This window comes from Streptococcus parasanguinis (genome assembly GCF_032163505.1).
Classification (GTDB): domain Bacteria; phylum Bacillota; class Bacilli; order Lactobacillales; family Streptococcaceae; genus Streptococcus; species Streptococcus parasanguinis_V.
Genome location: NZ_CP134147.1, coordinates 152,501 through 210,171, shown reverse-complemented (window position 1 = coordinate 210,171; position 57,671 = coordinate 152,501). Strand labels below are relative to the sequence as shown.

Here is a 57,671-nt window from a genome sequence, read left to right as displayed (position 1 = left end):
ATAAGGAGAGGTAAAGACTCCAACTCGTAAACCTGCCTGCCTCAAGAGTTGGGACAAGGTAGCAATGGCAGAGCCTTTGCCATTGGTCCCCGCAACATGAATGACCCGACAGTCTAGGTGAGGATTTCCTCTCAAAGCCAAGAGAGCTTCCATGCGCTCCAAGCCGAAATGTGGATCTTGTGAACGATAGGCTTCTAGCCAACGAAGATCCAACTGATGTTCTTTTGTCTTCATTTACTTGTATTGTTTTAAATTGGTATCTGCTGCCTCTTGGGCTTGGAAAATGGCTTGCCCCAGACTGGCTGCCATCTTGTGAAGGGGAATATCATGCACCCGCACCACTTCGACTCCTTGACTGGCTGCAATACTCGTCAAATGGCTCGAAGCCAGGTCCCGATTCCAAAAACCAGTCTCCGTTGCAGGATCTGTCTCAAATCCAGCCTCCTCAATAATGTTGACCACAAAGCGTTTGCGGGAGACCCCTAGAAAGATCGGATACCCCTTTTGGTGAATCGTCCCAAGTTCTTGTAATAAGAGTAAGTTCTCTCGCTTGGTCAAACCAAAACCGATCCCAGGATCCAACATAATACGATCCGTCTGGACACCAGCTGCTTTCGCTACCGCAAGCGAGCGGTCAAAGAAGGTCCACATCACGTCTTGAATCGGTTCTTGAGCCATCTGTTGAAGCTCTTGCTCTGAAAAGACTGGTTCGAAACCAAAACTTGGAAAGATAGTGGAACTTGGATGATGCGGTCTTGCCATCACTGGATTAAACATGAGAACTGCGCTCGTTTCATGCTCCGCGACGACAGCAGCCATCTTAGGATCTCCAAGAAAACCCGTAATATCGTTGACAATATCAGCCCCAGCTTCGAGCGCCGCCGCCGCCACCTGGGACTTCCAGGTATCCACTGAAATCAAGACATCACTTTCTTTCCGAATGGCTTTAATCACTGGAACCACGCGGTCAATCTCTTCTTGGATCTCTACATAATGACTACCTGGTCTGGTTGATTCTCCCCCGATATCGAGGATCTGAGCTCCTTCTTGGATCAGTTTTCTCGCCTGCTGCACGGCTGCATCCACACTCGTATACTTACCGCCATCAGAAAATGAATCCGGAGTGACATTTAAGATCCCACAAAGAAGGGTCCCTTGGCCACTCAGCCATTTATTATCAATCATTTTCGTTCTCCTTCGATTCCCTTCCTACAGCATGCTTGCGAACAAAAGAGGCTAGAATAAGTGTTCTAAACCCCTGAGTCTACTCTCCATACGGATTTCTGATTTTATCTGACCTTCTGTAGGATGGTTCTGCATCAAAACTCATTGGTACCTACCATTTTATCATAATTTATCATGGAAGAAAACTCTCGATACCGGCAATAAACAAAGGAGGAATACAGCAGGATAATAATAAGCTAGCGCATTCAAGGTCATATGGAGGCAAATACTGTACTCGATCCGCTGGTAGCGATAAGCCACCCAAGTTAAGATCAAAGACATACCTCCGTAGGCTACCCATTCCCCCAAGGCGCTCGGTCCATGCAAATAAGTAAAAAAGAGAGCACCGGCTAAGTAACCGATCGGTTCTGCTCCTCGAAAGATCAAACGAGGGATAATGGCCCGACAAAGTAGCTCTTCTAGAATCGGAGCGACAAGGATCACGACCATTCCCATAGCAAGAAAAGGAGCATGAGATTGCAGCTCATTCAGAGCCGCTTGGTTTGCTGTTGTACCACCTGCCTCTTGTTTCAACAAGGGATAGGCGAGCAGATTATTAGCCATCAACAAGAGAAGAAAAAGAAAATTTCTCCCCAAAGCCGGCCAGGTAATGACCCGAACATCTAAGTTCTCCAGAGGGCTCATCTTGATGACCTTATAAAAAACAAAGAGCACTGCCACTGTCACCATGAGAGTGAGGATAGTGATCCACCTTGCATCCATTCCTTCTTGAAGGGAATAAACCATAGTGATGAGGGGAAATTGTGAGAGGAAGAATAAGGGCACAAAAAGAAGGAGCCAGAGGGCATTCTTACATAATGGGTGCTTTCGAACAAAAGACTGTATATTTTTCAATGGACAACCTCTTTCTTGTATAAAATAAGAAGACTGGGACTTTCGCCTTCAGCCTTCTCTCTTTATTTCAGTTTACTGATTTTTGAAACGTTCAACGTCACGCGCAATCACCAACTCTTCATCAGTTGGAATCACCAATACCTTCACACGGGAATCATCTGTGGAAATATCTCCGACAACTCCAAAGACGTTCTTTTCAGGGTCGACCTTGCAGCCAAACCAGCTGATTCCATTGATAATAGAAGAACGAACGTTTACTGCATTTTCACCGATTCCTGCTGTAAAGATGATGGCATCTGCACCATTCAAAACAGCCAAGTATTGACCGATGTATTTTTGCAAACGATCGATAAAGATATCGTAAGCCAATTTAGCTTTTTCGTCTCCATTGTGCATCGCTGTATGGATATCCCGCATGTCGCTAGAAGATTCAGAAACACCCAGAAGACCTGATTCACGATTGAGGATGCGGCTAATATCTTCAGGCTTACTGAAATCCTCTGTATGTTCCATCAAGTAAGGAATAATCGCTGGATCAAGATCCCCTGTACGGGTTCCCATCATGACACCACCTAGAGGGGTGAAGCCCATTGAGGTATCGACAGAGATTCCCTTGTCAACCGCTGTAACAGATACACCATTTCCAACGTGGCAGGTGATCAATTTCAATTCTTCTAATGGTTTTCCAAGAAGTTTAGCAGCTTCACCAGCTACATACTGATGACTGGTTCCATGAGCGCCATATTTACGAACCTTATTTTCTGTGTAATATTTAGTTGGAAGAGGGTAACGATAAGCTTTTTCCGGCATGGTTGTATGGAAAGAAGTATCAAATACCACAACACTGGTAATATTTGGACAAATCTCTCTAAAGGCACGAATTCCAGCTGCATTTGCAGGATTATGAAGAGGTGCTAACAAAGACAATTCTTCTACTTTTCGAAGGACTTCGTCATCTACCAAAGCAGAATCCTTGAAGTATTCTCCACCAGCGACGACGCGGTGGCCCACACCTGTAATCTCATCGTAGGATTTGATAATATCAAAGCGAATCAAATCATCCAACAAAATTTTTACAGCTTGTGTATGGTCCTGGATATCTAATACTTGTTTTTCAGAGCGTCCATCAAATTTAACGGTTGAAATAGAATCCTTCAAACCGATCCGTTCAATCAACCCTTTTGCAAGAACAGTTTCCTCTGGCATTTGGTACAATTGCCATTTCAAACTAGAGCTTCCTGCATTAATAGAAATTGTTTTCGACATATATTCACCTCATTAAGCGTTTTCACTTCCTCTATTATATCAGATCTTTGATCAAATTTCACTATCCTTTAACCAGTTTTGGAAACTTTCCATAAAGTGAACCACCTGGTCTTGATCCTGGAGATCGGTAAACGGATAGACAAAGGGCTGAACAGACTCTTCTTCTTGTTTCCGTAGGACGAAAATCGTCTTAGCATATGCCGGATTTGAAAAAAGAGATTCTGGCAAGGTCAGCATGGCAAGGAGTTGAGCCTTGTCTGTTAGCCAAGCTTTCAACAGATCACTCTGAGAGCTCGTCAAGAGGTTGTTTGGAGCTAAAAAGATGGCTACTCCTTGAGGTTTCAGGTATTTCAGAGCCTGTTCCATCATAAGGTGATGAGCATAGGTATGGCCTTCGGAGCTCGCTACCTGATAGCGCTGTGCAATCGCATCATCTGGATAATAACCAATTGGAAGATCACTGACGATCAAGTCACTTTCTTTCAAAACTTGTGGGCGAACCGCATCGCCTTGTGCAAAGACAACACTGGACTCCATCACATCTGCGATACTAGCAGATAGATCAATCAAGAGATCATCTACTTCCAATCCTAAGTAATCAATCGTGAGACGGCTATTGTTGACAATAGTCTCAGCGAGATTTCCGGTTCCACTTCCCACTTCTAAGACATCCAGTTGGTCGCTTTTAGCCAACTGATCGATCAAAAATGTAATGATAAAACCAATCGCATCTGGTGTGAACTGGTGATTCGCTTGTAAAGGCTCTGTCTGAGCAGCTTTCATAAAAAGGAATTGGTAGGCTCTGCGCCATTCTTCCTTACTCAAACCTAGTTCTTTTAATTTTTTGCTATTGTTTTTAACAATGTCTAGATCTGTCTTGCCATCCAAATACATGGCATTTTGTTCAATCAAGGCGTCATAAAAGTTGGTCGACAATTCATTTTGAATACTTTGAGTGTTTTCTAATAGATAGGTATAGGCTTGTTCAATTTTTTCGAAATTCATGATTTCCTCCGCACCCTATCATACCAAAAATTAGTCTTTTTCGCTATTTTCTGATGGTTCCTTGGTCTCGTTTGGCGTCTCTTCAGAAGGCGTTTCGGTCTCTGCCTTCTCCTTATCTTTCTGTGTCTTCTTTTCTTTTTGACTCTTCTTGTTTTCCTTTTCTTCCCTTACAGGAAGGACAAACTCATAGCTTTCGCCATTCATCTTAGCCTGAGCATGAAGAAAACCAGTGTCCTGCTGTAGCTGAACAACTCCAGACTTTAAATGAATCTCTGATGTCTTCTCATCACTCTTTCTCTTTTCAAGAGCCAATTGCACCAAAGCATAGGCCCGTAGACGATCTTGACTCGTCTTTAAGATCCGTCTTTCCGCAACCTGACGATGCAGGTAAAACTGAAGCAAGAGACTAAAAATCGCTGCCATCAAGAGAGCGTAAAGCAAGACACCAGCCTTAACTTTTTTCATTTTGTATCGCTGGTACCACATGGTAGACATACTCCCTTTCTAGACCTTCTTCAAAATTCAACCGCAGATGAAGGAGCTCTCCCTCCTGCCAAATTTGGCTAGAGCGAACCCCTGAAATCATAGGCTGATAGCCTCTGCCCTTATCATCTGTTTTTCGGATATCATCTCCTTTAGATTGGCCAATAGCAATTGGTTTTTGATCCTGAACCAAGTAGATATGATTGTCCGCTACTTTTTCAAAATGACTCCGGTCCAATTCCACCTGCAATTGTTGCTGAAAAAGTATCCATTCCTCCTGCTTTTGGTGTGCTTGGTAGTCCAATTCAGCATGCAGGAGCTTAGTCAAGCCTTGAAAGACCAACACACCCCCACTAAGGACCAAGAGAGCGACCAAGGCTTCGAGCAGGGTAAAGGCCTTGACCTTACCTTTATTCCACATGCAGTACCACCTTTCCTTGATGATAGACCGTGAGTTGATCGGCATCTTTTTCGACTTGAACTTGAATACCATTGGCCTCCAGATGATTTTGCCCTGTCTGAAGTGCCATTTGAGCGACAGATAAGACCTCTACCTCTTTGAAATCCGCTAGTCGCTCCCTACGCGAACGCCGGATCTCCCCTAACAATAAGGTCGTAATCATGGCAAATAAACCCAAGGCTACCAAAGATTCTATGAGAATACTAGCGGGAACGGATGCTTTTTTTAATTTTCCCATTTCCAAGCGACAGTTGATAGGTCACCACTCCTCTCTGTGTCTGAAAGTGAACATTGGCCAGGGATGAATTGCCACCTGCACGGTCTAAACGAATGGTTTTAGGATCTTGCAAAATGACAGAATCAGGAATCTCCACTGTCTGGTAGGGCGTTTGAATCTTCCTTGCAGTCACTTCAACATCCAATTCCGTTTGCCTTGCCAGTGCTATCTTCTGACTTTCTTGATAGAGGTGTTCAAACTCTGCAAAAAATACTTTTTCTTCCACCTGCTGAAAGCTCGTCCTGATCGATCCCGATAAGCCCAGATAGATAAAACTGACGATCATCAAGGTCAAAAGGGTCTCCACCAAGGTGAAGGCCTTAATCTGCAACCGCACGAGTTTCTCCACTATTTTTCGCATAATAGGCACGATAAGATTCTGCTTGTTTGTTGGTAATATTTCCATCAGCAATTAGCTTTGATAGAGTGGCTTGGTCATTGGTATGATTGAGCTCGTACAATTCAGCCTGACTTTCGACCACCTTGACAACGGCTGCATTGCCTGTCTCTTTCACAGAGTCTTTTTGCTTGGTCAAATTCGGCACAAAGAGCAATAAGAGCACACTGATGATCAATAAGACCACCAACATTTCAATCAGCGTAAAAGCTTTTACCTTATATGTTTTTAATTTTTTCATAAATGAACCTCCATATTTTGATAAATCGGCAGCAACATGGCTGCGTAAAGTAAGACAATCACAAGAGCTACAAAGACAAAGACCAAGGGTTGTATCACATTCATGGCCTTGTGGACCCGACGAAAGAAGTCTTCCCATGTTTTTTCAGCGTAGATCTCTAGCTCACTTCCAAGCTTTGATTTGACCTCACCATATTCAATCATAAGCGGCAATTCTTTTTTGAAAAAAGAATATCCCCCGACCGTCTCTGAAAAGGATTGACCGCGGTCTAAAGAAAGAACTAAGTCTCTTCCAATCTCTTGGAAAAGCTGGGATTTTTGCTCCTGCATCATGGTAAAAATCTGAGACAGCTCCAATCCTTGCCCAATCAGATTGCCCCATTCTCTGGCATAATAGGCTGTCAAATAAGCTTGAATCATGCCTTTCCCGAAAGGAAGATGGGACAAGCTTCTAAAAACTTTGATCTTGCTAGATTTTCGATAATAGAGAAAGCTGAATAAGAAGAGAACCACTATCCCCGCTACGAGCGCCAAAAAGAGTTGGGGAAAGGAACTGATCAATTGCGTACCAATATTTTGTGCATCCATTTGAGGGAGCAAATAATTGCGCAGGCCTAGCATAATCAAAATTAAAAACCCAAGTAAGATAAGAGGATAAGTGCTAACTTCGATCAACTTTTTCTTGACCTTGCGCATATTTTCTAGGTAAGCACTGATTTTCTCCAAGCTCAATGCAAGATTTCCATGGAGCTCAGCGAGAGACAGCTGCGTCGTGACCGCATCTGAAAAACCGATCCCCGCCATCATCTCTGAAAAACTCCGACCCCGAGAGAGATCTGCTCGCATCTGGGAGACCAAATGACTCTCTACTAGGTGGGAACGATCCAAAAAATCAACAATCTCAGACAGATGAAAACCACTCGAATAAAGATTCAAAAACAATTCAATGATTTGCTTTTGTTTAGTTGTAGATAATTTTTTCGGCTTGTGCCTGAGCCAGCTGGATATATCCCGATTGAGCCAAGAGATCCATTTGTTGGTTCCAGCGGCTGGCTGAGTGTTCTTGGTAGTTTTCCGTCGCAAAATCGACAACACCTCCTCCTGCAATTAATCGTTGGTAGCAAATACCTTGTAAAACAATCTTGAGCTCTTCCTCACTCACTCCAAGCTCTAAGAGCCTCTCATAAACACCTCGAACGCTCTTGGCATGAATAGTAGAGAAGACTGTGACCCCTGTCAAACTAGCTCGTACGACTGCACGAGCTGTTTCCTTATCTCGAATTTCCCCAATGATGAGAAGGTCCGGCCGATGACGTAAGGAGAGTTTGATCAGGTTGTCATAGGTCATGCCGATCTGGTCGTTCAGCTGAAGCTGTAACATATTATCCTGCTTGATCTCGACAGGATCCTCAATGGACATGACTTGCTGGTCCGCAAAGCACTCTTGCGCCAAAGCATGCATGAGAGTGGTCTTTCCCGAACCAACAGGGCCCGCAAAGAGATAGAGCCCACGACCAGCCAATTTCTTCTTCAACTCAGGTAGCTGATCAAACCAAAAACGCAATTCGCGTTCCTCATCATGCAAGAGCCGAATAACCAAGCTTTCATAGCCACGATAATCCCCCACCGTCGACAAGCGAATCGAAACCAGCCCATCCTCCAGAGGGTAATCACACGACCCTAGCTGGCTCCGCCTTTTTTCTCCCACGTTCATGCCTGCTACGAACTTAAAGTGGCTGATCATAGCCGTCATCTCCTCAAAAGGGAAGGATTGTACAAAGCGCCTCTCATCTCCAACCCTCATAAAAACCTGGTACTCCTCTCTCCGAGGGATAAAGTAGAGATCCTGGGCTTCTTCTTTTTTTCCCATACGAATCAATTTTTTTGCAATTTCTTGAACCATAGTTCCTCCTCTCACTTATACTATTCGAAAAAGAAGACAAAAAAAGAAGACTTTCTAGATAGCTCTAAAAAATCTTCTAAATATCTCTTATGACAGGGTTGTCCCCTTTTTTGAATCGAGTGTATATTGACAAGAACGATGTTTGCGGATTCCTTTTTCCTTTTCGTAACCTGGACGGAGCTTGCTTTTAGGGATTTTGTGCTCGTCTTCTAGCAGAACTATCGAGTGGAAAAACTGCACATCATCACTGCAGTCCTCACACCACTCTTGCTCGTTGGTATCCCAAAAGATCGTCATGAGATCACTCCGACTCTTATAACTTGGAAAGTGTGCATTCAACTCTAACCATTTCTGCTTGTAGTATTTCAAAGCCTGGTAATAGTCTTCAAACTTCCGACTACTGACAATATCTTCTTCCCAACCTTCTAAAAACCACCAGGGTTCACAGTCCCCATACATTTCAATCACTCGATACATAAACTCTTCCATCCTTTGTATCTTCTATTATATAGAAAATCCTTTGAGAATAAAAGTTTTCTGCTCAGAGCATAATTTTTCAGGTATTCTCAGGCGATTTTCACAGTTATTTTTCAAAAATAGACTACTTGATTTCTCTTGGGTCCCTTTTTCGAGAATCAAAAAAGAGAGTCCCAACAAAATGACGAGCCATCTTGGGAACTCTCTCTTCTCAAGTATTTAGAACAATTCAAGTGCAATCATGGTTGTCATGGTTGCATCATAATAGTTGTTCAGAGGTAGATCTTGTGTGAAGATATACTTATTCTGTTGCACCAACTTCAGATAGCCTTTTTCGTGTTCAGAAGCATAGACTATCGGTGCCAAAAAACTTGCTGCCTGATGATTGTTCAAGGCCTTTCCTTTCAAGTCATAACCCGCGTACAGGTTTCTTTGACTCTTGAAAAAGTTAAGCATCTTTTTCACCAATTTTTGACTGGTTGCATCCTTACTTTGAACAAGGTTATATGGAAGGCGACAAGCATTATACGAGTAGGCTCCATCATACTTGGATTCAATCGTCTTGGGATCCGCTACGCGAGTCCCTTGCTCATCTACCCAGATGAAATCAGGTAGTAAACCTGTTTTTGTTTGGGAGCTGATCGTTTGGAGTTGCTGCAACATCTTTTCTTTGATGTCCAACCACTTCGAATCTTTTGTCACTTCATAAAAGATCTGGAATTGCGCTGGCAGTGTATCAGACGTCCGCATCAAATGATAGAATTCCGAATCCTGATTGGCCCAATTTCCCACCGTTAACACACCGGTTTCTTCATTGTAGTTGTGTGCGAGAATATCTTCTAAAATCGCTTTGGCTTGAGCCTGGTAGTCTTTGGCTTGCTTTGGCCATTGCTGAGCAGCTTTTAGAAGAGCATAGGCAATATAGAGATCTCCATCTGTGGCGTTATGGTCCTCATCCTTTGCTTTTCCATTTCTGATGGTTTGTTTCCAAGACATCAATTGGGTACCTTCCAAGCGATGATTTAGATAATAGTGATAGAGTCGGTCAAAGTCTGCTTGTTGGGCCTGTCCTTTTTTAGCAGCCGCAACAGTAATGAGCATTCCATAACTTTGCGCTTCGGATAAAACCACCGTTTGATTGCTATCATTGGTGGTTCGAACATAGGATTCTTTCCCTTTTGAAACAACAAAATGCTCATTCCACTGATGATAAATTCGATTTCGCATCTCCACTTTACTTCTCGTTCTCGCTAAAAATAAGGTCAAACAGAAAATGCAAAGGATGACTAGAAACCATACATATCTCATCTTTTTCGTATTCATAATTTCTCCTATCCTGCGAATCGTTTTGTTTTAACCCATTTAGTTTCTTTCCGGTGCAATAGTTTGTCCATCACAATCGAAGAGATGGCATCAATCGATACAATGATAAACAGTTGAGAATAGGTGAAGTAGGCAGCTAAGGCCAACCAAATTTGCTTGGTAGTTGCTTGACCAAATTGTGAGGCAAGAGCCACATTAATCTGAAGTAAGTAGAGCCCAATCATCAAGATCCAATTGAACAACATCAATTGCGCAATATAGATATTTTCTGAATCAAAGGCAAATGGAATTTGCACGCCTGGCAACACTGTATGGAGACACATGGCCAGAATATTGGCAAAAAAGATCAAGTCTGATAACACGATAGCTGCATTGAACCAGAAGAAGATACAGGAATAGTTGGTCACTTCTAACTTCACGCGCCAATTTCCCTTACCAAATAAATGCTTGAAGTTAGAAAGAACCACTTCATAATTCCCTTTGGCCCAACGTTTCCGTTGCATATAATAACTCTTCAGAGTTTCCGGCTCTTGTTGAAAAGCTTCTGAATTATAGGCTAGAGCAATCAACTTCCCACTTTGCATAATCTTAAAGGAAATATCCGTATCCTCTGTTAAGGCACCGTTTTTCCATCCCCCAATACTCTTGACAAATTCAGTTTGAATAATGAAGTTGGTTCCTGGAATCCGTCCAATCTTAAAGAGATGCCACATGCCTACATGGTGAACCCGTTGGGTGACGACAATTTCTTGGTTGATACAGCGGGTCAAGAAGTTTTGACCGGCATTCCGCGTTTTATTGCGACCAAAAGAAGCCACATGACGCTCTGGATCTTTGAGCACTTCTTTCACAAGGAAATAAAGAGCATTCTTTTCAGGCATGGCATCTGCATCATAGACACAGATATAGTCTCCGGTCGCCATGGCCAAAGCGTCATTTAACACACCGGCTTTCCCACCTGTCCCACTGCGATTGATGATGGTCAAATCACGTCCTGCATACTCTGGCAATGCTTTAACTGCCAAACACTCTTCATAAGTGCGATCGGAACAATTATCCGCAAACAGTAGTAATTCTACACGATCATGTGGGTAGTTCAAATCAAGGATCGCTTTGGCTGTCTGTGCAATAACCACATCCTCATTATGGGCAGGTACGACGATCGTCACTTTTGGATAATAAGGAAGCGGATCCGTATTGACACGAAAATCACTGTGTTTAAACCAAAAATGAACGGCTGAAAAGAGGATTACTAGGCCCCAGGCTAAGGACAGCCAAATCGAAATCAAGGCAATAATCATCACAATTTGACTAATCATGGTCCACCGCCTTAAAGTTTTTATTGACACGGCGGTAAATCACCGTATAAGCTACAAATAATACAATAAAGCACAAGGCAAAAAATACACTAATGCCTACAGCTATATTAAAAAATATATTTGTAAGAGACATGTTTTCCTCCTAATATTCCACAATAATATCTGTTTCAAGTTGACGTTTTAAGTAACGAATCATTTCTTTATAGCGATGGTATTTGGTGCGATTTGATTGATCCACTACAAGAAAGCCGGACTGAAATTGGATGGCTTGCACCCCATCTTCTCCTTGGAACACCAGTCCTTCCAACTGTGGTTTTAAGACTGTCATATAATCGCTCTTCAGATCCCGCTCGCTATCAGAAGATAAGATCAAGAAATTACCATCTGATACATAATACAAGCTTTCATTTGGCTTTAGATGATGCGTTACCAAATAGTTGATTTGGTTCAAGGTCCGATTGTACTCTCTCGGTTGCAATTGGAAGAACAATTCCTCGTGCGACCAGTGAATGAGTAAGGCTTGAATCGTATCATTGGTTTCCCCACCATAAGAAGCGATGCGGTTACGGTAATCTGCGTAAGCTTCTGGCTCTTGATCCTTCACTTTTGCAATCTCTTTAAAGAGGTGGTAGCGAATTTGGGTCAAAATTCCAATCAAGATTGGAAAACTAAAGAGCAGAAGCAAGGCTTGATGAAATGGGATATAGACAACACCCGCCACCAAAAAGACAATCCCTAGGGCAAATGACAACAGGATGGTCCATGTCAACAACAAATCTGATAAAACAATAGCAGAAAATAATCCTAAAACAAAGAATAATCCTTCTTCAATCAGAATCTCTCTTGCAAAAAACAAGCAGTAAAGTAAAAGAAGTACTTCGAAAACAATCAAAATTAGCAACCATCTACTTAACTTTTCCGTTTTTTTCATTTATTCTTTCTCTCCCTCATGAAATTCTTCAGCAGCATCTCCCTGGCCAAAGTAATGTTTAATAGCTTGCACGATTCGCTCAGAAGCTCTTCCATCTCCATAAGGATTTCGGGCATTTGCCATTTCTAGATAAAGATGTTCGTTGGTTAAGAGCTCCGTCATCGTGGATTTGACGACGGCAGGATCCGTACCAACTAATTTCAAAGTTCCTGCTTTGACCCCTTCTGGGCGTTCTGTTGTATCACGCAATACCAATACCGGTTTCCCCAATGATGGTGCTTCTTCTTGTACCCCACCTGAATCCGACATGATAAAGTAACTTCTCGAAGCCAAGTTGTGGAAGTCAAGCACATCTAAAGGTGCAATGAGATGGATCCGATCATGATCTCCTAATAGATCGTTTGCCGCCTCTTGTACCGCTGGACTAAGGTGCACTGGGTAAACCACTTCAATATCCGGTTCTTGATCCACCATTTCTCTCAGAGCTCCAAAGACCGCTCTCATGGGAGCTCCTTGATTTTCTCTTCGATGCATGGTGACAAGGATGATTTTTTTAGCTGGATCTAATTGATCCAGTACTTCGTGATGATAGTTCTCTTGAACCGTGAGTTTCAGTGCATCAATAGCAGTATTTCCTGTCACCACAATAGAGGATTCCGGATGATTTTCTTTTAAGAGATTGGCCTTACTTTCGCCAGTCGGCGCAAAATACAGATCCGCTAGATCATCCGTCATTTGACGGTTCATCTCTTCTGGATACGGAGAATATTTATCAAAGGTTCTCAAACCAGCTTCGACGTGACCAATGCGGACTTGATTGTAAAAGGCAACCAAACTCGCCGCAAAGGTAGTGGTCGTATCTCCATGGACGAGCACCATATCTGGCTTTTCTTTTTTGATAACTGGATCTAATTGATTCAGAATTTTAGAGGTAATGTCTAATAAGGTCTGGCTTTTCCCCATAATATCCAAATCGTAATCAGGTACGATGTTAAAGGTTTCTAAAACCTGGTCCAGCATTTGACGGTGCTGGGCAGTGACCACCGTAATGGTCTCAATGGTCTCCCTCTGCTTTTGCAACTCCAACACCAAAGGGGCCATTTTAATGGCCTCCGGTCGCGTCCCAAACACAACCATAATTTTCAATTTTCCCATAAACTTCCCCCGTTGACATACATGTAATTCGACATTTTTTTAATTTGTGTACATCTTTTTCCATTCTACCGCCAATGACTTTAAATGTCAAACCGTTTTTGGGTTTTATAAAGAAATTACTAATAGTTAGTCATTTTATTATTTTGGTATTTAGAATACATATCCATATAATCACTAATTGTAAGTATTTACAGCACGACTTCTACCGGGCTAATATTTTTGGTAAAAAAATAAATCAATAATTATACAATTATTTTTCAAATAATAAATTTTTATAATTTTTTCAAAAAAAAGCCGGAACATGTAGTTCCGACTTTTTTTCTTATTCTTCTACGACTTCAGCTGTTTGAACTTCATCGACTGTTCCATCTGTTACTGGCACTTCTTCGATGATTTCAACTTCGTTAATCGCTTGTGGTTCCAAGTTACGGTAACGAGCCATCCCTGTACCTGCAGGAATAATCTTACCAATGATAACATTTTCCTTAAGTCCAAGGAGATGGTCTTTCTTACCACGGATCGCTGCGTCAGTAAGAACACGAGTGGTTTCTTGGAAGGAAGCAGCTGACAAGAAACTGTTGGTTTCAAGAGAGGCTTTGGTGATTCCCATAAGGACTGGACGAGCAGTCGCAGGAACTCCACCAGAGATAAGGACATCCTTATTAGCATCTGTAAAGTCTGTAATGTCCATAAGCGTACCCATGAGAAGGTCTGTATCTCCTGGATCCATGACACGTACTTTACGGATCATTTGACGAACCATTACCTCGATGTGTTTGTCGCCGATTTCTACCCCTTGGCTACGGTATACTTTTTGTACTTCCGCAAGAAGGTAAGTTTCAACCGACAAGACATCACGAACGGCAAGGAGACGTTTTGGTTGGATAGACCCTTCTGTCAGAGCCGCACCACGAGAGACTTGATCTCCTACTTCGACTTTCATGCGGGCAGTGTAAGGGACAACGTATTCACCTTCACCAGTTGCTCCGCTAACAAAGACTTTCTTGGTCCGTGTAGAAGCATCTTCTTCGATCGCTGTGACTTCCCCTTTGACCTCAGTGATGACCGCTTCCCCTTTTGGATTGCGGGCTTCAAAGATTTCTTGGACACGAGGAAGACCTTGAGTGATATCGGTATTTGAGGCAACCCCACCCGTGTGGAAGGTACGCATGGTCAACTGTGTACCAGGTTCCCCGATAGATTGGGCAGCGATGGTTCCGACTGCTTCACCCACTTCAACCGCATCACCAGTCGCCAAGTTGATACCATAACAGTGACGGCAGACACCATGGCGGGTGTTACATGTAAAGACAGAGCGGATAGTGACTTCTTCCACACCAGCATGAACAATTTCACGTGCTAGGTCTTCTGAGATCAAGGTATCTGGACCAACGATGACTTCACCTGTTTCAGGATGTTTAACAGATTTCTTGGTATAACGACCAGTCAAGCGTTCTTCGAGTGGCTCGATCATTTCCTTACCATCAGTAATGGCACGGATCACAAGTCCACGGTCTGTTCCACAGTCATCTTCACGAATAATGACGTCTTGGGCAACGTCAACCAAACGACGAGTCAAGTAACCTGAGTCGGCTGTCTTAAGGGCCGTATCGGTCATCCCTTTACGGGCACCGTGAGTTGAGAAGAACATTTCGAGTACTGACAAACCTTCGCGGAAGTTTGACAGGATTGGCAATTCCATGATCCGTCCGTTTGGAGCGGCCATCAAACCACGCATACCGGCAAGTTGCGAGAAGTTTGAGATGTTACCACGGGCTCCAGAGTCCATCATCATAACGATTGGGTTCTTCGGATCTTGGTTATCCACCAAGCGTTTTTCCAATTTCTCACGGGCTGCACGCCATTCAGCTGTAACAGCATTGTAGCGTTCGTCATCTGTGATCAAACCACGACGGAATTGTTTGGTGATTTGTTCCACACGTTTGTGAGATTCTTCAATGATTTCTGCCTTATCTTCAACGACCGGAATATCGGCAATCCCCACTGTCAAACCAGCAAGGGTTGAGTGATGGTAACCCAAGTCTTTCAAGCGGTCCAAGAAAGCAGATGTTTCGGTTGTACGGAAGCGTTTGAAGATTTCTGCGATGATATTTCCAAGATTTTTCTTCTTGAATGGAACGTTTAATTCCAATTTCTCAATCGCTGCTTTGACATCTTGACCAGGCTCCAAGAAATACTTAGCTGGAACGCCTTCTGTCAAGTTGGCATTATTTGGCTCTTGAAGATATGGAAGCTCTGCAGGCATGATATCGTTAAAGAGGATCTTACCAACAGTTGTCAAGAGAATCTTGTGTTGTTGCGCTTCTGTCCATGGTTTGTTCAAGCTATCTGTCGCAATTCCGACACGTGTATGCAAGTGAACATAGCCATTGCGAAGAGCCATGACCGCTTCATCACGGTCTTTGAAGACCATGCCTTCTCCTTCACGACCAGCTTCTTCCATAGTGAGGTAGTAGTTCCCCAATACCATATCCTGAGATGGCGTAACGACTGGTTTACCATCTTTAGGGTTCAAGATATGCTCAGCAGCCAACATCAAGATACGAGCTTCTGCTTGAGCTTCTTCTGAAAGCGGTACGTGGATGGCCATTTGGTCTCCATCGAAGTCGGCATTGTAGGCTTCACAGACAAGGGGGTGCAAGCGAAGGGCTTTCCCGTCAATCAAGACAGGTTCAAAGGCTTGGATCCCCAAACGGTGAAGGGTCGGTGCGCGGTTCAAGAGAACTGGGTGTTCTTTGATGACTTCTTCCAAGATATCCCAGATACGTTCATCTCCACGTTCGACCAAGCGTTTAGCGGCTTTTACGTTTTGCACGATGTCACGCGCAACGATTTCACGCATGACAAATGGTTTAAAGAGCTCGATGGCCATTTCACGTGGCACACCACATTGGTACATCTTAAGAGTTGGACCAACGGCGATAACGGAACGTCCTGAGAAGTCCACCCGTTTACCGAGCAAGTTTTGACGGAAGCGTCCTTGTTTCCCTTTGAGCATATGGCTCAAAGATTTCAGTGGACGACTACCTGGTCCTGTGATCGGACGACCACGACGACCGTTGTCGATCAAAGCATCAACGGCTTCTTGGAGCATCCGTTTTTCGTTTTGCACGATGATACCAGGGGCATTCAACTCAAGCAAACGTGCCAAACGGTTGTTCCGGTTAATCACACGACGGTAAAGATCATTCAAGTCAGAGGCAGCAAAACGGCCACCATCCAATTGGACCATCGGACGAAGATCTGGTGGAATAACGGGAAGGATGTTGAGAACCATCCATTCTGGCTTGTTGCCAGATTTGTAGAAGGCATCTAAGACATCCAAACGGCGAACTGCCTTCACACGTTTTTGACCAGTTGCAGTCTTCAATTCTTCCTTCAAGACAGCAATTTCAGCTTCCAAATCCACTTGTTTCAAGAGGTCTTGGATCGCTTCTGCCCCCATCTTAGCTACAAAAGAACCTGGTCCGTATTCGCGCAAGCGTTCACGGTATTCACGCTCTGTCATGATGGACTTGTGCTCAAGTGGTGTATCTTTTGGATCGATCACCACGTAAGCTGCGAAGTAGATGACTTCTTCAAGGGCACGAGGACTCATGTCCAAGGTCAACCCCATACGAGAAGGGATGCCTTTGAAGTACCAGATGTGTGACACAGGTGCTTTCAATTCGATGTGTCCCATGCGTTCGCGACGAACCTTGGCACGTGTTACTTCCACACCACAGCGGTCACAAACGATCCCTTTGTAACGGATTCGTTTGTATTTCCCACACGCACATTCCCAGTCTTTTGTAGGTCCAAAGATGACTTCATCAAAGAGACCTTCGCGTTCTGGTTTCAATGTACGGTAGTTGATTGTTTCAGGTTTCTTGACCTCTCCATAAGACCATGAACGGACCTTGCTTGGAGAAGCTAGGGTGATTTGCATACTTTTAAAACGATTTACATCAACCACTATTTCTTACCTTTCCTTGTTTTCATACTTGTTTTATTTGGATACAGCTTAGGTGGAGGAAGAAAGGAAACTTTCTTGCCACCTCCTTGTGTCTGTATCTTGTTATCGAATCATCCTGCTAGAAGCATTGGTTGCTCACAGGACAATCATTTTTACTGATTATTTTTCTGATTCTTCGGCATCAAAGGCTGCTTTTGCTTCCTTTGCTGCTTTTTCGCGTGCTTTTTCAAGGTCATCCACATGAATCACATCATCGTCTTCCCCTTCATCAAGGTCACGAAGTTCCACTTCTTGATCATCTTCGTCCAAGACACGCATGTCAAGACCAAGTGATTGCAATTCTTTGACAAGAACGCGGAAGGATTCTGGTACACCTGGTTTTGGAATTGGTTTACCTTTGGTAATCGCTTCATAAGCTTTCAAACGTCCGTTAACATCATCTGACTTGTATGTCAAGATTTCTTGAAGGACATTTGATGCACCATAAGCCTCAAGGGCCCACACTTCCATTTCCCCGAAACGTTGTCCACCAAACTGAGCTTTCCCTCCGAGTGGTTGTTGGGTAACCATTGAGTATGGTCCGACTGAACGGGCATGGAGTTTATCATCAACCATGTGGTGAAGCTTGATCATGTACATGACACCGACAGAGACACGGTTGTCAAACGGCTCACCAGTACGTCCATCGTAAAGAATCGTCTTGGCATCGCTATCCATACCAGCTTCTTTCACAGTATCCCAGAGATCTTCTGAGCTTGCTCCATCAAAGACTGGTGTTGCGATGTGAATACCCAAGTTACGAGCTGCCATACCAAGGTGAAGTTCCATAACCTGACCGATATTCATACGTGATGGCACCCCAAGAGGGTTCAACATGATATCAACCGGTGTACCGTCTGGAAGGTAAGGCATATCTTCAACTGGAACAATACGAGACACAACCCCTTTGTTTCCGTGACGACCGGCCATCTTATCTCCGACGCGGATCTTGCGTTTTTGTGCAATGTAAACACGAACCAACATGTTGACACCAGATTGTAATTCATCACCGTTTGCACGGGTAAAGATCTTAACATCGCGAACGACTCCATCTCCACCGTGAGGTACACGGAGTGATGTATCACGCACTTCACGAGATTTATCCCCAAAGATAGCGTGAAGGAGACGTTCTTCGGCAGAAAGGTCTTTTTCACCTTTCGGTGTTACCTTACCGACAAGGATATCGCCTTCTTTAACCTCAGCACCAATACGGATAATACCTGTTTCATCCAAGTCACGAAGAGCATCTTCCCCGACGTTTGGAATTTCACGGGTAATTTCTTCAGGGCCTAACTTGGTATCGCGTGTTTCTGATTCGAATTCTTCCAAGTGAACAGATGTGTAGACATCTTCTTTCACCAAGCGTTCGCTCATGATAACAGCATCCTCGAAGTTATACCCTTCCCAAGTCATGTAAGCGACGATTGGGTTTTGACCAAGGGCCATTTCCCCTTTTTCCATCGATGGACCATCAGCGATAAAGTCGCCTTTTTCAACGGTTTCACCAACTTTAACCAGAGTACGTTGGTTGTAAGCTGTACCGGAGTTTGAACGACGGAATTTTTGAACATGGTAGACGTCCAAAGAACCATCTTCCCGACGGACTTCCACCTTATCCGCATCTGCATAGGTAACCTTACCACCATGTTGTGCAATAACTGCAGCACCTGAGTCATGGGCTGCTTGGTATTCCATACCAGTACCCACATAAGGGGCTTTTGGATCAATCAATGGAACAGCCTGACGTTGCATGTTGGCACCCATGAGGGCACGGTTGGAGTCATCGTTTTCCAAGAAAGGAATACATGCTGTCGCAACGGCAACTACTTGTTTTGGAGACACGTCCATGTAGTCGACTTGATCAGATGGGAACTCTTGGTTGTTACCACGGTGACGTCCCATAACGATCGGCTCAGCAAAGCCACCCTTTTCGTTCAACTTAGAGTTGGCCTGCGCGACGATGTACTCATCTTCTTCATCGGCTGTCAACCAAACGATTTCGTTGGTCACTACACCTTTTTCACGATCCACTTTCCGGTATGGCGTTTGGATGAAACCATATTTGTTCAAGTGTCCGTATGAAGACAAGTTGTTGATCAAACCGATGTTTGGTCCTTCAGGTGTTTCGATTGGACACATACGACCATAGTGGGTATAGTGCACGTCACGCACTTCATATCCGGCACGGTCACGTGTCAAACCACCAGGCCCTAAGGCAGACAAACGACGTTTGTGAGACAACTCAGAAAGTGGGTTGTGTTGGTCCATGAACTGGGACAACTGTGAAGACCCAAAGAATTCTTTGATCGCTGCAGTTACGGGACGAATGTTAATAATTTGTTGTGGTGTCAAGACATCGTTATCTTGTACAGACATCCGTTCGCGAACGTTTCGTTCCATCCGTGAAAGTCCAAGACGCACTTGATTGGCAAGCAATTCACCAACGGCACGAATCCGACGGTTTCCAAGGTGGTCGATATCATCTACACGGCCAAGTCCTTCTGCAAGGTTCAAGAAATAGCTCATCTCTGCCAAGATATCTGCTGGAGTTACAATGCGTACTTTGTCAGATGGATTCGCATTCCCGATGATGGTGACAACACGGTCTGGATCTGTTGGAGCGACAACTTTGAATTTTTGCAATTCAACCGGTTCTGTCAAAACAGCAGCATCATTTGGAATGTAGGTGATTTTGTTCAAACCATTATCCAATTGTTCTGAGATGCTGTCGATGACATCGCGCGTCATGACAGTACCAGCTTCTACAAGGATTTCTCCTGTTTCAGCATCCACCAATGGTTCTGCGATTGTTTGATTCAACAAGCGGTTCTTGATATTGAGTTTCTTGTTGATCTTGTAGCGACCAACTGGTGCCAAGTCATAACGACGTGGATCAAAGAAACGGGCTACCAACAAGCTACGTGAGCTTTCCGCTGTTTTTGGTTCACCTGGACGAAGACGCTCGTAGATTTCTTTGAGGGCTTCATCTGTCCGCGAATCCATTGGATTTTTGTGAATATCTTTTTCGATGGTGTTGCGAACCAATTCGCTGTCCCCAAAGATATCGATAATTTCATCATCTCCAGAGAATCCAAGAGCACGCACAAGCGTTGTAAATGGAATTTTACGTGTGCGGTCGATGCGCGTGTAGGCGATGTCTTTTGAGTCAGTTTCAAGCTCTAACCAAGCTCCACGGTTAGGGATAACTGTTGATCCATAGCCAATCTTACCATTCTTGTCCACCTTATCATTGAAGTAGACACCTGGTGAGCGGACCAACTGAGATACGATAATCCGTTCTCCACCATTGATGATGAAGGTTCCCATTTCAGTCATGATTGGGAAATCACCAAAGAAAACTTCTTGGGTCTTGATTTCACCTGTTTCTTTGTTGACCAAACGGAAGGTCACAAAGATTGGTGCTGAGTAGCTGGCATCGTGAATGCGCGCTTCTTCAAGCGAATACTTGGGTTCGCGGATTTCATAACCCACAAATTCCAATTCCATTGTATCCGTGAAGTTTGAGATTGGAAGCACATCTTCAAATACTTCCTTCAAGCCATGATCCAAGAAATCTTTGAATGAGTCTGTCTGGATTTCAATCAAGTTTGGTAAATCAAGAACCTCTTTGATTCTTGAAAAACTACGACGGGTCCGATGTTTCCCGTATTGAACGTCATGTCCTGCCAAAGTTTTTAGCTCCTTTTTCTATACTAGGATAGCTTGGTAACATCACTCCTACCACCTATCCGGTTTTAACTACAATTTTGTGATTTGCATCACGTGAAGAACTGTCTCTTCACCTTATTCGTCGCTTTTTGTAATTTTTAGAAAAATTAAATTTGTGTAACAAACTAGGGTTTTCCTGAAAAATAGGCACAAAAAGAGCAGCTAAATCGACTTATTCAAGTAAGATTTAACTGCTGTAAGCTCTTATTTGGACAATATTTCAAATAAAGCACACGACAAATTAGTTATCACTATTATATCGTTTTTTGCTCCAAAAATCAAGGCTTTCTCTAGTTTTTCTACTGGATCAGACTAGCGTCGATTGCCGCGATTGGAACTATTTCGATTTGAACTATTGCTTGATGAACTATTGGTTGTCGAATTGTTCTTATTATTGGACTGATTTCCACTGCTATTACCGAGAATCGCTGCCCAAGCACTTTGGTAATCGCTATCCGATCCCCCGATGGCAAAGCGGTATTGAGTGGTTGGCGCTCCGTTTTTGGCCCAAAGGCTCGTCACCATTTGACCGCTCACATCGATATCCCGGCCATTGACATTGACGCGACCCGGTCTTTCACCAGTCGATTTGAGCACTTCAGAGCGGATCACACTCTTATCGAGAGTGAATTTATCCTGAATTCCGAAGAGACTTGGATCTGCTTGGTAGATCGCATTTGCCAACTGCGCCATGTATTGGGCATTGTTGTTGTATCCAGTCAAGGTCTGCATAGAAGCATTGTTGTCATGGCCAATCCAACCTCCTAAAGAAACATTAGGGGTGGACAGCATGAGCCACATATCCCCATTTGAGTTAGTGGTACCGGTTTTTCCAATCCAGTCAGCACCTGCCAGCGTTGGATTGACTTGGCTAATCCGTGACTTAAAGGTCGTTGTAGCACCAGACGTAATAACCCCGCGCAAGAGATCCTGCATAATCGTTGCCGTCGCTGGAGAGTAAACACGAACAGGATCTGCCTCGTGCTTGTATACTACATCCCCATCTCGATCAATGATTTGCTCTACCATGTAGCGTTTGAGGTAGTTCCCATTGTTAGCAATGGTTTGGAAACCATTGGTATGTTGGGCAACAGTGACCTCAATTCCTCCCCCCATTGGCAGACTCTCAATGCCATATTCAGGGATATCATAGCCCATTTTCTTCATGTAGGATGGGACATCCACACCCTTTTCACGAAGGGTCCGGTAAGTCCAGTAAGCTGGAATATTCCATGAGGTATTGAGGGCCTCACGGAGATCCATCATGCCTGTCCCTCGGCTATCCACGTGCATGATTGGCTCACCACTTGAGAAATTAGTCGGGTAGTTAGAAAGGATGCTATTGCTTCCCATCAAGCCTTGGTCGATGGCAATACCATAGGCCAACAGTGGCTTGATAGTAGATCCTGGGGAACGTTCTGTATCAAAGGCATGGTTGTTTTGGTTACCATCAAAATTCCGACCACCGATAAATCCTAAAACAGCACCCGTTCGGTTGTCCATCAGGACATTCCCAACTTCTACCAGTCCCGTTCCATCATCCAAGACGCTTCCAAAATTCGCGACTGCAGCCTGCATCGCATTGTGAACCGGTTTGTTAATAGTGGTTTGGATAGTGTAACCACCTTCGCGCAACTCACTCTCAGCTAATTCTTGATAAGCCTTGACGGTTTCATTATTTTTCAGGTCTTGCTTGGTGACATTGTCTCGCTTGATCAAGTAATCATACATGGCCTCTTTTGCTTCTTCCATTGCTTGGAAGTAGAGGTAGTCATGCGGTGTTTTCTCGATGCCATCTGGAGCAATGAAGTCTTTGGTCAAGTCGTACTGAGCATAGGTTTCGTAGTCTTTTTTCGATAAGGCTCCCGTCCGGTACATATTGAACAAAACATCTTTGGCACGCGCCAAACCTAACTCGAGATTCTCCTTGCTCTTTAGGCTTCCGTCTGCAGCATAAGGTGAGTAGACAATCGGACTCTGTGGCAAGCCAGCGATAAAGGCTGCTTGTGGAACAGACAAGTCTTTCGCAGAGACGCCAAAGATCCCTTGAGCTGCGGCTTCCACACCTGCAATATTTTGTCCCCGATTGTTTCGTCCAAAAGGCGAGACGTTTAAGTAGGTGGTTAGGATTTCGTTTTTATCCATTCCCCTCTCTAAAGCTAGAGCATCGACAATCTCTGTCGCCTTACGAGTAAAGGTTGGAGCATCTCCTACGACTTGCTGTTTGATCAACTGCTGGGTTAAGGTCGATCCCCCACTAGAGGAACCGACACCGGCTACAGATCCAAGCGTCGCCCGAAGAACAGCTTTGGGTACAACCCCCTTGTGGCTTTCAAAGTTCTCATCCTCAGTAGCGATCACAGCCTTTTTGACATTGTCGGAAATGGCATCTCCAGCTACCGGCGTGCGGATCAAATCACTGTCCACTTCTGCAATCAGGCTCTTATCGGAATAGGTCAGTTTTGAAACACTGCTGACATTGCGAACCTGCTGGACTAGTTCTTCTGTCTTTGGAACCTTAACATTGCTAAAGAGGCTTGCTGCATAACCAATCCCGATCCCTGCGCCAAATAAAAAGAGGCACACAAATAAGGCGATCATCACATCCCACAAGAGTTTGAGCGTCCTCAAAAAGGTCGCAAAAATATCGCCGACAGACCAGCCACTTTCTTCATTTTTTTCCTTATTCGGAGTTTCTGTATACATCTTTGCAAAGAATTTTTGGACTTTCTTCCAAAACTCTTGCAGCTTCTCTTTTAATTGATTCACTGATTCTTTCTCCTTGTTCCCTATATTATAGCAGATTAGCCCCTTTGTTTTCAATCACAAGAGCGTAGAAATCCTCGTTCAATCTTCTTGAGTAAGGACAAGAAAATGACGGAAAGCATTGCCATTTCCGTGGTTTATGGTAGAATAGAGAAATGAATAAACTTATAAAGGAGAAAAGACACATGCACATTTTTGATGAGCTAAAAGAGCGTGGTTTGGTATTTCAAACGACGGATGAAGAAGCCTTGCGCAAAGCACTGGAAGAAGGTCAGGTTTCTTATTATACTGGTTATGATCCAACTGCTGACAGCCTTCACCTTGGTCACTTGGTTGCCATCTTAACGAGCCGTCGCCTTCAACTAGCAGGCCACAAACCTTACGCGCTCGTTGGCGGTGCGACTGGTCTCATTGGAGATCCGTCCTTCAAAGATGCTGAGCGTAGTCTCCAAACAAAAGAAACTGTTCAAGAATGGGTTCGCTCCATTCAAGGGCAATTGTCTCGTTTCCTCGATTTTGAAAATGGTGACAACAAAGCCGAAATGGTCAACAACTACGATTGGTTCGGAAGCATTAGCTTTATTGACTTCCTTCGAGATGTTGGAAAATACTTTACGGTCAATGCTATGATGAGTAAAGAATCTGTTAAAAAACGGATTGAGACAGGGATTTCTTACACAGAGTTTGCCTACCAAATCATGCAAGGCTACGACTTCTACGTCCTCAACCAAGAACACAATGTCACCCTTCAAATCGGTGGATCTGACCAATGGGGAAACATGACAGCTGGTACTGAGTTGATGCGTCGTAAGGCAGATAAAACTGGTCATGTTATGACTGTGCCTTTGATCACAGATGCAACTGGTAAGAAATTCGGTAAATCAGAAGGCAATGCCGTCTGGCTCAATGCAGACAAAACATCTCCATACGAAATGTACCAATTCTGGATGAATGTGATGGACGCCGACGCTGTGCGCTTCTTGAAGATCTTCACTTTCTTGTCACTGGACGAGATCGAAGAGATCCGTAAGCAGTTTGAGGCTGCTCCTCATGAACGTTTGGCTCAAAAGATCTTGGCGCGTGAAGTGGTCACCCTCGTTCACGGTGAAGAAGCTTACAAGGAAGCCCTCAACATCACGGAACAACTCTTTGCAGGAAACATCAAAAACCTTTCTGTCAAAGAACTCAAACAAGGCCTTCGTGGTGTGCCAAACTACCAGGTCCAAGCAGAAGACAACCTCAACATTGTAGAACTCTTGGTCACAGCTGGTGTAGTGAATTCTAAACGCCAAGCCCGCGAAGATGTTCAAAATGGAGCGATCTACGTCAATGGCGAACGCATCCAAGACCTTGACTATGTCTTGAGCGATAGCGATAAATTAGAAAATGAATTGACCGTTATCCGTCGCGGTAAGAAAAAATACTTTGTTTTGACTTATTAAGAAAGTAAAACCACGAAGTTTCGTATGAACTTCGTGGTTTTCTTATACACTTTTTTCTGAGACTATTTCCCTTTTCTGCGATGCAACAAAGCTTGGTTGATTCGTTGAGTTTTTTTATGGAGTTGCCAAATCTGGTACAGCCAGATCAGGCCGTAAATGGCTAGAAAGATCAACCAAGGAATCGGGCTCCGTAAGGCTGTCCCCCAGCCAAAAAACAAGTAGGTTAATGCTAAGATGGCAGCTGTCACAACTAAATGCAAAGCCACACGCAAACTATAGGTCAAAAACTCTTCTTCCTCAAGAATGAAGGTCAAGATGCCCATTGTCCCACTCATCAAAAATATCGCTAGGATGTTGCGGACATTTACAGCGGGATAGACGATGTTGGGATAGACATGGGATAATAACACCAAACACAAATAAAAGAAGGATCCTGTCCTCATACCAGATACAAAATAAGCTATAACTCGTTTCATCACTTTCTCCTATACCCCTAAATAATCCATCAAGGATTTGACATATTTCCGACTGACACTTGATTTTACTCCACGTGTCAGTTTAGCCATCATATTGCCTGAAAAACTATCCGATAGCGATTCTAAATGGTCGATATTCATCACAGCGTGGCGTGATATCTGTAAAAAATTACGACGATTAATCCGATGTTGAAAATTTATCAAAGTATCTCTGATGGTGAACGTTTTGTCTGTCGTATAAATGGTGAGCTGATTCTTATCAATCTCAGCTAGAATAATGTCATCAATTTTCACCATGATCAAATGATCATCTGTTTTGATAGGGATCACTACTTGATTCACTGTCGAAAATTGTTCGAGATACTCCATCACCTCTCGTGCTTGATCAGATAATTGCTTGGCTTGAATGACCACACAGGGGTCGTTTTCTGGGATATCTTGTTTTTCCTCAAAACGAATCTTCATTCCTACTCCAATTCTCACTTACTTTCTTTTACTCGATCTTTTTGCCAAGGAAATCCAAATCCCCAAAGCTAGAAGAATACCTCCTAACACTATAAGGTATGTTTGTTCCTTTGTCAATAAAGTTTGCCATTTGAGCTGAACACCCATTTTTTCTTGAAACTCTTGAAGAAGCTTATCTTGACCTTTAAAGGTCTCACTTAATGCTTCTTTCATGAGGACTTGTCGATAAAGTGCAGCAATATAAGTAGCTGGGGTACATTTCATTAGTAGTTGAGCAAAATTAGGTAGAACCCCCAAAGGAACATAAGTCCCTACCAAAAAACCAGAAGCTGTACCCACTATGGTCGAAAACTTCCCAAGACTGTCTACTGATTGGAAAAAATAAACAAAAATGACGTTCACTAAGCTAGAAAGTAGGCTACTAAGGAGCATAATGAGGAGCACTTCAGGTAATAGAGATAAGGTTGGAACTTCTCTAAAATAGCCACACATCAGCACATACATAAGGATCTGCATGGAAAAAGAAATGATGATTGCACTCGTTAGATACGAAAATGCTAACCGCCACTTTCCTTGATCCGATAAATAAAGATCCTGATCTACTTGATGTTCACGGTCCTTTACTAACTGAGTCAGGGCAGCCAGACTTGTCGTAATCCCTGTCACAGCCAGCGTCCCACTCATTAACCAATTATTTAACATAGGAGCACTATTGGGAAGCTGAGCCCAGGCATCTGTTAGATTTTTTTGAAGAAAAATAATATAGAGAATAAAGGAAATCAAGGCTCCCAACAAGGAGAAGAAAACACCTGAACGATTCCTAAAATACAATAAAAAATTTCGCTTTAGTAAGGCTAGCATTAGCGAACCTCCCTTCCTGTTAGTGCAATAAAGGCATCATCCATAGTCCCTGGACGAAACTCAAAATGGGCTAATTTATCTCTAACTTGTACCAGGTAATCAATGGCTTCCCTTTCACTCTCGGGTTGAAGAACATACTCCAATTGACTTTGTTGCTCTACTGACATTCCCGAAGATTTGAGACTTTCTATCTGCTGTCTCTCCTTGAAACGAATCTTTAAGATATTAGTAGCATACTGGCTTTTAATATCTAGTGCCGATCCTTGAGCAATCACTTTCCCATGGTCTACAATATAAATTTGATCAGCTTCATCTGCTTCGTCAAGATAATGTGTGGTCAATACAACAGTCATTCCCTCTTCTCTCTGCAATTGATAGAGCAAATCCCAAATAGACTTCCGGGTTTGAATGTCTAAACCTGTCGTTGGCTCATCTAAGAACAGAAGATCTGGGCCGTGCAGTAGAGCACGCGCAATGTCAACCCGACGCTTTTGGCCGCCTGAAAGCGTCCCATATTTCTGCTTTTGGAAAGCTGACAGGCCTAGTCGATCAATAAGATCAGACACACGATTTGGTTTTAGGCCTTTGTACTGTCTGGCACGAATGGTCAGATTTTCCCTAACCGTCAGCATCTCATCTAAAACACTGGTTTGGAAGACCACACCAATTTTAGTACCGGGTTCATAAATAATGTCGCCTTGCGTTGGTTGTTTCAAACCAATCAACATGGAAATCGTCGTTGATTTCCCCGCCCCATTTGGTCCTAGAATCGCATTAAACGTTCCCTTTTCAAACTGTAGGTGAATATGATCAACCGCTAGATGATTTCCATACCGTTTACTGATGTTTTTAGCTTGTAATATCATGTTCTCTCTCCTTTTTGACAATATCAGTCTAGCAAAAAAGCCGTTTAAAAAACGGCCTTTTGGGATAAGCGGTCAAAATGAGAACCTAAGTGGCAAGATGAAAGTGACAAAAAGAAGAAAATTTAATGCAACCATTCTTTTCCCCATTGATTCAAGTCCTTTAAAATCGGCATCAGTGATTTCCCTTTTTCTGTCAGCTCATATCCTGTATGAAGAGGCAGAGACTCATAATCATATTTCTCAATCAATTGGAGCTCTATTAAAACATCTAATCCACGTGTCAAACTGATAGTTGTAATCCCTTCAACTTCTCTTCTCAATTGATTGAAACGAACTTTCTTATGCTTGTTTATAACCCATAATATATTCATCCTCCATTTCCCACCAACCACATCTAAGACTCGAGACATACTACAGTTCCAATTTTTATTTGTTAACATTTTTTCTCCTTACAAAAATGTGCCTACTATTCAGGTAGTTTGTAAAGTATTATAATCTATTTATCATTTATTTTAAAGGAGTCACTTATGTTTATTGTAAATCTTACCTATATCAAGCCCCTTGATGAAGTTGAAAAATTCTTAGAAAAACACATAGATTTTTTAAATCAGTATTATACAGAAGGTCATTTTATCGCATCTGGAAGAAAAAATCCAAGGACCGGCGGTATCATTCTCATGAGAGCAAAAAATAAAGATGCTGTCCAAGAAATCATTGCACACGATCCATTCTATCAAAATAAGATTGCTCAATATGAGATCATTGAATTTGAGACAAGTAAATATTGTCCAGAATTGAAAACCGTCCTGAACAATCCAGTGGACAAAATTAGATAAAGAAACTCAAGGTCCACTCAATTCCGCGTAGAACCGTTAAAAAAGTGTGACTTAGTCCCATTAAAGCATCAGTTGCTATCTAGAGGCTCTTTTGTTACACTACTAATATGAATACACCGATCAAACCAAAATTACAACGATTTCAAACAGCCACTGCCTTTGCCTGTCCCATCTGTCAATTGGACCTAGAACTTGTGGGTACTAGTTTTAAATGTCCCAAGGCCCATTCCTTTGATTTGGCGAAATTTGGCTATGTTAACCTGGCTCCCCAGAACAAGCAATCAAAGGACTATGACAAAGAAAATTTCCAAAATCGCCAGCTGATCTTAGAAGCAGGGTTTTATGAGCCGATTCTAACAGCGATCGGACAAAAAATTCCGACTTGTGATGGCAAGATTCTAGATATCGGTTGCGGAGAAGGTTATTACTCCCGAAAACTACAAGAAGCTTATCCCCAAGCTACTTTCTATGCATTTGATCTTTCAAAGGAATCCGTACAACTAGCTGCCAAGAGTGATGCTAGCTGGAAGGTCAATTGGTTTGTAGGAGATTTGGCTCATTTACCCATTCAATCTAAGAGTATGGAGGTCATTTTGGACATCTTCTCCCCGGCTAATTACGCTGAATTTGAACGTGTCTTAAAGACAGAAGGGGTGATCATTAAGGTCGTCCCAACCTCTTCTCATCTAAAAGAAATTCGTCAGTTGGCCCAAGATCAATTGACCAAGCAATCTTACTCCAACCAGGAAATTTTGGAGCATTTTGAAGACCACTGCCAGTTCCTCTCATCCGAAACGGTCAGCCTTACCAAGAGTTTAACTCCTGAAGAACGCCAGGCGTTCCTCGCCATGACCCCCCTTCTATTTCACGTTGACCAAGAAAAAATCGACTGGAGCCAACTTACAGAAATCACCATCGAAGCTGAGCTGCTGGTTGGGAAAATCAAGATACAAAGGACTTAAAATACAAAGTAAAAAGGCTGAGACAAATCGTCTCAGCCTTTTTACTCATCTTCTGTATGCTCTGTCATGACTTGTAACGCACGTTTTTATATCCTTTTGGCTATCTGTACGATTTTTTCGAGTTCTTCTTTCCGTTGACGATCACTCATATACTCCACTCGTGTAACTTGTGTCATTTTAACCGGTTTAATACCACAGGGTTTCAAGATTTGAGATTTTAGAACCTTTGCGTAGTCTTGAGAAAAAGGAAGAAAAATTTTTGGCGTATTATGCGTCGTAATGATCCACGCTTTTCCATCTAGTTGCCCCACCGGACCTCGAGGTCCATTCTGATAAGCAAAACCTGCAACAAAAACACGATCAATAAAACCTTTTAAAATAGCTGGCATTCCACTCCACCAAGTAGGGAAAATAAAAATCAACTGATCCGCCCAACTCAATAAATCTCTATATGGTTTCATATCTTCATTATGCTGTAAATCTCTCCTTTTATGCCTTTCATCAAAACGTAAAACCGGATCAAAGTTTTCTTTATATAAGTCTACTATTTTAACTCTATGCTCTGGTGCTAAATGCTTTTGCACAGTTTGAAGGATTGATGCATTATAACTTGTTTCATTCGGATGTGAATAGATTATTAAAACATTCATCAGCTATCTCCTTTTATATAAATATCAAGCATCGTTCTGACGGTCTTTTGAACATCATTTTCTTTAAAGCTTTCTCCAACAGGACTCCTTACCAATAGAGCCAAACCAGCAATAAAACTCCAAAAATGGATCAAAATTTCTGCGTCACCACTAGAAAGATTTTCCTCATCTTTAAGTCTTAACGCTACCGACTTAAAATGTTCAAATCCTGGTAAAGAGGAGTTGACTGAAATAGTTTCCTGGAACAACTCCATATAGTTATATGGAAATTTGATAAATAATGCTTCAAATAGATAGGTTTCCTCTTGGGCAAACCTTACAAAGTTACAGCCCATCAGAGTTAGTTGAGTTATTGCATCTATGGAAGTATCAATTCCAAGTATCATATTTTTCAAAAAGAACATTGATAAGTGTTCCATAACAACTTGAATATATCTATCTTTACTTCCAAAATGCTTATAGGGAGCTCCATGAGTCACCCCACATTTTTGAGCTATTGTACGCATAGACATCCGGTCAATCCCGTTAGTTCTGATTTCTTCAATGCCGACCGAAATTAACTTTTCTTTCAGTTCTTCCGTATTCCGTTTCATTTGACCACCTTCCCTTATCGAAGTATACGTTGTCTACTTTTTATAAAGTATACACCGTCTACTTATTTTTGTCAAATAAAAAAATACTCAAAACTTAGCTTTAGAGTCCCTAACCTTCTGTTATGTACTCTCCTAAGGAAAGTTTCTAAGAAGATTTTATCTTCAATTAAAAGGCTGAGACGATTTGTCTCAGCCTTTTACTCATCTTCTGTATGCTCTGTCATGACTTGTAAGCGATAAGTTTTAGGCGATTTTCCACAGAGTTTGCGAAAAACCTTGTAGAAATAGCCAACATTACTGTAACCGACCTTGTAGCAGATATCTTCAATACTATCATTGGTCGATAAGAGGAGCTGCTGGGCAGCCTTAATCCGCTGTTTGTTGAGGAGTTCTGCGAACGTTGCATTGGTTTCTCGTTTAATCAATTGGCCTAAATAGACTGGATTGATAAAGAGAGCCTGACTGATGTCCTTGAGCGACAGCTCTTTTTGGTAATCACGGCTAATCACTTGGAGGACACTCGCTACATTTTCGTTCATCCGATAGTGGGATAAGAAACGGGACAATTCTTCCTGGATAAAGCTAATCATCTCTCTAAAGGTAGCAGCTTCTTGGACTTTCTTGACCACATCGGCCAAATCATCTCCTTGTAGGTATTCAAACAAATGAAAGACATCCATCAAAAATTGGATAAAGAGTTGCTTGGTCAGCGAAACCTTGGGTGTCTTCTCAAGGATCATTTTTTCCAACCAGTCCAGTTCTTCTAAGATCTGTTGGATATTTCCTTGCATGATCACCCGGTAGGCCGGCTCGTAGTAATGGAAGACCTCTTCATCTTGATTGAGAGGGGTCGCTCCATAAAAGAGACTCCGCTCCACTAGGTCCTTAAATTGATGAAAGTGCTCCTTATAAGGTGGCTCAAAGGCCTTCTCAATCATGGCTTCTTCTTCTTGATCTGAGATAAAGAGTTGAAGATTTTGCCCGAGAACTTGGTAAGACGAGCTGATAAAACCTTTTTTCTCCTTAGCAATCCCAATCCACAGTGAATTCCGGCCTGCGATATACCGACAAAACTCTTCCTCAGAGATGTCATCGTGAATCAAGCGGTTGGCCAACTCTTGGCTTGGTTGCTGGATTTGGTGCTGGATTTTTTCTAGGATATTGCCCATCTCCACCTTATTGACCGGTTTGAGCAGGTAGTCTGCCACGCGCAAATTGAGGGCTGTTTTGACATATTCAAAATCCTGATAGCCTGACATAATGATAAAAGCAGCATCTGGCATCAAATCCTTCATCTCAGCAATCATCTGAAGTCCGGTCTTTCCAGGCATATTGACATCCGTGATCACCACATCCACCGGATGTTCTCGCACATAATCAAGGGCCTGGTCTGCATCTTCAGCAGTTGCGACCACTTCCATATTCCAGTGGTCAAAGGGGATTAATTTTTTTAACCCTTCTGTAATCATATACTCATCGTCTACTAATAAGACTTTGTACATTCTGTCTCCTTTATTCATCTTGAATGGTTATCGTATAGGTCACTCCATGGTGAGGTTGGGAGAAGACTTGGATATGGTAGCGATCTCCAAAATAGAGTAGCATGCGTTCATGAACATTGATAATTCCGATGGACTGCCGCCCACTCTTTTCTTCGATTTCTGAGCGTGGATTGCGATTGGCTAGTATCTCTTGAATGCTTTCTAGCTGTTCTTCTTCCATCCCGCGCCCATTATCAGTAACTAGAATCATGACTTGCCCTTCTCCTTGCAAGACTTTGACACTAATCACATTGTCCTTGCGTTTGTGATCCACTCCATGTGCAAAATAGTTCTCGACCAAAGGCTGGATGGTGAATTTTGGAATCTTCATTTTTTCCAAACCTGGATCGATCTTAAAGCCATAGGCGATCGATTTGGGATAACGTACCATGCAGAGGTAGCTGTATTTGCGACAAAATTCGAGCTCATTTTCAACCGTCGTCACTCGCTCATCTGAGATATTATTGCGCAAGAGACTACTAAACTCATAGATAATATCACCCAATTCATCCTGCTCTTGCATGACGGCATACATCCGGATAAATTCCAGTGTATTGTACATGAAATGGGGATTGATCTGGGCTTGTAGGGCCCGCATATTGGCATCTTTTTGGCTGAGCTGCAACTGGTAGATATCCCGAATGTTCTTGTCCATATTGTCTAACATGGTATTGATCATATTACCAATGACCAAAAGTTCTTGGTCCTTCGTCGAAGTATCAATCCGACGTTCACTATCGCCTTGACTGATCTGATTCATGGTATCGACCAAATCGAGGACTTGACGCCGGTAATTTTTGAAAATCTGCCGTAATAACAAGTACAGGATCAAGAAAATCAGGAAAGCAATGGAGAGAAAAGTGGTCAGGTTAGCTAGACCCTTCTTGACCAAATAACTTTCAGAAACGACTACATCCACCTTGTAGCCATAGATCGTGCTACGGGTTTGCCATTTAACATCTTTTGCTTGCTCCTTATCCCCTTCATGGTACATTTCTTTCCCAAAGGGCGTGAAGATCCGCACAGCAACCGGTAGATCTCCTCTAGCATTGTCAATCGCTGCCGTCAAAATTTCCTGGTCCAGAGTAATATAAGCAATCCCAACTCCAGCACCCGTAGTCGGATCTGTCAAAGGAACCGGAATGGCTGTCGCAGGAGCCTTGTAATGGTCCGCGGAAACTTGCTTACCCCCCTTCGATTGCCGGGTAGAGACAAATACTGTCTTGTAATCCGACAAGGTGACATCGATACCCTCGATGTTTTTATTGCTCAAATAGAGACTGTCAATATTCTTATGTAGGGACAATTGGATATAAGAAGGAAACTGGGCATTCAATCGCCAAGTCTCATACTCCGATGGTGACAAGGTAAAATAGCGATAAACCCCTTCTAATTTTGCAGGGTTTTCAACGAGACTACGCCCTTCTTGTGTGACCCGCTGATAAGAGGTCTCGAGATCCGTCACGACTTCAGTCAAGACCCGTTGGGCGATCCGATCGGCTTCAGCTTGCTGGTTTTTCCAAGAGATCCCCGCTACGACGAGACCCATAATGGTCAAAATGACCACCATGACATAGGCGTAGAATTTTAAAAGCGTACTTAACCAGATTTTTTTCATCGTTAGGATACCAATTTTTCGTGGATATTTTGATAAACAGGGTCAAAGATATCATTGACAAAGAAATGCCAGACGCCGATCAAGACAAAAAAGAGAAGGGCTGGCATATAATAGCTAATGACACCAAGTAGTGCTGTTCCAAGGATGAGCTTAAGAACTGGACGAATGTCCAGCAACATTCCGATCAAACTGAGCTTGATACTGTTGGCATAAGAGAGAGCAAAATGCACTTGCAATTTCAAATAAACAGCGTAAGCTAGAGGCGCAACCAAGAGGAAAACTAGATTAAACAGAAGAACCAAAATTTGGAAGAAATTTAAGTGAGGAATCTGGATCATGAGGTACATGCCATAGAGGAGGATTCCTTCAATGGCAAAGAAGGTGTAAAAAACTTGATTGGCCGGAACCAGATTTTCTTTGAAGAGTTCCCAAGCGCGTGACCAATGATAGTCCTTGTAGGTCATGCCATTTTCCGCATAGAGGCTCATGATAGTGGCACTGGCTGGTCCTACTCCTAGAAGGATGCCCCCACAGATCGTCAAGACCCAAAAAATCCCTGTTACCAGCATGGCAACATAGACTCTCGTAAAAATGAACTCGATGATTTTCCCCATCATTCAGCCTCTTTTCCAATTAGTCATTCTATTATACCATAAAAATAAAACGCTTTCCCGCATTTACATTAGTAAATTGAAATATTGATTTTCATTTCCAGGGTTCATTTTCATAAAGGATTAAAAAGGCTCTGGAGATTCCTCCAAAGCCTTTTCGCACTACCTGTTCTTATTTTTTAGAAGCAAGGAATTCGTCGTATTGTTTTTGCATTTCGTCAAGCACTTTTTGGTAAGCACCTTCTGATTTCAATTTTTCAAGCATCTTAGGAACTTCTACTTCAGGATCCACTGTACCAGTATTGATCGCACCTGCGAATTGGTTCAAAGTATTTGTAAGAGCAGTGATTTCTGATTTCACTTTATCTGTGTTAAAGATGAAGCCAAGTGCTGGAGATTCTTTTGCAGTTTCCAAATCTTTCTTAGATTGTGCAATTTGTTCATCTGTTACGTTTTCGTTGATGTAAAGAATCCAGTTGTTACCAGTGTTCCATCCAGACATGTGAGTGTTTCCGTTGTAGCCATCCAAGACTTTGACACGGTTTTCTTTACCTGGTACTTTTTCCCAGTTCTTGCCTTCTGGTCCATAAACAAGTCCGTTCAAGAGTTCTGGATCAGTGTTCAAGAGGTTCAACACTTCCATAGCTTTTTCTTTGTTCTTAGAGTTGTTTGAGATAACAAAGTTAGCTACTTGAGTGGTATTGTTCTTCTTGTAAAGTTCAGTAAATGGTTTGATGTCGATCTTACGGTTTGCTACACGAGAAAGCAAGCTATTGCCGTAGTCAGCTGGTCCTACTGTTTCTTCACGAACCAACCATGTATCTTGAGAAAGATCATAACCAGTATCGCTTGTAGCTACGTCTTTTGGAATGTATCCTGCTTCGTAGTATTTATGAAGAGTCTTCAAGTTTTCTACATAACGAGGGATTGTGTAACGGTCAACGATCTTCGTAGTATCACCTTTCAAGTCAACAACGAATGGAAGTCCATCAACAGCTACATAGTCGAAGTCATCTGAAGGTCCACCGTAGCTCTTGTTCATGGCAAATGGAACAACGTTTGGATCTTTTTCTTTAATGGCTTTCAAGACTGGTTCAAGAGAAGCATAGTCTTTGACGTTTGAGATGTCGATACCATATTTTTCAACAAGTGGTCCGTTGAAGGCAAAGTTTTGAGAAGATGCAACGTTGGCTGCTACTGGAACAGCATAGATCTTGCCATTTACAGTGTTCCCTTTGATGTAAGCTGGGTCAAGTGCTTTGTAAAGGTCTTTTCCTTCTTTCTTGTACAATTCTGTCAAGTCAGCATAAGCACCTTTTTGAGCGTTGATAACGTAGTTATTAGCAAAGGCAATATCATAGTTTTCACCAGATGAGATGATAACGTTCATTTTTTGTGCGTAGTCACCCCAACCAAGATATTGGATATCCAATTTTGCGCCAACTTTCTTTTCAATGATCTTGTTGGCATTTTTAAGAAGAACATCCAAGTTATCTGGTTTATCACCGATTTGGTACATCTTGATGATTGGTTTACCGTCTTCAGTTGTTGCTGACTTCTTGTTGTTCCCTGTAAGGTTTCCACAAGCAGCAAGAGTAGCTCCAAGAGCGATGACACTAGCAGATGCTAACGCGTATTTTTTCCAATTTTTCATAAGAAAAATCTCCTTTATGTTATTTTCTTTTTAGACTAAGTTATGAGTTGAAAATCCTGCTGATTTTCAATGAACGATGTTATTCTTTCACACCACCGATGGTCAAGCCTTTTACAAAGTAGCGTTGGAAGAATGGATAGAGAATGGCGATTGGCACTGTTGCCACAACCACCATGGCCATACGTCCTGTTTCCCGTGGGATGGATTGTACAGCTCCTGCCAATTGGCCGGATACCCCGACGTTTTTAGCGATGTAATCCATATTGTTTTGGATTTGCATCAAGAGGTATTGCAATGGGTAAAGGTTGTCACTCTTAATATAGAGGAGGGCATTGAACCAGTCGTTCCAGAACCCTAAAGCAGTGAACAAACTGATAGTCGCAATCCCTGGTAGAGACAATGGCAAGCAGATTTGGAAGAAGATCCGTGTTTCACTTGCCCCATCGATCCGAGCGGATTCAAGGATAGCTTCTGGAATGGTCCGTTTAAAGAAGGTCCGCATCAAGATGATGTTAAATGGACTGAGCAACATTGGGATAATCAAAGCCCCGATGGTATCACCCAATTGCAAGAGTTGAGTGGTCACAATGTAGCTTGGAACCAACCCTGCACTAAAGAGCATACTAAGGAGTGAAAATACGGTAAAGAACTTGCGGTATTTAAAGGTACTCCGTGAGATTGCGTAAGCATAGGTTGTGGTGATAAAGACATTACATGCTGTTCCCACAATGGTCACAAACAAGGTAATGAAGAGGGCTTGCAAGATTTTGTCTTTGAACTGTACCAAGAAGAGGTAACCATCAAATCCAAATTTTGCTGGCCAGAATTGGAAGCCATGGACTGCCAAACTTTGTTCGTCAGTCAAAGAGATCATGACAACGAAGATGAAGGGAAGCACACAGGTCAATCCGACCAAGGTCAACAACAAGGTAAAGAAGAAGTTGCTCTTCTTACTGAAAGAATGGATCCCGACATTATCAATTTTTTCTTTTTGAATGGTTGATTTTTTCATACGATCCTCCTTTCTAGAAGAGAGCGGCATTCTTATCAATGCGACGGGCAATGATATTTGAGATTAAAACAAGAACCAAACCGACTACCGATTGGTAAAGACCGGCTGCTGCTGTCATCCCGATATCCCCTGACTTGGTCAAACCGTTGTAGACATAAACATCAATAACGTTGGTCACACTATAGAGCGCTCCAGCATTATGCGGGATTTGGTAGAAAAGACCGAAATCTGCGCGGAAGATATTTCCGACTGCAAGAATAGTCAAAACCGTAATCAAGGAAGACAACTGAGGAATGGTGATGTTGCGAATGCGTTGCCACTTAGACGCACCATCCACAGTCGCTGCTTCATAGTAAGTTGGGTCAATTCCCATGATGGTTGCATAGTACATGACACTACTATAACCAAAGCCTTTCCAGATTCCTAAGAAGAGGAGAAGCGCTGGCCAGATCCACAATTCCGAGTAGAAATTGATGGCTTTCATACCAAATGAAGTTAAGATGTGGTTGACCAATCCTTTGTCCACGTTAAGGAAGGCATCGGTGAAGAAGCTGATGATAACCCATGATAGGAAGTATGGGAAGAGCATGGAGGTTTGAAGCACCTTGACCACTCTTTTTGATCTCAACTCACTAAAGATGATGGCGATCCCAACGGAAACAATCAATCCTAAGAAGATGAATCCTAAGTTGTACAATACCGTGTTTCTTGTAATAATGTAGGCATCTTTGGAACTAAAGAGGAACTTGAAGTTGTCAAAGCCAACCCACTTACTCTTCATGACACTGTCAATGAAGCCCTCTCCCGTAATATGATAGTCCTTAAATGCTACGATATTCCCAAAAACCGGAATATAGAAGAATAAGATTAACCACGCTGCACCAGGTAAGACCATTAAAAGAAAAATGAAATTTTCTCTCAGAGTCCTTACAAACTTTTTCATTTAACTCCCCCCTTTGAGCCTTGAGCGTGTTTATTTACTTTGGTAGCGTTTACATCACCTATTATAAGATAGCCCATTTACATTTTCAAACTCCTAATTATAGAAAAAATTCTACAAATTTATGACATAGCTTTAAAAAAGAGTAGAAAAGGGTGGTCGTAAAGACAGTTCCTCTTCTACTCCTATCCCACCGTGGATGAGATACCTGTCATCCAACTTGGCATTTTTTACGTTGTATAAATGGTCGAAGCTGTCGCAATGGTGTGCCATTGATTAGCTGTTGTGGCTGCGAAGTCCTGATCCCCGTAGAAATCGTTGAATGGTAAGATCTCTTCTTCTAGTTCATCGATACATGTGATGGAACCAGCTAGGTAGTTTTCAATCCGACTTTCTGCTCGCTTGATGCGTTGCAAGAGTCCACCCATACGGATATCTACGGTATCCAAGCCGAAGACCTTGTTTTCTTTCAACCATTGGTGACTAAAGAGGTCATGGAAGTGTTCAATCTGGCTTCTGAGTTTTGGCAATTCTTCCTGAGCGATTTGTTGCAAGCTCTCTTTATCACCTGCGTGATAGGCCTCACGGATGCGTCGTCCTACATCGACCTTGCTACTTAAAATAGCATTCAACTGTGCCTGAGTTTCAAAGAGATAAGCGTAGACGCCCGCTTTTTCTTTAATGTCAGAAAGAATCTCAGCTGCTTGGGCAAAGTGTGGCTTGTCCTGTTCAGGTGTCATGTGCTTGTCAAGAATTGGGCAAAGAACATCCTGATAAAAGACATAGCGGTTAGGGTTAATCCCACTGAGATTGTCTGGTAGGTCTGGCAAGAGGTTGGCCAGATCCAGCTGCATAAAGTCCTCAACGGATAGGCCTGTATTGGTCTTAAAGTGAGCTGAAAGACGCTCTAAATCATTGCAATAGCTGAGTTCTGCCCAAATTTGTAAACTTGGGAGAATCGAGAACTGGGCTGTTTCACCACCATTGTCCCCCCAGCCCGTCACAATGACTTCCTTGATCTGATTAGCACGGCAGGCTTTATTGGCTTCAAGAGCGACGAGGCGACTGAAATGGTTGTGGGGCGTAAAACCAATCCACTTCCAGGCACCACCAGCAAAGGCAATATCCTGACTAATCTTATGGTGATTACGGAAGTTTCGGTTGTATTTTTCCTCGCTATCCTGATAATAATCCCAGTAAACCAAGGTCACACGGTCTTTAAGACGGTCTAAATAAACTCGTGTTTCTTCTGGAATTTCTACCTCACGGTCGTACTGGCCATCTGCTGACATAAGCTTGAAGAACATATCACTCCACATCTGGCAGTGGAAACCATACTTGTCTGCAATATCCAGCACGCGCTCCAAATGTTGGCACATAAGGAGACTCCGATCCACAATACCGTTCAAGATAAGATAACGACCCAAACCGACCAAGTGAGCTTCGTCCATCCCGATGTTGACCTTGCGAGTTTGTAATTTAGATAACGTCGCAAACATACCGTCAATCAGGTCGTAGACTTTTTCTTCACCGATGAGGAGAATATCCTCTACATCGCGGAGTTGCTGGACTTCCTTAACCCCCCATTTAACAAAGGCTGATAAATGAGCCAAGGTCTGGATGCATGGGACAAAGGTCATGTCAAACTGCTGGGCATAGTCTTCGATTTCCTGTAACTCTTCAGCTGAGTAGGCTCCACGGAAATAACCAAAGTAAGGTTGCCCCTCAATCTGATAGGTGTCCTCCATATAGAGCTCAAAGGTTGAATAACCCATCAGAGCCAAGAGTTCAATCATCTGTTTGGCTGATGCGACATTGAGCACGGCGTTGCGCGAACAGTCGGCCATATAGGCCAAATCTTCATAAGCCGCCTGTTCTTCAATCTCTACTTTGTCTCCTTCTGCTAAAGCTGTTGCTAGCACAGACAAGGCGCGGTAGAGTTGATGAGGTTTGCGGTAGGTCAGTTGATACTGCCCATTCTCACCCTTGATAGAGATAGAAGCTTGGTCAGACTGAGCGACCGCCACCTCTACATCTGGTAGAGAAATGTGATTGTTTAATACTTCAACAGCTTGGGCTTGTTTGGGACTAAGTCCTGTAAAACTTACCATTGGTTTTCCTCCTGTAACCAGTTGACAAGGGCACCGTAGAGATTGGCATCTGCCTGATAGGTGCAAGCTTGAATCACTGGAGCAATTGTATATTCTTCATATCTTTCCACAAAGATGTCTACTGCTTTTTGCACCCCTTTGATAAAATCTGGGTTTTGACTGATAGAGCCACCTAGGCTAATCACATCTGGGTCAATGAGATACTGGATATTGAGCAGTCCTTGAGCAAGATTACGATTCATGCGCTCAATGGCTTCCTGGCAAAGGGCATTGCCGGCTGCAGCCTCTTGGTAGACCTTACGTCCATCCCAGTCAGACTGACCTGATTTTTCAATCACATAGCGAACCATGTTTCCTGTAGAAGCGAGTTGTGACCAGTTATTGAGCTTTTCTGCAGGCTCGATAGTTGTCATGTAGCCAAACTCACCGCCCAAGCCATGACGTCCACGGTGAAGCTTGCCATTGATAATCATGGCTCCACCGATTCCGGTACCAATCACGACACAGGCTGCATTTTCAATCTCAGGATGCGCCAGCAATTCACTCAGTCCAACACAGTTGGCATCATTTTCTAGATGGACAGGTAGCTTGTGATGAGAAAGGGCCTCATACCATGAAAAACCATGGATATAAGGAATGGCACTGATCCCTTCAATTACCCCTGTTTCTTGGTTAACAGCCCCTGGCACACTCATAGCAATCCCACGGTAGTCACGTTCTGACAATCGCTGGTCCAGCCAAGCTAGCAAATCTTCTAGAGTTTCTGGAGTTGGGGTGCTGGCCTTATCTAAAATCTTTCCATCCGGAGTGAGACTAGCAAACTTAATCCCAGTCCCTCCGATATCAATCGTTGCAATGGTCATTGCTTTTACCTGTAAAAAGGAGCGAGTCAGCAGTTGGTTCTTACTTTTTCGCTCCTCCTTTCCTTTTATTGTTTCTTCAGCTGCAACCAGCTATACTTCTTCTTTTTTAATCCATTCTGTCCGGATTTCTTGCGGTGCCAATAAACCTGTATGGACCGGATACGGTTGTTCCAGAAGATCGACAACCGTTTGTTGTCCTTCTGACACGCGCACATTTTCTTGGCTCATGTTGTAATAGCGAAGGATGTAACCTTCTTCATTTTCTGCTACCTTAAAGGCTGTTGGACAAACCTGAGGATGCGTCAAGGCTGTATGCTTGAGTAAGCTACCAGACGCTGCTACACTTCCTTCTTGTTTTTCAACTTGAAGGCTGGTCATCGGTGTCTGCAAAGCTTTGGCACGACGAAAGGCTGAGAAACGCCCCTGAGCTTGATGGCATTCTACTGCATATTCAACCTCAAAGTTCCGCAAACATTGTGCTTCTGGTGTTGGGAAATAGCCCCAGTCACCAAGTTCACCGGAAGCACGGAGAAGTGTTACAGCTATCGTATCGTCTCCAAGGATTTCGTATTCATGCAATCCTTTATTGGCCACTGTTACCCCTTTGACGTCATCATACAAGCTGACGAAAGCTTGCTGGTGTTGAGGATTTTCAGGATTTTCCCAAGAAGCAGCCGGTTTATTTGGCCGTGTCACAACCTCATAGATACTTTCAGAATCGTTGCTTGGACGTGTATTGTGAGTCTTGACCAGAAGACGGATGCGGTGATCCTTGGCAGTATTGGTAAAGCGCGTCTTGAAGCGAATTTGTGGATCATCTACAAAGATGGTCATCTCCGTTTCAAGAGGGATCGTTGTCAGCTCTTCTGAGCGACTTGCCTTGCGGTTCATAAACTCGATAATGCCTCTTTGCTCCGCATCCAATTGTTCATCCGCGCTAACCGGGATCGTCAAGTCATGCTTGAGCAAGATTTTGGCATAGCGAGCATTGTTTTCCAAGACCTCATAAGCTGTTAACTCCGCATAGATCGGTTCGGTTCCTTTTGGTTGGAAGTAGATATATTCATTTCCGATATCCCCACGATCTTCAAAGCGAAGGAAATCCTCATAAGCCTCATTGGTCGTTTTATCATAGAGGGTCAAGCCATCATCGATACTAAGGGTTACAAATGGCGTATCGATCACCCCATTTTGGAACAGACCATCATGATGAGGTGCTTTGCCTTCTAAGAGCTGGAAGGTGGTCCAAGAAAGAGGCGCTAGGTGAACTGGAACCGTCACGCGCACTTGACGTGCAATATAGGGTTGACGGAATTTATCCTTAGGCAGGGTATAGCCAAAGCTTGCTCCCAAGTCCTCAATCTCTGCTTCTACAAGATGCCCCTCTAAATCTTCTACGTGGTAGTCTGGCAAGCTCAAAGCGGCCATTTTCTTGAAGCCTTCTGTCGGATGCAATTCCTTAAATGGACAAACCGCAACATCGACAATCGTGCTGACGGTGTCCACCTTATTATGCAAGCCAGTATTGATGACCGTAAAGAGGTGCTCACTCTGGGCTTTTTGAGCTGCTAGTTTACCTTTCCATTCGTTGAGAAGGTTGGTCTTGACAAAGTTTCCGACTTGATTGACCTTGGCAAAACGAACTTCCATCTCACGGTGAACATCATCTACGCTACATCCACATATACTATCGTGTGGCGCATTTTGTAAGAGTGTCTTCCAGGCATAGGTCAATTGATCCTTGTGGTTGTGACCACCAGTAATGATGGTCAAAGGTTCCACCACTTGCTCCAGCAAGTTGCTGTTTTCTTGGAAGGCTTGCTTGAGATAAATCCGAGAGGAAGACGTATTTGCCAGTGTGTACCAACCATCGGTTTCCTGACTGGTCAATTCTCCCGTAACCGTAGATAATTGCTCAGGAAGCGCACTTTCCACTGCTTGAACATATTCATCAAAAGAGCTATGAATAAAGGTCACGTCAGGGAAGAGTTCATTGGCCACGCGAATAGCTTCACTCAAGTTCCGTTGAACGGGTTGGTGGTCACAACCGTTCATCATCAACCATTGGTTGGTGGAGGCATAGTCACGAACATCTGCCAATTTTTGTTTCCAAAAAGCTAAAGCCTCATCTTTATCCACTGGAATTTCATTCCCATTACTGTACCAGTTGGCAAAAAGAATACCGAGTACGCGACTACCATCCGCCCCTTGCCAGTACATTTCAGAAAATTGAGAGGTAAACTGCTCATCTTCGAGGACTTGGTTGTCAAATCCGATTGGTTTGACTCCACGACCAAAGGCTGCTACGTGGATACCTGATTTTTGAAGAATTTGAGGTGCTTGCCCCATATTTCCAAAGGTATCTGGGAAGTAACCAATCTGAGTGGATTTGCCCCATTTAGCGCATTCAGCCTGTCCAATCAAGGTATTGCGGACGTTGGCTTCACTGGAGATCAGGTAATCATCCTGCAAGATATAGAAAGGACCAATCTTGAGCTTGCCCTCGTCGATATAACGTTGCACCTTGTCGCGGTTTTCAGGGCGAATTTCTAAATAGTCGTCAAGGACAATGGTTTGTCCATCTAAGTGGAAACTTTTGAACTCCGGATCATTTTCAAAAAGATCAAAGAGATTGTCAAACAGTTCCACCAATTGCATCCTGTGGCTTTCAAAAGGTAGATACCACTCACGATCCCAGTGGCTGTGAGAGATGATATGTACAACAACATTTTCCATGAGTAAAACCTCATTCTAACTTAAATTTAAAAATATATTTTTGATTCTTTCCCAGAATCTGTTAAGCGACAGCTCATTAGCGAATATCCAAGTAATCCAAGACCAATTCACAGAACATCATGTTGGCCCAAGAGAACCATTCACGCGAATATTTGGTTGGATCATCCACGTGGAAACTTTCGTGCATGACACCTGTTCCACCATCGCAGGCAACCAACTGATCCAGCAAGAATTTCTTCTCAGCTTTATCTGTCGTTGTCAATCCTTGGATGGATAAAGCAATCGGCCAGATATAGCGATAGAAGGTATGAGAACTTCCGAGTCCGCTTGCGTACTTCCCTTCATAGAAGTATGGATTTTCAGGGCTCAAAATCGTCCGACGAGTAGCTTGGTAGACCTCATCGTCGATCGCGCAGTAGCCAAGATAAGGAGCTGCCAACAAGCTTGGCACGTTTGGATCATCCATGATGCTAGCATTTCCCAAACCGTCTACCTCAAAGGCATAGATCTTCTCGCCCTTACTGTTAGTAGTGTAGGCGTAGTTTTCGATCCCTTCTTGAATCTCCGCTTGGAGGCGTTTGGCATCTGCAATGACACTCTCACTATCAACTAGATTCAATGCTGCAAAGATTTCTTGGACATAACCCAAGACAACGACTGCGAACATATTGGACGGAATCAAGTAACTATACTGACAGCAGTCATCACTTGGACGAAAGGCTGACCAGGTCATCCCTGTCACAGCAAAGTCAGGACCAAAGCCGTCATTTACCAGCGTATCTTCCTTACGATCTGTATCCCGAACGAAGCGATAAGGGGAGTTCTTGTGGTCTTGTTCCACTGCCCAGAGATGAAGGATTTCCTTGGTCGCAGTGATAAAGGTTTCATCAAATTGGCTAGTCTCACCAGTTTCCTTCCAAAGGAGGTAAGCCAACTGCAAGGGATAGCACAGCGAATCCACCTCATACTTGCGCTCCCAAATCCAGCCATTGAGATCTGTATGGTCAGTCTCGTGATGGCCTTTCCAGTTCTCCTCAATATTAAAAGAGTTGGCATAGGGATCTTTGAGAATCAAGGTCATCTGGCGTTTGACCAAACCAGCAATGGTCTGACGCAAACGAGGGTCTCTTTTTGCCACATGAAGATAGGGCCTCAATTGAGCCGTCGAGTCACGCAACCACATAGCTGGGATGTCCCCTGTTAACACAAAGGTTGAACCATCTTCTAAAATTTCAACTGTATTGTCCAAAGTGTCTGTATAACAACGTTCAAAGACATCCACCCACTCAGGGTACTCCTTAGCTCGCTCAGCCACTTGATCCAACCATTCTCGCACAATTTCTTTTGAATAGGTCATTTATTTTCCTCACACGTATCGATTCTTTCCTATTCAGTATAAAAGATTTCAAAAGGGAAATACATACGCAAACTATAGCCCTTTTTCTACTAAATTTTCCATTTGATAAAAACGCTATCATATTTGACAACACTTTGATACAATGAAGAAAATACCACCGCGTGTTCCAAGAAAAACACAGATCATTTAAGGTTGATGAAGAAAAAGGAGACAAGATGCGCACACATTGCCAAACCATCGATACCCGCTGGGGAAGCGATAATCATCCTCACTATTCCCACGGAAACACCCTCCCTTATACAGGAGTCCCTTTTGGGATGAACTACTTCCTTCCTCAGACGACACACGAACAAGGGGCTTGGTTTTTCAACCCCAATCTCCCTATTTTTCAGGGATTTCGTCTCACCCACCAGCCTAGTCCTTGGATAGGAGACTACGCTTGGTGCCTCATCACGCCCATCACAGGAGATATTGCAAGTTCCGACCTCTTCCGTCGCCAAAGCAGTTATTCGATGAAAGAAGCTATTTTCCAGCCCCACTACCTTCGGATTTTTTCGGAACGTTATCAGATTCAAAGCGAGCTGGTTCCAAGCCGCTACGGGGCTGTCATGCGCTTTCGAGCACCAGAAAAGCTGACTCTCTGCTTTCATGCAGCAAAGGAACTAGAGGACTTGACTCTGACAGACCAAACCTGCCACTTCCACATTCTGGATCAGGCCCATACCGCAGATACTTCCTACTCTTTCTATCTCCAGTGGCAATTTAGCCAGCCGATTGAGAACGTCACTCACATCGATCAAGATCTTTTTCTGACCTTTGCTAGCAAGGAAGTGACCGTCCAATTAGGAACTTCTTATCTGTCCCAAGACATGGCTCACAGTCATCTTCCCCACCTTTCCCTAGAGGAAGCTAAAAAAGAAGCAGCCGATCAATGGAATCAGCTGCTAAAACGAATTGAAGTAAAAGATGCTGGAGGGCGTGACCAAGCCTTTTTCGACCATTGCCTGTACCGACTCCTCCTTTTCCCTCAAACCTTTTATGAAACAGATACCGAGGGAAATGACTGGCACCTGGATGTTACTCATAATGAAATCAAACCAGGAAAAGCTTATACGAATGTCGGTTTTTGGGACCTCTTTCGGACCTCTTTTCCGCTCTTTAGTCTTGTCTACCCCGATTACTACCGTCACTTTCTCGAAGGATTTTTAAATACTTACAAGGATACTGGTTTTCTACCAAAATGGTTGGCCCCAGATGAACGAGGAATGATGCCAGGTACCCTCATCGATGGCGTCTTTGCGGATGCTGTCACAAAAGGGATCGCACCAGACCTACATGAAAACATGCTGACAGCTATGCTCCAGACGGCCCAAAAAATAGACCCCACTCAACATTTTGGCCGCCATGGCAATGAAAGCTACAAGGCCCTTGGCTACCTACCCGATGATTTTCACGAAAGTGTGAGCCACAGCCTAGATTATGCTTATAGTGATTTTTGCATTGCTACCGTTGCCAAGCACTTGGGGCATACAGAAACAGCCGCTCGCTATGCTGCTTCCAGCCTCTCCTACCGGACATTGTATGATGCCCAAATGGGCTTCATGAGGGCGCGATCCACTAATGGAAACTTTAAAGAACCCTTCTCTCCTACCAGCTGGGGAGGAGATTATGCAGAATGTTCTGCAACCCAGGCTACTTTTGGAGCCTTACACGACTTCTCCGGCCTGATAGAGCTAATGGGCGGTAAAAAAGCCTTCACCCAACGACTGCTGGATCTGGCCAATCAAAAACCTCAATTTGACGTAAGAGGATATGGCTATGAAATCCACGAAATGAGTGAAATGGCCCAAGCCCCATTTGGGCAGATCGCCATCTCCAATCAACCCAGCTTTCACATTCCCTACCTCTTCCGTCACAGCCTTCATCCCGAATACACCAATCTCCTGATCCACCAGATCCGTTCCCAAGCTTTCCATCAAAATTTCCAAGCCTATCCAGGTGATGAGGACAATGGTAGTCTATCTGCTTGGTACATCTGGTCAGCCCTTGGGCTCTATCCAACCTGCCCAGGAAAACCAATCTATGATCTGGGACTCCCTCTCTTTAAAGAAGTCCTTCTCCATCTTCCCAAGCAAGAGCTCAAGATTTGCGCCAACTCACACACTGCAGGCGCCTATTTCATCCAAAAAGCCCTATTAGATGGCAAAGAAAAACAAGAGGTTTCCCATCAAGATCTCCTTGAAGCCCAATTGCTCCAATTTGAGCTTTCTTGGCTTCCCCCACATACATAAGAAAAAGAGAGTGGGACAGAAATCGGTAATTCGTTAGAATTCGATTTCGTCATCCCACCTCCGCACAGTTTAGTAGGGCTGTAAAAGCTGATGAAATCAGCGTAGTAGAGCCCACTCAACCACTGCGTCTTGCTCGACAATCCAAAAATAATTGAGAGGCTAGGACTTTTGTCCCAGCCTCTGTTTTTCCATTATTCATCTCCTACATGATAGTAGATCGAGCCTTGTTCCCCAAAACTAGCGATACCAACACCTGACCACAAGCGGTTTTTAGAGGCATCTGATGTGTCCTTAAAGACGACTTGTCCTTGATCATCGACCTGATCACCAATGGTCACTCCTGCAGGAATATACTCCAACAAGAAGCCTCCATCACGCCCACCATAAATGCCTTCTGAGGCGGTTCCGTAATCCGTCAAAGAAGCTCCATAGCCCTCTAACTCTTGCGAGACCAACCCTTTGTCGTTAAAGACCAGCTTGTTTCCCTTATCATCTTGCCAGACACCAGCAATACTGCTGTAGTCTCCATTGGCAATCGCTTCAAGATCCATTTTCTTCACTTCTTTTTTCTCTTCTTTTTTTTCTTTCTCCTTCACTTCCGAACTAGAAGCATCCGTCTTTTTGACTTCAGAAGAGGTCGTCGTTTGACTAGAGGAAGTGGTTGATTTTTTGCTCGTTCCCTGTTGCGAACAAGCTATCAACAGGACCACACTGAGAAAACTCACAAGAATTGCACCAACTTTTTTCATTTAAAATTCCCCATACATTTTTTAATTTAAAGCCCTTTCATTGTAACGTATTTTCAAGCATTTGACAAGCTTTGCTCCCCATTTTTAATCAAAAAGAGACCGGGATAATCAGTCCTAGTCTCTCTTTTGATACAGCTCTTAATGAGCCAGCATTTCCTGTGCCACTTCTAAACCAGATAAGTTGGAAGGATAATACGTTGGCCAATTTTCTAACTCATCATAAAGCGCTTCTTGACTCTTTCCTCCATGGAAAATGTGGAAGTGAGCTGCCTTTGCCGGAGTAATTTCATGGTCACTAAATTGAACATATTTGAAGTCTCCCGCATCGCTCTCTTTCGCTTCAAAGAGATAACGAACACCACGATTTCCCTTCTTATAAGTCAAAATGTGCTTACCTACGTATTTATAGGTATATTTCTTAGAAGATCCTTTTTGATAAAACTCCATTGAATCCTTATCAATCTTAATCCGATCAATATCTGTTTGGTAACCCTTGGTATAATATTCCTTATACTCAGCAGCCGTCATAGTTGGATTTAATTTTGCCTTATAATCAAAGACCTGATCCAAAGTTCCATCTTGCAAGTATGGATAAACTGATTTCCAATCACCCGCATAATTTTCCAAGCTACGATCCTTCACTTGACTATCCTCGAAATAGCCCTTTTGAACTGTCTTAGCATCTTCCTCATGTTCCGGTTGAATATCCTTACCAGCTTGTGACGTTGTTTTCTCTAGCGCCTTCAGATTCTCCTTCATAACAGACACGTAGTCTTCGCCATCTTTCATTTCTTGATCCGTCAGGCTTTCCAAAGGATTTAAGACAGCCAACTCAACACCAGCTTCAGAAGACAAGGTTTTCGCCAAGGACTTAGAAGCATTTTCCTCAAAGTAAATGACCTTGATCTCATTTTTCTTGATATACTCTGTCAATTCACGCAATCGTGCAGCAGAAGGCTCGCTATCAGGTGAAATCCCTGAAATGGCCACCTGGTTTAAGCCATAATCCAAGGCCAAGTAACGGAAAGCCGCGTGTTGGGTTACAAAATTCTTTTGTTTCGCATCTTTCAATCCATCCTGATAAGCTTGATCCAAGGCCTGTAATTTCTTTAGATAGGCTTGGGCATTTTTCTCAAACGTCTTTTTCTTATCTGGATAAGCTGCCACCAATTGATCACGAATCGACTCTACCATCTTCATGGCACGATGTGGAGAGAGCCAAAGGTGAGGATCATATTCATGATGGTGTTCTTCGCCCCCTTCGTGTTCATGTTCCTCTTCCAATCCAGGAAGCAAGACCATGCCCTTGGTAGCATCGATCACTTTGGTTTTCTTATCCTTCATTGATTTCAAAAGATTTGGAACCCACGTTTCCATATTTTCATTTTCATAGACGAAAACATCCGAATCTTGAATCATAGCCCGCCCCTTAGCAGACAATTCATATTCATGAGGCTCTGATCCCGCTCCAATGAGCAGGTCTACCGTTCCTTCATCTCCGACAATATTTTTTGTAAAATCATAAACAGGATAAAAAGTGGTCATCACTTTTAATTTCCCATTTTGACTCTGACTTTTGCCACAAGCTGTCAAAACAAGTGTTAAAGCCACTAACAATAACCAACCAAATTTTTTAAAGTTCATATCTATTTCCTCAAACGTGATCCAAGATTCACAAGCAAGAACAGTGCCACAAATAAAAGCGTGATGCTGGCACTCGCTGGTGTATCTGCAATATAAGACAAAATCAACCCACTAAACATCCCGATAAAACCAATGATGACCGCAATCAGCATGACCCCACGGAAGTTCTTCCCTAATTTCAGCGCAATACTAGCCGGTAAGACCATGATGGTTGAAACCAATAACGATCCTGCTGCAGGAATCATTAAGGCGATAGCAACCCCCGTTACCACATTAAATAAAATGGACATGGTCCGGACCGGAAGGCCATCTACAAAGGCCGTATCTTCATCAAAGGTCAAAATATACATAGGACGCAAGAATAAGGCCGTCAACACTAATACAACAAAAGCAATCACAAACAAGGCAATCACCTGTTCATCCGTAATGGTTAGGGTAGAACCGAACAAGTATTGATCCAAACTCATCGAGCTCTTCCCACCACCACGCATCAGTACCAAAGCTAGGGCAAGACCTGTGGACATTAAAATTGCCGTCCCGATCTCCATAAAGTCCTTAAATAAGGTCCGCAAATACTCAAGAAAAACCGCAGCAATAATGACAATGATCATAGTCGAGAGCGTTGGAGAGATCCCAAGGAAAAGCCCAAAAGCGACACCCGCAAGAGAGACGTGACTTAGCGTATCACTCATAAGACTCTGCCGTCTTAAAATCAAGAAAATCCCTAATACAGGAGAAAAAAGACTCATGGCAACCATAGCCAACAAGGCCCGTTGCATAAAATCATACTGGAATAAATCAAGCATGGTCACCCTCCCCTTCAGTATCATGGACATTAAAACATCTCCAAGGAGAGCTTTGGTCACGAACCAAATGAATATTCCGATCCGCAAATTGGCTAACCTCTTCAGGATCATGCGTAATCATCAAAACAGATTTTTGATGGTGATGCGCACTGTGATGCATCAACTCATAAAAATCACTCTTTGTCGTCGCATCCATCCCTGTCGTAGGTTCATCTAAAACAAAGATATCCGGATCTGAAGCAAACATCCGAGCAATGACAGCACGCTGTTTCTGACCACCAGACAAAGAACCAATCGCCCGATCCTTGAACTCCAGCATCCCAACAGATTCCAAACTCTTCAGAATATGTTTTTCATCGTGCTCATTCAACTTTCGAAACCATCCTTTACGAGGATACCGACCTGATTTCACAAATTCATAGACCGTACTTGGAAACCCTGCATTAAAACTAGCAATTTGTTGCGGCAAATAAGCAATCCTTAACTTCTTTCCCTTAACATTCGTCTTTGAAATCTCAACAGTCCCAACCTTGGGCTGTAAGATGCCAAGGCTAGCCTTAATCAAGGTTGACTTAGCAGCCCCATTCTCACCAGTCAGCGTAACAAACTCTCCACTATCTAAGTAGTAATTGATCCCTTCTAAAACCGGTTCTCGATCATAATAGAACGATAAATTTGAAACCGTAATATACCTCAAACTATAACTCCTCTTCCAATAAATCTAAAAACCGCGAAATAACCCCTTGCTCATTCTTGGTAAACTTCGACAAAACATCCTCATAAGTGTGAAGGGTATGCTGATGGTGGTGCTGATGCTCTAATGCAATTGGCTTACCAATCTCAGTTAAGCGATAATAGAGAACCCGAGCATCATTTTCATCTCGATAAGTCTCCAGCATCCCCTGACTTAATAAGGGCTTCACGGCCTTCGTGATAGCAGCCTGACTGACATTCAATTTCTTAGCTAAGACAGAATTGGTTAGAGCTTCATCAGCAACCAGCATCAAGATATGTTCCTGAGTGTTGGTTAATGAAACACCACTTGTACAAGAACCAACTAAAATCTCATGCTGATTTTCTGATAACAATAAAATAGAATTTAAAAATCGATCGATTTTGTTTGCAACTTCAGACAAAATTAACTCCTTCTAATTCATTAAAAGAAACTTTACCGGTTAATTATATCACAAAAAAGAAAAAAAATAAACAAAAAAAGGAGTAAAACTCCTTTTTAATCTATACCGGCGGCCGGGGTCGAACCGGCACGTCCTTGCGGACACTGGATTTTGAGTCTAATATTATTAGTTTTAAATCTCAGAAATATTGATTTTATAAGCTTTTTTTCCATAATATTTTTTAAAACTTAGTATCACTTCCAAAGTTTAGATACTTTTTAGTAACTATAAAATGCTAGAAAGTATACTCCTTATTAAAAAGAGTTTTGGACTAGTTTTGTGCAATTTTATTACCCATATCCGTAATAAGAGAGGCTAAATTAATTGCCTTTAATGATTGTAGAAATTGGTTGTGAATATCATTAGACACATAACCAGCTAGCAAAATATGCTCAGCCATGTCATATTGCTTAATCAAGAGAATCTTATCATGTTTTTCATTAAATAAAATCGCACTAATTGCTGTATTAAAGACTGGAAAACGAAAACTCGCACATTGTGAACAATAAGGAATATCTCCCTCATCTTTTAAAAATTTTTTCTCCAAAGGATGCCCACATTCGGGACAACAAGTCATTGTTTTGTCAAATATAGAAACCTCTTTTTTAAAGTTCTTAAAAGTAATTTTACCAGTAAAATCGAGACCACGCAAGACATTGAAATAAATCAAGACTTTTTTTAAAATTTATCTTATGATATACTAAACTTATCAGCTATTGGTTCTGAAAAAGTGTCTGCCACAGTTTTACTACAAATTCTCATGACTTGTGCCAAGATTTATAAAAAACGGATAGCTATAATAGCTCTTAGAGCAAAAACATGACATATAGGAGGTTAAAGACATGTCATACTTTTATCTTTTTATCGCCATTGTAGGAGAGATATTGGGAACTAACCTTTTGAAATTATCAGACGGTTTTACAAAGCCTATTCCAACCGTTTCTGCCCTACTTAGCTATGGCGTTTGTTTCTATTTCCTCTCACTAGCAATGCAAAAAATTCCTTTAGGAATAGCTTATGCAACATGGTCAGCTGTCGGTTTAGTTTTGACAGCCTCTATCGCAGTAATGATTTTCAAAGAAACACTAAATGTTTATAGCATTATCGGTTTAATTTTGATTATCATTGGTGTTGTCATGGTTAACTTATTAGGAAATGCAGGACATTAATAAAACCGGCTCTATACTATTTGTAGTGGGTAAATCCCCTATGGATATTATGGAGCCTATTTTGTTGTAGAAAAAAAGTTCCATAAGAACTATAATGAAAAGCTAGAATTCTGTCAATATTTTGGACACATTTTGGGAGGGAATTTTGAAGACTAGCGTCCTCCTAATTTTCCCAATAAGTTTTAACTTCTTCAAAAATCTTATTCAAAAGTTCTGCATCTTTTTCTGACAACTGATTTTTTTCTATAACTCTATCTTTTAGTTCTGTTGCCTTTATTTTATTTCTTGCCACCGAAACTGCTATTGAATGTTTCAAAATATCAAACTCATCCTTTGAAAAGTTTGCAATATTGGTAAGATCTAATTGTTCTAGAGGTAAACTACTGATAATTGAATAAGGTTTTTGTCCCAGCAAATAATCTGTAGTAGTCCCAAAGATATTTGCTAATTTCACAACGAATTCTAATCCTGGTTCTAACGTTCCATTCTCCCACCGAGAATATGTCCCTTGTTGAACTCCAATTAATTCCGATATTTGTACTTGAGTTAACTTTTTTGATTTTCTGAGAGTTTTTAACCTCTCTGAAAATTTATAATCCTCTGTATACATAATTCTCCTATAGATATTCTTATTCGTATATTTTAGCTTGACAAAATATTCTAAACGGTATAAAATAGAATTATTCCATAAGGAATATTTATTTTGAGATTGAATATTCCATTGAGAATATTATAGCATAAAAGGAGGTAAAAGCGTATGTAACTAGTAGTCGATTTAAAAAATTTTAATAAAGGAGGTAGGATTCGACAAAATAAAAAATCTTGAAACAAATGTGCCGTTCGTTCCAAGATCAAAACATATTATGTAACAATTATACCACAGAAAACTCTTCAGTTGCACAAGAAAATTTCGGAGGTTTCACAAAAAGATGACCAATAAAGAGTTAGTCAATCAAATTTCTGGCCTAAACTCTACCTCTACTCTTAAAAATTGGATTCAACTGATTAAAGAGATAAGTGGCAAGGAATTTAAGAAAATTAAAGTTCCTATCAGTAGAAATCCCAGAACTCATCAATTAAGTTATACAGTTGCCTATGATTTTACAGACGAAGACCTTAGACAATTTCAAAAGTTAGCTAAACTAAAACTTGAAATAGGTCTAAAAGAGGCTATACAAGCCGTATTTGGGAGTCTAGCAGACAATGAACATGAATCCCTAAACCAAGTAATAGATGAGCTCTACGATGAACTGAGCGCCTTAAAACAGGAATTTAAGCGAGAAATGCGACTGATAAAAATTGAGAATTCCAACCTAAAAAAGAAAATCCAAGATATTGAAGAGTCGATGCAAACCGGCTTACTAGGGTTTGTTAACAAGAGGTCAAAAAATAGGTTCCGCTAATAGCGAGTTTTCGGCTGAGCCATGAGGCAGAAAGCCGAAAATGAGCGTAGATGCGGACGGACCATTTTTGACCGATAGGGTGTGTAGTAACACCACCCTCTGCAAGTTAGGTGTACCATCGAAAGAATTCAGTATTACCAAGGGTTTTGGAGATTTTAAGGGTGGCAAAATTAGGCAAAAAGTTGAATCAAAATCTATGGCAAAAAATGAACATTTACGTTCTGTATTTGACTGGATTCAAATTCAGTTTGACAAGACTGAATTTTCGCCAAGAGAAATAATCGAAGACATTCTATTTCTTGACTATGACCTATTTATTGAGAATATAGGGAGCCTTAAATACTATAACTATGATAGCCAGCTTCATTATGGAAATATCCGTATCTACTATGGAGCGAAAGAGTCGTCCTACATGCTTGTCATGTCAGGACAGGCACTCGAGTTCTATAGAGATATGGTATTAGATCCAAATAGTCTGTCCGAAAGACAGTTTCTGAACAACCTCTACTACAATTACAATCAATTTTCAGTAAGACGAATTGATATTGCAATAGATGATTTTAATGAAACACCCTATTTCACTCCTAATCAGCTTCTAAAGATTTGTCAGAAGAAACGCTTTATATATGGAAAAAGTACCTACTACAATACCTACGGAGATGAAACAATCGGCCAGACCTTATATTTGAGAAAACCCAATGATGATGAAAGACTTAGAATTTACGATAAACGCTTAGAACGAGCTGAGAAGCTCGGTATCAGCAAGCGGTATATAGAAAATTGGATAAGAACTGAGTTAGAACTTAGGAAAGAAAAAGCTCACTACTTCATTCAAGAATGGTTGCATTCGGAAATAGATCTTCTCAACTTTACCAAGGGATATCTCAAAGAAAAAGTGAGGTTCTATAGTGATAGTCACTTCTCAAAACCCTTGAGATCTTGGGAAAAGTTTTTAGGTCACTCAAAACCTGTCTCTATCATTATTTCAAAACCAAAAACAGAACTAGAACAAAAATTAGAATGGTTTACCTATAAAGGTTCTGGAGCTATTCTAAAAGCGTATAAATTTCTATACGACAATAACTTACTGCATGAGTATGAGAAATCTAACTATCTCGCACTCAACAATATGGAATATCCACCAGATTTAGCAAGTGGATTAATAGAAAGGGCAATTCTCTTTAAAAGAGAGGATTTGATCCCCACAATCAAAGAAAATATCAAAAGGAGAAATTAATTATGGCAAAAATGCTTTCACAAAATGACTGGAATTTTAATAACATTGGAACAAAATTTGAATTGGATGAAGTTATTCCAAAATTTGAAACGGAAGTCCGAGCAGATGCAAACGGAGAAATTATCAAAAACCGAGATGGTAGCGAAAGACGTTTTAATACCGATAGAATCATTGGTTGGAAATACAATGTAACAATTAAGGATGGACAATTCAAAAAGAAATCAACCCAAGTCTCAGTAGACAATCCAGATGCCTTGGTTGATAATGACTATATCCAAGCAATGGATGAAGTACCAGTTACATTTGACAATTTACAAGCTACTATGATTAGTTCGACAATGTATTACAAGGCAGATGCTATCCATTTAGTAGATGTAAAACAAAAATAAATATCAGACAAGGGGAGTTAATCCTCCCCTTACTTAATCTAATTAGAAAAGGAGATCACATGATTAAAACTGTAACAAAAGATGACCTTATCGAACTTGGATTTGCTCCAGGAACTGCAAGAAAGATTATCCATACCGGCAAATTACTATTAGTGAATCGTGGTTTTAACATCTACGATAACAAAAGGATTGGTACAATTCCAGCCAGTGTCGCAGAAGAACTATTAGGAATTGAACTCCAGAAAGAAGCGTAGCTTATGGCTTTACGTAAAAGTAGAGACGGAACTTGGATTGTTGATGTTTCCAATGGTATAAATCCAATATCTCTAAAACAACGTAGAATTGTAAGAAAAGGATTCAAAACTAAAAAAGAAGCATTGGAGGCCGAACAATACTTACGAAGTGTCGAACTTAAAGAAAAAAGTTTCAACTCAAAAATATCAATTGATATCCTTTATGATCTCTTAAAAGAAGAGGATAGAATAAACAACAGAAAACAAAGCTATATAGATACACAAGAAAACAACTATAACAGGCATATAAAAAACTATTTTGAAAAAGTTGATGATGTAGCTAAATTAACTTATGAAGATATCTATCAATTCAGAGAACATCTAAGAGATAAAAATACTCAAAACTCAGAAAAGAAGCTAAGTCCAAACACTATTAATAAAATTATAATTTTACTAAAGAAAATTCTGGATGTTGGATTAAGAAAGGGATTTTACAAGGAACATCCCGTAGGATTACTGAAAAAATTACCCATAGAAAAAGTAAAATTAAATTTCTGGACAGTAAAAGAATTTAAGCATTTCTTAACACTATTTAGCAACGATGAATACAATATAAAATTACTATTCACAGTTCTATTTTTTACTGGTCTAAGACTCGGAGAAGCTCTTGCTCTAACGTGGAAGGACATAGAGTTTTCTACAAATACAATCCATGTAAGTAAATCAATATACGTTAAAAAAGGTGAAGAACACATTAGTAGTACAAAGACAAAAGCTGGAACCCGAAGAATCATCATGAACACCAAACTAGTGGAGACACTAGAAGAATGGAGGCAAACACAGCATGAAAGATTAAAAGAATTTACAACCAACCTAGATGATCTACAGATATTTCAAAATAGCCCGATTACGATAACTAAGGATTCAATCGAAAAACAATATAAAAAAATATTACAAAGAGATAGTTCTTTAAAAAAAATAAGAATTCATGACTTCAGGCATTCACATGCTTCCCTACTAATAAACCAAGGAGAAGATTATCTTGTCGTAAAAGAAAGATTAGGACATGCTTCTATAACTACAACAATAGATACATACTCTCATTTGTATCCAAGCAAGCAACAAAAATTAGCGGATAAATTAGATGATTTGTTAT

At 42.1% G+C, this 57,671-nt stretch carries 55 protein-coding genes (2 of these 55 running past the window's edge); 10 read left to right on the top strand and 45 right to left on the bottom strand.

Going from position 1 to position 57,671, the window contains the following annotated elements; translation table 11 throughout:
* The 21 genes from RIN70_RS01220 to pbp1b all read right to left on the bottom strand — a co-directional run.
* Window positions 1–234, bottom strand: partial view of a bifunctional folylpolyglutamate synthase/dihydrofolate synthase gene (locus RIN70_RS01220; protein WP_272144458.1) — the 5' portion only. Its footprint begins 1,077 nt before the window's first position; only the first 234 of its 1,311 coding nucleotides appear in the window; its start codon is at window positions 232–234; its stop codon lies beyond the left edge, outside the window.
* Entirely contained in the window at window positions 235–1,185 is a 951-nt protein-coding gene (gene folP, locus RIN70_RS01215) for a dihydropteroate synthase (RefSeq protein WP_049523765.1), read from the bottom strand. It abuts the gene before it with no gap.
* A gap of 162 nt (window positions 1,186–1,347) precedes the next feature.
* On the bottom strand, window positions 1,348–2,079 hold the full coding sequence (locus RIN70_RS01210; protein WP_049483596.1) for a CPBP family intramembrane glutamic endopeptidase: 732 nt from the start codon (window positions 2,077–2,079) through the stop codon (window positions 1,348–1,350).
* A gap of 72 nt (window positions 2,080–2,151) precedes the next feature.
* Window positions 2,152–3,345, bottom strand: coding sequence for an acetate kinase (locus RIN70_RS01205; protein WP_003019073.1), 1,194 nt, complete (start codon window positions 3,343–3,345; stop codon window positions 2,152–2,154).
* A gap of 51 nt (window positions 3,346–3,396) precedes the next feature.
* Window positions 3,397–4,350 carry a class I SAM-dependent methyltransferase gene (locus RIN70_RS01200; RefSeq protein WP_118397210.1) on the bottom strand — a complete coding sequence of 318 codons (954 nt, stop codon included), beginning with the start codon at window positions 4,348–4,350 and terminating at the stop codon, window positions 3,397–3,399.
* Between the two features lie 30 nt (window positions 4,351–4,380).
* The gene (comGG, locus tag RIN70_RS01195; RefSeq protein ID WP_313790620.1) at window positions 4,381–4,815 is read right to left on the bottom strand and encodes a competence type IV pilus minor pilin ComGG; all 435 of its coding nucleotides are present in this window, start codon (window positions 4,813–4,815) and stop codon (window positions 4,381–4,383) included.
* The gene (comGF, locus tag RIN70_RS01190) at window positions 4,802–5,254 is read right to left on the bottom strand and encodes a competence type IV pilus minor pilin ComGF (protein ID WP_049472872.1); all 453 of its coding nucleotides are present in this window, start codon (window positions 5,252–5,254) and stop codon (window positions 4,802–4,804) included. The genes comGG and comGF overlap by 14 nt, the downstream gene beginning before the upstream one ends.
* Entirely contained in the window at window positions 5,244–5,531 is a 288-nt protein-coding gene (gene comGE, locus RIN70_RS01185) for a competence type IV pilus minor pilin ComGE (protein WP_049472874.1), read from the bottom strand. Before comGE ends, comGF begins: the two co-directional genes overlap by 11 nt.
* Window positions 5,497–5,901 (bottom strand): competence type IV pilus minor pilin ComGD, encoded by a 405-nt coding sequence (comGD, locus tag RIN70_RS01180; RefSeq protein WP_134974548.1) that lies wholly within the window; start codon window positions 5,899–5,901, stop codon window positions 5,497–5,499. The genes comGE and comGD overlap by 35 nt, the downstream gene beginning before the upstream one ends.
* Window positions 5,891–6,208 (bottom strand): competence type IV pilus major pilin ComGC, encoded by a 318-nt coding sequence (gene comGC / locus RIN70_RS01175; RefSeq protein WP_023919650.1) that lies wholly within the window; start codon window positions 6,206–6,208, stop codon window positions 5,891–5,893. The genes comGD and comGC overlap by 11 nt, the downstream gene beginning before the upstream one ends.
* Complete coding sequence (comGB, locus tag RIN70_RS01170) at window positions 6,205–7,236, bottom strand: competence type IV pilus assembly protein ComGB (protein WP_195623587.1); 1,032 nt, start codon at window positions 7,234–7,236, stop codon at window positions 6,205–6,207. The genes comGC and comGB overlap by 4 nt, the downstream gene beginning before the upstream one ends.
* Window positions 7,169–8,110: a competence type IV pilus ATPase ComGA gene (gene comGA / locus RIN70_RS01165; protein ID WP_155124982.1), complete on the bottom strand. Its 942-nt coding sequence runs from the start codon at window positions 8,108–8,110 to the stop codon at window positions 7,169–7,171. Before comGA ends, comGB begins: the two co-directional genes overlap by 68 nt.
* Window positions 8,111–8,197: 87 nt before the next feature.
* Window positions 8,198–8,587 carry a DUF1033 family protein gene (locus RIN70_RS01160; protein ID WP_049505981.1) on the bottom strand — a complete coding sequence of 130 codons (390 nt, stop codon included), beginning with the start codon at window positions 8,585–8,587 and terminating at the stop codon, window positions 8,198–8,200.
* Window positions 8,588–8,806: 219 nt separating this feature from the next.
* Window positions 8,807–9,910 carry a family 8 glycosyl hydrolase gene (locus tag RIN70_RS01155; protein WP_155124981.1) on the bottom strand — a complete coding sequence of 368 codons (1,104 nt, stop codon included), beginning with the start codon at window positions 9,908–9,910 and terminating at the stop codon, window positions 8,807–8,809.
* A gap of 8 nt (window positions 9,911–9,918) precedes the next feature.
* Window positions 9,919–11,229 (bottom strand): glycosyltransferase family 2 protein, encoded by a 1,311-nt coding sequence (locus tag RIN70_RS01150; RefSeq protein WP_195423844.1) that lies wholly within the window; start codon window positions 11,227–11,229, stop codon window positions 9,919–9,921.
* Window positions 11,222–11,362, bottom strand: a complete 141-nt coding sequence (locus RIN70_RS01145) for a hypothetical protein (protein WP_003004308.1) — start codon at window positions 11,360–11,362, stop codon at window positions 11,222–11,224. Before RIN70_RS01145 ends, RIN70_RS01150 begins: the two co-directional genes overlap by 8 nt.
* Window positions 11,363–11,371: 9 nt before the next feature.
* The gene (locus tag RIN70_RS01140; RefSeq protein WP_195623581.1) at window positions 11,372–12,160 is read right to left on the bottom strand and encodes a hypothetical protein; all 789 of its coding nucleotides are present in this window, start codon (window positions 12,158–12,160) and stop codon (window positions 11,372–11,374) included.
* The gene (gene wecB / locus RIN70_RS01135; RefSeq protein ID WP_049513846.1) at window positions 12,161–13,315 is read right to left on the bottom strand and encodes a non-hydrolyzing UDP-N-acetylglucosamine 2-epimerase; all 1,155 of its coding nucleotides are present in this window, start codon (window positions 13,313–13,315) and stop codon (window positions 12,161–12,163) included.
* Between the two features lie 322 nt (window positions 13,316–13,637).
* Window positions 13,638–17,291, bottom strand: coding sequence for a DNA-directed RNA polymerase subunit beta' (gene rpoC / locus RIN70_RS01130; protein ID WP_313790619.1), 3,654 nt, complete (start codon window positions 17,289–17,291; stop codon window positions 13,638–13,640).
* 159 nt (window positions 17,292–17,450) lie between these two features.
* Window positions 17,451–21,020 (bottom strand): DNA-directed RNA polymerase subunit beta, encoded by a 3,570-nt coding sequence (gene rpoB / locus RIN70_RS01125; protein ID WP_014712771.1) that lies wholly within the window; start codon window positions 21,018–21,020, stop codon window positions 17,451–17,453.
* 351 nt (window positions 21,021–21,371) lie between these two features.
* Window positions 21,372–23,828 (bottom strand): penicillin-binding protein PBP1B, encoded by a 2,457-nt coding sequence (gene pbp1b / locus RIN70_RS01120; protein ID WP_313790618.1) that lies wholly within the window; start codon window positions 23,826–23,828, stop codon window positions 21,372–21,374.
* Between the two features lie 182 nt (window positions 23,829–24,010).
* On the opposite strand from pbp1b, the gene tyrS reads away from it, so the two are divergent.
* Window positions 24,011–25,267: a tyrosine--tRNA ligase gene (tyrS, locus tag RIN70_RS01115; RefSeq protein ID WP_003004779.1), complete on the top strand. Its 1,257-nt coding sequence runs from the start codon at window positions 24,011–24,013 to the stop codon at window positions 25,265–25,267.
* Between the two features lie 62 nt (window positions 25,268–25,329).
* Here tyrS and RIN70_RS01110 read toward each other — a convergent pair whose 3' ends face one another.
* The 5 genes from RIN70_RS01110 to RIN70_RS01090 form a co-directional block, all read right to left on the bottom strand.
* Entirely contained in the window at window positions 25,330–25,743 is a 414-nt protein-coding gene (locus tag RIN70_RS01110) for a DUF3021 domain-containing protein (RefSeq protein WP_129824442.1), read from the bottom strand.
* Between the two features lie 9 nt (window positions 25,744–25,752).
* On the bottom strand, window positions 25,753–26,208 hold the full coding sequence (locus tag RIN70_RS01105; protein WP_049513831.1) for a LytTR family DNA-binding domain-containing protein: 456 nt from the start codon (window positions 26,206–26,208) through the stop codon (window positions 25,753–25,755).
* Window positions 26,209–26,226: 18 nt separating this feature from the next.
* Window positions 26,227–27,069, bottom strand: a complete 843-nt coding sequence (locus RIN70_RS01100) for an ABC transporter permease (protein ID WP_129824441.1) — start codon at window positions 27,067–27,069, stop codon at window positions 26,227–26,229.
* The gene (locus RIN70_RS01095) at window positions 27,069–27,935 is read right to left on the bottom strand and encodes an ABC transporter ATP-binding protein (protein ID WP_129824440.1); all 867 of its coding nucleotides are present in this window, start codon (window positions 27,933–27,935) and stop codon (window positions 27,069–27,071) included. Before RIN70_RS01095 ends, RIN70_RS01100 begins: the two co-directional genes overlap by 1 nt.
* A 122-nt stretch (window positions 27,936–28,057) precedes the next feature.
* Window positions 28,058–28,375, bottom strand: coding sequence for a winged helix-turn-helix transcriptional regulator (locus tag RIN70_RS01090; RefSeq protein WP_129824439.1), 318 nt, complete (start codon window positions 28,373–28,375; stop codon window positions 28,058–28,060).
* Window positions 28,376–28,462: 87 nt separating this feature from the next.
* On the opposite strand from RIN70_RS01090, the gene RIN70_RS01085 reads away from it, so the two are divergent.
* Complete coding sequence (locus RIN70_RS01085; RefSeq protein ID WP_129824438.1) at window positions 28,463–28,771, top strand: YciI family protein; 309 nt, start codon at window positions 28,463–28,465, stop codon at window positions 28,769–28,771.
* A 107-nt stretch (window positions 28,772–28,878) separates the two neighbouring features.
* Entirely contained in the window at window positions 28,879–29,733 is an 855-nt protein-coding gene (locus RIN70_RS01080) for a putative RNA methyltransferase (protein ID WP_313790617.1), read from the top strand.
* Window positions 29,734–29,819: 86 nt separating this feature from the next.
* Here RIN70_RS01080 and RIN70_RS01075 read toward each other — a convergent pair whose 3' ends face one another.
* The 12 genes from RIN70_RS01075 to RIN70_RS01020 form a co-directional block, all read right to left on the bottom strand.
* A complete protein-coding gene (locus RIN70_RS01075) occupies window positions 29,820–30,383 on the bottom strand; it encodes an NAD(P)H-dependent oxidoreductase (RefSeq protein WP_129824436.1) in 564 nt (187 codons plus the stop codon).
* Window positions 30,383–30,976, bottom strand: coding sequence for a TetR/AcrR family transcriptional regulator (locus tag RIN70_RS01070; protein ID WP_129824435.1), 594 nt, complete (start codon window positions 30,974–30,976; stop codon window positions 30,383–30,385). The genes RIN70_RS01075 and RIN70_RS01070 overlap by 1 nt, the downstream gene beginning before the upstream one ends.
* Before the next feature lie 197 nt (window positions 30,977–31,173).
* The gene (locus RIN70_RS01065; RefSeq protein WP_129824434.1) at window positions 31,174–32,478 is read right to left on the bottom strand and encodes a response regulator transcription factor; all 1,305 of its coding nucleotides are present in this window, start codon (window positions 32,476–32,478) and stop codon (window positions 31,174–31,176) included.
* 10 nt (window positions 32,479–32,488) lie between these two features.
* The gene (locus RIN70_RS01060) at window positions 32,489–34,135 is read right to left on the bottom strand and encodes a sensor histidine kinase (protein ID WP_129824433.1); all 1,647 of its coding nucleotides are present in this window, start codon (window positions 34,133–34,135) and stop codon (window positions 32,489–32,491) included.
* 2 nt (window positions 34,136–34,137) lie between these two features.
* Window positions 34,138–34,749: a YesL family protein gene (locus RIN70_RS01055; protein WP_031572560.1), complete on the bottom strand. Its 612-nt coding sequence runs from the start codon at window positions 34,747–34,749 to the stop codon at window positions 34,138–34,140.
* A 169-nt stretch (window positions 34,750–34,918) separates the two neighbouring features.
* The gene (locus tag RIN70_RS01050; protein ID WP_129824432.1) at window positions 34,919–36,400 is read right to left on the bottom strand and encodes an ABC transporter substrate-binding protein; all 1,482 of its coding nucleotides are present in this window, start codon (window positions 36,398–36,400) and stop codon (window positions 34,919–34,921) included.
* Window positions 36,401–36,479: 79 nt separating this feature from the next.
* A complete protein-coding gene (locus RIN70_RS01045) occupies window positions 36,480–37,412 on the bottom strand; it encodes a carbohydrate ABC transporter permease (RefSeq protein WP_003004100.1) in 933 nt (310 codons plus the stop codon).
* A 13-nt stretch (window positions 37,413–37,425) separates the two neighbouring features.
* Window positions 37,426–38,355, bottom strand: a complete 930-nt coding sequence (locus tag RIN70_RS01040) for an ABC transporter permease (protein ID WP_003009701.1) — start codon at window positions 38,353–38,355, stop codon at window positions 37,426–37,428.
* Window positions 38,356–38,582: 227 nt separating this feature from the next.
* Complete coding sequence (locus RIN70_RS01035; protein WP_070589752.1) at window positions 38,583–40,463, bottom strand: beta-N-acetylhexosaminidase; 1,881 nt, start codon at window positions 40,461–40,463, stop codon at window positions 38,583–38,585.
* Window positions 40,457–41,326 (bottom strand): ROK family protein, encoded by an 870-nt coding sequence (locus RIN70_RS01030; protein ID WP_070589750.1) that lies wholly within the window; start codon window positions 41,324–41,326, stop codon window positions 40,457–40,459. The genes RIN70_RS01035 and RIN70_RS01030 overlap by 7 nt, the downstream gene beginning before the upstream one ends.
* A 90-nt stretch (window positions 41,327–41,416) precedes the next feature.
* Entirely contained in the window at window positions 41,417–44,062 is a 2,646-nt protein-coding gene (locus tag RIN70_RS01025) for an alpha-mannosidase (protein ID WP_313790616.1), read from the bottom strand.
* A 76-nt stretch (window positions 44,063–44,138) separates the two neighbouring features.
* Entirely contained in the window at window positions 44,139–45,419 is a 1,281-nt protein-coding gene (locus RIN70_RS01020; protein ID WP_155124976.1) for a glycoside hydrolase family 125 protein, read from the bottom strand.
* Window positions 45,420–45,634: 215 nt separating this feature from the next.
* Between RIN70_RS01020 and RIN70_RS01015 the strand changes: the two genes are divergently transcribed.
* Window positions 45,635–47,710, top strand: a complete 2,076-nt coding sequence (locus RIN70_RS01015) for a GH92 family glycosyl hydrolase (RefSeq protein ID WP_195423816.1) — start codon at window positions 45,635–45,637, stop codon at window positions 47,708–47,710.
* A 191-nt stretch (window positions 47,711–47,901) separates the two neighbouring features.
* Here RIN70_RS01015 and RIN70_RS01010 read toward each other — a convergent pair whose 3' ends face one another.
* The 6 genes from RIN70_RS01010 to RIN70_RS00985 form a co-directional block, all read right to left on the bottom strand.
* Window positions 47,902–48,459 carry a DUF6287 domain-containing protein gene (locus RIN70_RS01010; RefSeq protein ID WP_195423814.1) on the bottom strand — a complete coding sequence of 186 codons (558 nt, stop codon included), beginning with the start codon at window positions 48,457–48,459 and terminating at the stop codon, window positions 47,902–47,904.
* A gap of 138 nt (window positions 48,460–48,597) precedes the next feature.
* A complete protein-coding gene (locus RIN70_RS01005) occupies window positions 48,598–50,103 on the bottom strand; it encodes a zinc ABC transporter substrate-binding protein AdcA (protein WP_254732980.1) in 1,506 nt (501 codons plus the stop codon).
* 2 nt (window positions 50,104–50,105) lie between these two features.
* The gene (locus RIN70_RS01000; protein ID WP_003009676.1) at window positions 50,106–50,909 is read right to left on the bottom strand and encodes a metal ABC transporter permease; all 804 of its coding nucleotides are present in this window, start codon (window positions 50,907–50,909) and stop codon (window positions 50,106–50,108) included.
* Complete coding sequence (locus RIN70_RS00995; protein WP_118397159.1) at window positions 50,902–51,606, bottom strand: metal ABC transporter ATP-binding protein; 705 nt, start codon at window positions 51,604–51,606, stop codon at window positions 50,902–50,904. Before RIN70_RS00995 ends, RIN70_RS01000 begins: the two co-directional genes overlap by 8 nt.
* A 1-nt stretch (window position 51,607) precedes the next feature.
* On the bottom strand, window positions 51,608–52,045 hold the full coding sequence (locus RIN70_RS00990; RefSeq protein WP_003004547.1) for a zinc-dependent MarR family transcriptional regulator: 438 nt from the start codon (window positions 52,043–52,045) through the stop codon (window positions 51,608–51,610).
* A 310-nt stretch (window positions 52,046–52,355) separates the two neighbouring features.
* Window positions 52,356–52,736 (bottom strand): NAD(+) diphosphatase, encoded by a 381-nt coding sequence (locus tag RIN70_RS00985; protein ID WP_223346196.1) that lies wholly within the window; start codon window positions 52,734–52,736, stop codon window positions 52,356–52,358.
* A gap of 190 nt (window positions 52,737–52,926) precedes the next feature.
* Here RIN70_RS00985 and RIN70_RS00980 point away from each other — a divergent pair, with 190 nt between their 5' ends.
* Complete coding sequence (locus RIN70_RS00980; RefSeq protein WP_009732038.1) at window positions 52,927–53,253, top strand: DMT family transporter; 327 nt, start codon at window positions 52,927–52,929, stop codon at window positions 53,251–53,253.
* 163 nt (window positions 53,254–53,416) lie between these two features.
* On the opposite strand, the gene RIN70_RS00975 is transcribed toward RIN70_RS00980, so the two are convergent.
* Window positions 53,417–53,863 carry a helix-turn-helix transcriptional regulator gene (locus tag RIN70_RS00975; protein WP_000287814.1) on the bottom strand — a complete coding sequence of 149 codons (447 nt, stop codon included), beginning with the start codon at window positions 53,861–53,863 and terminating at the stop codon, window positions 53,417–53,419.
* Between the two features lie 319 nt (window positions 53,864–54,182).
* Here RIN70_RS00975 and RIN70_RS00970 point away from each other — a divergent pair, with 319 nt between their 5' ends.
* The 5 genes in view from RIN70_RS00970 to RIN70_RS00950 are tightly spaced (at most 59 nt apart) and all read left to right on the top strand, a layout consistent with a single transcriptional unit that may run on beyond the window.
* Window positions 54,183–54,656 carry a hypothetical protein gene (locus RIN70_RS00970; RefSeq protein ID WP_313790615.1) on the top strand — a complete coding sequence of 158 codons (474 nt, stop codon included), beginning with the start codon at window positions 54,183–54,185 and terminating at the stop codon, window positions 54,654–54,656.
* 40 nt (window positions 54,657–54,696) lie between these two features.
* Window positions 54,697–55,893 (top strand): replication initiation factor domain-containing protein, encoded by a 1,197-nt coding sequence (locus RIN70_RS00965; RefSeq protein WP_101770932.1) that lies wholly within the window; start codon window positions 54,697–54,699, stop codon window positions 55,891–55,893.
* Between the two features lie 2 nt (window positions 55,894–55,895).
* Window positions 55,896–56,282 (top strand): hypothetical protein, encoded by a 387-nt coding sequence (locus RIN70_RS00960; RefSeq protein ID WP_009732035.1) that lies wholly within the window; start codon window positions 55,896–55,898, stop codon window positions 56,280–56,282.
* Between the two features lie 59 nt (window positions 56,283–56,341).
* Window positions 56,342–56,536: a DUF3173 domain-containing protein gene (locus RIN70_RS00955; RefSeq protein WP_000598356.1), complete on the top strand. Its 195-nt coding sequence runs from the start codon at window positions 56,342–56,344 to the stop codon at window positions 56,534–56,536.
* Window positions 56,537–56,539: 3 nt separating this feature from the next.
* Window positions 56,540–57,671, top strand: partial view of a tyrosine-type recombinase/integrase gene (locus tag RIN70_RS00950; RefSeq protein ID WP_009732034.1) — the 5' portion only. 2 nt of this gene lie beyond the right edge of the window; 1,132 of the gene's 1,134 nt are visible here — the first part of the coding sequence; the start codon lies at window positions 56,540–56,542; the stop codon is cut by the window's right edge — 1 of its three bases falls inside, at window position 57,671.

Excerpts from the sequence above, each read along its gene's own strand:
- folP (WP_049523765.1), bottom strand. The coding sequence starts at position 1,185 with ATGATTGATAATAAATGGCTGAGTGGCCAAGGGACCCTTCTTTGTGGG.
- RIN70_RS01205 (WP_003019073.1), bottom strand. The coding sequence starts at position 3,345 with ATGTCGAAAACAATTTCTATTAATGCAGGAAGCTCTAGTTTGAAATGG.
- RIN70_RS01200 (WP_118397210.1), bottom strand. The coding sequence starts at position 4,350 with ATGAATTTCGAAAAAATTGAACAAGCCTATACCTATCTATTAGAAAAC.
- comGG (WP_313790620.1), bottom strand. The coding sequence starts at position 4,815 with ATGAAAAAAGTTAAGGCTGGTGTCTTGCTTTACGCTCTCTTGATGGCA.
- comGF (WP_049472872.1), bottom strand. The coding sequence starts at position 5,254 with ATGTGGAATAAAGGTAAGGTCAAGGCCTTTACCCTGCTCGAAGCCTTG.
- comGE (WP_049472874.1), bottom strand. The coding sequence starts at position 5,531 with ATGGGAAAATTAAAAAAAGCATCCGTTCCCGCTAGTATTCTCATAGAA.
- comGC (WP_023919650.1), bottom strand. The coding sequence starts at position 6,208 with ATGAAAAAATTAAAAACATATAAGGTAAAAGCTTTTACGCTGATTGAA.
- comGA (WP_155124982.1), bottom strand. The coding sequence starts at position 8,110 with ATGGTTCAAGAAATTGCAAAAAAATTGATTCGTATGGGAAAAAAAGAA.
- RIN70_RS01160 (WP_049505981.1), bottom strand. The coding sequence starts at position 8,587 with ATGTATCGAGTGATTGAAATGTATGGGGACTGTGAACCCTGGTGGTTT.
- RIN70_RS01155 (WP_155124981.1), bottom strand. The coding sequence starts at position 9,910 with ATGAATACGAAAAAGATGAGATATGTATGGTTTCTAGTCATCCTTTGC.
- RIN70_RS01150 (WP_195423844.1), bottom strand. The coding sequence starts at position 11,229 with ATGATTAGTCAAATTGTGATGATTATTGCCTTGATTTCGATTTGGCTG.
- RIN70_RS01145 (WP_003004308.1), bottom strand. The coding sequence starts at position 11,362 with ATGTCTCTTACAAATATATTTTTTAATATAGCTGTAGGCATTAGTGTA.
- RIN70_RS01140 (WP_195623581.1), bottom strand. The coding sequence starts at position 12,160 with ATGAAAAAAACGGAAAAGTTAAGTAGATGGTTGCTAATTTTGATTGTT.
- wecB (WP_049513846.1), bottom strand. The coding sequence starts at position 13,315 with ATGGGAAAATTGAAAATTATGGTTGTGTTTGGGACGCGACCGGAGGCC.
- tyrS (WP_003004779.1), top strand. The coding sequence starts at position 24,011 with ATGCACATTTTTGATGAGCTAAAAGAGCGTGGTTTGGTATTTCAAACG.
- RIN70_RS01110 (WP_129824442.1), bottom strand. The coding sequence starts at position 25,743 with ATGAAACGAGTTATAGCTTATTTTGTATCTGGTATGAGGACAGGATCC.
- RIN70_RS01105 (WP_049513831.1), bottom strand. The coding sequence starts at position 26,208 with ATGAAGATTCGTTTTGAGGAAAAACAAGATATCCCAGAAAACGACCCC.
- RIN70_RS01100 (WP_129824441.1), bottom strand. The coding sequence starts at position 27,069 with ATGCTAGCCTTACTAAAGCGAAATTTTTTATTGTATTTTAGGAATCGT.
- RIN70_RS01095 (WP_129824440.1), bottom strand. The coding sequence starts at position 27,935 with ATGATATTACAAGCTAAAAACATCAGTAAACGGTATGGAAATCATCTA.
- RIN70_RS01090 (WP_129824439.1), bottom strand. The coding sequence starts at position 28,375 with ATGTTAACAAATAAAAATTGGAACTGTAGTATGTCTCGAGTCTTAGAT.
- RIN70_RS01085 (WP_129824438.1), top strand. The coding sequence starts at position 28,463 with ATGTTTATTGTAAATCTTACCTATATCAAGCCCCTTGATGAAGTTGAA.
- RIN70_RS01080 (WP_313790617.1), top strand. The coding sequence starts at position 28,879 with ATGAATACACCGATCAAACCAAAATTACAACGATTTCAAACAGCCACT.
- RIN70_RS01075 (WP_129824436.1), bottom strand. The coding sequence starts at position 30,383 with ATGAATGTTTTAATAATCTATTCACATCCGAATGAAACAAGTTATAAT.
- RIN70_RS01070 (WP_129824435.1), bottom strand. The coding sequence starts at position 30,976 with ATGAAACGGAATACGGAAGAACTGAAAGAAAAGTTAATTTCGGTCGGC.
- RIN70_RS01065 (WP_129824434.1), bottom strand. The coding sequence starts at position 32,478 with ATGTACAAAGTCTTATTAGTAGACGATGAGTATATGATTACAGAAGGG.
- RIN70_RS01060 (WP_129824433.1), bottom strand. The coding sequence starts at position 34,135 with ATGAAAAAAATCTGGTTAAGTACGCTTTTAAAATTCTACGCCTATGTC.
- RIN70_RS01055 (WP_031572560.1), bottom strand. The coding sequence starts at position 34,749 with ATGGGGAAAATCATCGAGTTCATTTTTACGAGAGTCTATGTTGCCATG.
- RIN70_RS01050 (WP_129824432.1), bottom strand. The coding sequence starts at position 36,400 with ATGAAAAATTGGAAAAAATACGCGTTAGCATCTGCTAGTGTCATCGCT.
- RIN70_RS01045 (WP_003004100.1), bottom strand. The coding sequence starts at position 37,412 with ATGAAAAAATCAACCATTCAAAAAGAAAAAATTGATAATGTCGGGATC.
- RIN70_RS01040 (WP_003009701.1), bottom strand. The coding sequence starts at position 38,355 with ATGAAAAAGTTTGTAAGGACTCTGAGAGAAAATTTCATTTTTCTTTTA.
- RIN70_RS01035 (WP_070589752.1), bottom strand. The coding sequence starts at position 40,463 with ATGGTAAGTTTTACAGGACTTAGTCCCAAACAAGCCCAAGCTGTTGAA.
- RIN70_RS01030 (WP_070589750.1), bottom strand. The coding sequence starts at position 41,326 with ATGACCATTGCAACGATTGATATCGGAGGGACTGGGATTAAGTTTGCT.
- RIN70_RS01025 (WP_313790616.1), bottom strand. The coding sequence starts at position 44,062 with ATGGAAAATGTTGTTGTACATATCATCTCTCACAGCCACTGGGATCGT.
- RIN70_RS01020 (WP_155124976.1), bottom strand. The coding sequence starts at position 45,419 with ATGACCTATTCAAAAGAAATTGTGCGAGAATGGTTGGATCAAGTGGCT.
- RIN70_RS01015 (WP_195423816.1), top strand. The coding sequence starts at position 45,635 with ATGCGCACACATTGCCAAACCATCGATACCCGCTGGGGAAGCGATAAT.
- RIN70_RS01010 (WP_195423814.1), bottom strand. The coding sequence starts at position 48,459 with ATGAAAAAAGTTGGTGCAATTCTTGTGAGTTTTCTCAGTGTGGTCCTG.
- RIN70_RS01005 (WP_254732980.1), bottom strand. The coding sequence starts at position 50,103 with ATGAACTTTAAAAAATTTGGTTGGTTATTGTTAGTGGCTTTAACACTT.
- RIN70_RS01000 (WP_003009676.1), bottom strand. The coding sequence starts at position 50,909 with ATGCTTGATTTATTCCAGTATGATTTTATGCAACGGGCCTTGTTGGCT.
- RIN70_RS00980 (WP_009732038.1), top strand. The coding sequence starts at position 52,927 with ATGTCATACTTTTATCTTTTTATCGCCATTGTAGGAGAGATATTGGGA.
- RIN70_RS00975 (WP_000287814.1), bottom strand. The coding sequence starts at position 53,863 with ATGTATACAGAGGATTATAAATTTTCAGAGAGGTTAAAAACTCTCAGA.
- RIN70_RS00970 (WP_313790615.1), top strand. The coding sequence starts at position 54,183 with ATGACCAATAAAGAGTTAGTCAATCAAATTTCTGGCCTAAACTCTACC.
- RIN70_RS00965 (WP_101770932.1), top strand. The coding sequence starts at position 54,697 with ATGAGCGTAGATGCGGACGGACCATTTTTGACCGATAGGGTGTGTAGT.
- RIN70_RS00960 (WP_009732035.1), top strand. The coding sequence starts at position 55,896 with ATGGCAAAAATGCTTTCACAAAATGACTGGAATTTTAATAACATTGGA.
- RIN70_RS00955 (WP_000598356.1), top strand. The coding sequence starts at position 56,342 with ATGATTAAAACTGTAACAAAAGATGACCTTATCGAACTTGGATTTGCT.